50 protein-coding genes (2 of these 50 running past the window's edge) are annotated in these 57,671 nt (G+C 46.3%); 43 read left to right on the top strand and 7 right to left on the bottom strand.

Features of this window, described 5'->3' with window-relative positions:
• From DCMF_RS25525 to DCMF_RS25670, 30 genes are all read left to right on the top strand, one after another.
• Positions 1-1,577: the 3' portion of a PucR family transcriptional regulator gene (locus DCMF_RS25525; RefSeq protein WP_148137045.1), read on the top strand. The gene continues 85 nt to the left of window position 1, outside the view; 1,577 of the gene's 1,662 nt are visible here — the last part of the coding sequence; its start codon lies off the left edge, out of view; its stop codon occupies positions 1,575-1,577.
• Between the two features lie 248 nt (positions 1,578-1,825).
• On the top strand, positions 1,826-2,977 hold the full coding sequence (locus DCMF_RS25530; RefSeq protein ID WP_148137046.1) for a 4Fe-4S dicluster-binding protein: 1,152 nt from the start codon (positions 1,826-1,828) through the stop codon (positions 2,975-2,977).
• An 88-nt stretch (positions 2,978-3,065) separates the two neighbouring features.
• On the top strand, positions 3,066-3,935 hold the full coding sequence (locus DCMF_RS25535; RefSeq protein ID WP_148137047.1) for an FAD binding domain-containing protein: 870 nt from the start codon (positions 3,066-3,068) through the stop codon (positions 3,933-3,935).
• Complete coding sequence (locus DCMF_RS25540) at positions 3,936-4,403, top strand: (2Fe-2S)-binding protein (protein WP_148137048.1); 468 nt, start codon at positions 3,936-3,938, stop codon at positions 4,401-4,403.
• Complete coding sequence (locus DCMF_RS30380; RefSeq protein ID WP_148137049.1) at positions 4,403-5,677, top strand: xanthine dehydrogenase family protein molybdopterin-binding subunit; 1,275 nt, start codon at positions 4,403-4,405, stop codon at positions 5,675-5,677. The genes DCMF_RS25540 and DCMF_RS30380 overlap by 1 nt, the downstream gene beginning before the upstream one ends.
• On the top strand, positions 5,678-6,664 hold the full coding sequence (locus tag DCMF_RS30385; protein ID WP_148137050.1) for a xanthine dehydrogenase family protein molybdopterin-binding subunit: 987 nt from the start codon (positions 5,678-5,680) through the stop codon (positions 6,662-6,664).
• 23 nt (positions 6,665-6,687) lie between these two features.
• Positions 6,688-6,903: a hypothetical protein gene (locus tag DCMF_RS25555; protein WP_148137051.1), complete on the top strand. Its 216-nt coding sequence runs from the start codon at positions 6,688-6,690 to the stop codon at positions 6,901-6,903.
• Positions 6,887-7,192, top strand: coding sequence for a (2Fe-2S)-binding protein (locus DCMF_RS25560; RefSeq protein WP_148137052.1), 306 nt, complete (start codon positions 6,887-6,889; stop codon positions 7,190-7,192). The genes DCMF_RS25555 and DCMF_RS25560 overlap by 17 nt, the downstream gene beginning before the upstream one ends.
• A 37-nt stretch (positions 7,193-7,229) precedes the next feature.
• Positions 7,230-9,125: a TRAP transporter permease gene (locus DCMF_RS25565; RefSeq protein WP_148137053.1), complete on the top strand. Its 1,896-nt coding sequence runs from the start codon at positions 7,230-7,232 to the stop codon at positions 9,123-9,125.
• Between the two features lie 74 nt (positions 9,126-9,199).
• On the top strand, positions 9,200-10,243 hold the full coding sequence (locus DCMF_RS25570; protein ID WP_148137054.1) for a TAXI family TRAP transporter solute-binding subunit: 1,044 nt from the start codon (positions 9,200-9,202) through the stop codon (positions 10,241-10,243).
• 473 nt (positions 10,244-10,716) lie between these two features.
• On the top strand, positions 10,717-12,030 hold the full coding sequence (locus DCMF_RS25575; RefSeq protein ID WP_148137055.1) for a glycine/sarcosine/betaine reductase component B subunit: 1,314 nt from the start codon (positions 10,717-10,719) through the stop codon (positions 12,028-12,030).
• Between the two features lie 30 nt (positions 12,031-12,060).
• On the top strand, positions 12,061-13,356 hold the full coding sequence (locus DCMF_RS25580; protein ID WP_148137056.1) for a glycine/betaine/sarcosine/D-proline family reductase selenoprotein B: 1,296 nt from the start codon (positions 12,061-12,063) through the stop codon (positions 13,354-13,356).
• A 563-nt stretch (positions 13,357-13,919) separates the two neighbouring features.
• Positions 13,920-14,507 carry an HD domain-containing protein gene (locus DCMF_RS25585; RefSeq protein ID WP_148137057.1) on the top strand — a complete coding sequence of 196 codons (588 nt, stop codon included), beginning with the start codon at positions 13,920-13,922 and terminating at the stop codon, positions 14,505-14,507.
• Between the two features lie 67 nt (positions 14,508-14,574).
• A complete protein-coding gene (gene trxB / locus DCMF_RS25590) occupies positions 14,575-15,795 on the top strand; it encodes a thioredoxin-disulfide reductase (protein WP_148137058.1) in 1,221 nt (406 codons plus the stop codon).
• Between the two features lie 51 nt (positions 15,796-15,846).
• Positions 15,847-16,161, top strand: coding sequence for a thioredoxin TrxA (gene trxA, locus DCMF_RS25595; RefSeq protein WP_148138080.1), 315 nt, complete (start codon positions 15,847-15,849; stop codon positions 16,159-16,161).
• Between the two features lie 91 nt (positions 16,162-16,252).
• On the top strand, positions 16,253-16,696 hold the full coding sequence (grdA, locus tag DCMF_RS25600) for a glycine/sarcosine/betaine reductase complex selenoprotein A (RefSeq protein ID WP_148137059.1): 444 nt from the start codon (positions 16,253-16,255) through the stop codon (positions 16,694-16,696).
• Positions 16,697-16,714: 18 nt separating this feature from the next.
• Complete coding sequence (gene grdC, locus DCMF_RS25605; protein WP_148137060.1) at positions 16,715-18,256, top strand: glycine/sarcosine/betaine reductase complex component C subunit beta; 1,542 nt, start codon at positions 16,715-16,717, stop codon at positions 18,254-18,256.
• A 37-nt stretch (positions 18,257-18,293) separates the two neighbouring features.
• The gene (gene grdD / locus DCMF_RS25610) at positions 18,294-19,460 is read left to right on the top strand and encodes a glycine/sarcosine/betaine reductase complex component C subunit alpha (RefSeq protein WP_148137061.1); all 1,167 of its coding nucleotides are present in this window, start codon (positions 18,294-18,296) and stop codon (positions 19,458-19,460) included.
• A 146-nt stretch (positions 19,461-19,606) separates the two neighbouring features.
• The gene (locus DCMF_RS25615; protein ID WP_148137062.1) at positions 19,607-19,873 is read left to right on the top strand and encodes an enoyl-CoA hydratase-related protein; all 267 of its coding nucleotides are present in this window, start codon (positions 19,607-19,609) and stop codon (positions 19,871-19,873) included.
• A 486-nt stretch (positions 19,874-20,359) separates the two neighbouring features.
• The gene (locus DCMF_RS25620) at positions 20,360-20,956 is read left to right on the top strand and encodes an HD domain-containing protein (protein ID WP_148137063.1); all 597 of its coding nucleotides are present in this window, start codon (positions 20,360-20,362) and stop codon (positions 20,954-20,956) included.
• A 66-nt stretch (positions 20,957-21,022) separates the two neighbouring features.
• Positions 21,023-22,486, top strand: a complete 1,464-nt coding sequence (locus tag DCMF_RS25625) for a pyridoxal-phosphate dependent enzyme (protein ID WP_148137064.1) — start codon at positions 21,023-21,025, stop codon at positions 22,484-22,486.
• 45 nt (positions 22,487-22,531) lie between these two features.
• On the top strand, positions 22,532-23,758 hold the full coding sequence (glyA, locus tag DCMF_RS25630; protein WP_148137065.1) for a serine hydroxymethyltransferase: 1,227 nt from the start codon (positions 22,532-22,534) through the stop codon (positions 23,756-23,758).
• 618 nt (positions 23,759-24,376) lie between these two features.
• Positions 24,377-26,320 (top strand): oxidoreductase, encoded by a 1,944-nt coding sequence (locus tag DCMF_RS25635; RefSeq protein WP_148137066.1) that lies wholly within the window; start codon positions 24,377-24,379, stop codon positions 26,318-26,320.
• A 226-nt stretch (positions 26,321-26,546) separates the two neighbouring features.
• The gene (locus DCMF_RS25640) at positions 26,547-28,784 is read left to right on the top strand and encodes a molybdopterin-containing oxidoreductase family protein (protein WP_148137067.1); all 2,238 of its coding nucleotides are present in this window, start codon (positions 26,547-26,549) and stop codon (positions 28,782-28,784) included.
• 1 nt (position 28,785) lies between these two features.
• A complete protein-coding gene (locus DCMF_RS25645) occupies positions 28,786-29,025 on the top strand; it encodes a hypothetical protein (RefSeq protein WP_148137068.1) in 240 nt (79 codons plus the stop codon).
• A 213-nt stretch (positions 29,026-29,238) separates the two neighbouring features.
• Positions 29,239-31,182 carry a sigma-54-dependent Fis family transcriptional regulator gene (locus tag DCMF_RS25650; RefSeq protein ID WP_148137069.1) on the top strand — a complete coding sequence of 648 codons (1,944 nt, stop codon included), beginning with the start codon at positions 29,239-29,241 and terminating at the stop codon, positions 31,180-31,182.
• Positions 31,183-31,695: 513 nt separating this feature from the next.
• Positions 31,696-33,123 (top strand): amidohydrolase family protein, encoded by a 1,428-nt coding sequence (locus tag DCMF_RS25655; protein ID WP_214658905.1) that lies wholly within the window; start codon positions 31,696-31,698, stop codon positions 33,121-33,123.
• On the top strand, positions 33,120-33,923 hold the full coding sequence (locus tag DCMF_RS25660; RefSeq protein WP_148137071.1) for a histidine racemase CntK family protein: 804 nt from the start codon (positions 33,120-33,122) through the stop codon (positions 33,921-33,923). The genes DCMF_RS25655 and DCMF_RS25660 overlap by 4 nt, the downstream gene beginning before the upstream one ends.
• 211 nt (positions 33,924-34,134) lie before the next feature.
• The gene (locus DCMF_RS25665; protein ID WP_148137072.1) at positions 34,135-35,565 is read left to right on the top strand and encodes a sodium:solute symporter family protein; all 1,431 of its coding nucleotides are present in this window, start codon (positions 34,135-34,137) and stop codon (positions 35,563-35,565) included.
• Positions 35,566-35,919: 354 nt separating this feature from the next.
• Positions 35,920-37,719 carry a helix-turn-helix domain-containing protein gene (locus DCMF_RS25670; protein ID WP_148137073.1) on the top strand — a complete coding sequence of 600 codons (1,800 nt, stop codon included), beginning with the start codon at positions 35,920-35,922 and terminating at the stop codon, positions 37,717-37,719.
• A gap of 66 nt (positions 37,720-37,785) precedes the next feature.
• On the opposite strand, the gene hypD is transcribed toward DCMF_RS25670, so the two are convergent.
• From hypD to DCMF_RS25685, 3 genes are all read right to left on the bottom strand, one after another.
• Positions 37,786-40,146 carry a trans-4-hydroxy-L-proline dehydratase gene (gene hypD, locus DCMF_RS25675; RefSeq protein ID WP_148138081.1) on the bottom strand — a complete coding sequence of 787 codons (2,361 nt, stop codon included), beginning with the start codon at positions 40,144-40,146 and terminating at the stop codon, positions 37,786-37,788.
• A 36-nt stretch (positions 40,147-40,182) separates the two neighbouring features.
• Positions 40,183-41,085 (bottom strand): glycyl-radical enzyme activating protein, encoded by a 903-nt coding sequence (locus DCMF_RS25680; protein WP_214658906.1) that lies wholly within the window; start codon positions 41,083-41,085, stop codon positions 40,183-40,185.
• 75 nt (positions 41,086-41,160) lie between these two features.
• Complete coding sequence (locus tag DCMF_RS25685; protein WP_148137075.1) at positions 41,161-42,168, bottom strand: proline racemase family protein; 1,008 nt, start codon at positions 42,166-42,168, stop codon at positions 41,161-41,163.
• A 317-nt stretch (positions 42,169-42,485) separates the two neighbouring features.
• Between DCMF_RS25685 and DCMF_RS25690 the strand changes: the two genes are divergently transcribed.
• Entirely contained in the window at positions 42,486-43,598 is a 1,113-nt protein-coding gene (locus DCMF_RS25690; RefSeq protein WP_148137076.1) for a helix-turn-helix transcriptional regulator, read from the top strand.
• Positions 43,599-43,702: 104 nt separating this feature from the next.
• Here DCMF_RS25690 and DCMF_RS25695 read toward each other — a convergent pair whose 3' ends face one another.
• Positions 43,703-45,274 carry an L-serine ammonia-lyase, iron-sulfur-dependent, subunit alpha gene (locus DCMF_RS25695; protein ID WP_148137077.1) on the bottom strand — a complete coding sequence of 524 codons (1,572 nt, stop codon included), beginning with the start codon at positions 45,272-45,274 and terminating at the stop codon, positions 43,703-43,705.
• Positions 45,275-45,573: 299 nt separating this feature from the next.
• On the opposite strand from DCMF_RS25695, the gene DCMF_RS25700 reads away from it, so the two are divergent.
• The 12 genes from DCMF_RS25700 to DCMF_RS25755 all read left to right on the top strand — a co-directional run bounded on the left by DCMF_RS25700 (position 45,574) and on the right by DCMF_RS25755 (position 55,561).
• A complete protein-coding gene (locus tag DCMF_RS25700; RefSeq protein WP_148137078.1) occupies positions 45,574-46,356 on the top strand; it encodes an IclR family transcriptional regulator in 783 nt (260 codons plus the stop codon).
• Between the two features lie 144 nt (positions 46,357-46,500).
• Positions 46,501-47,244 (top strand): amidohydrolase family protein, encoded by a 744-nt coding sequence (locus DCMF_RS25705; protein WP_214658907.1) that lies wholly within the window; start codon positions 46,501-46,503, stop codon positions 47,242-47,244.
• 120 nt (positions 47,245-47,364) lie between these two features.
• Positions 47,365-48,210 carry a 3-methyl-2-oxobutanoate hydroxymethyltransferase gene (gene panB, locus DCMF_RS25710; protein WP_214658908.1) on the top strand — a complete coding sequence of 282 codons (846 nt, stop codon included), beginning with the start codon at positions 47,365-47,367 and terminating at the stop codon, positions 48,208-48,210.
• Positions 48,211-48,235: 25 nt separating this feature from the next.
• On the top strand, positions 48,236-48,751 hold the full coding sequence (locus tag DCMF_RS25715) for a DUF1097 domain-containing protein (RefSeq protein WP_214658909.1): 516 nt from the start codon (positions 48,236-48,238) through the stop codon (positions 48,749-48,751).
• Positions 48,752-48,780: 29 nt separating this feature from the next.
• The gene (locus DCMF_RS25720) at positions 48,781-48,969 is read left to right on the top strand and encodes a tautomerase family protein (RefSeq protein ID WP_148137081.1); all 189 of its coding nucleotides are present in this window, start codon (positions 48,781-48,783) and stop codon (positions 48,967-48,969) included.
• 70 nt (positions 48,970-49,039) lie between these two features.
• The gene (locus tag DCMF_RS25725) at positions 49,040-49,729 is read left to right on the top strand and encodes a hypothetical protein (protein ID WP_148137082.1); all 690 of its coding nucleotides are present in this window, start codon (positions 49,040-49,042) and stop codon (positions 49,727-49,729) included.
• Positions 49,730-49,749: 20 nt separating this feature from the next.
• Positions 49,750-50,409: a cobalamin B12-binding domain-containing protein gene (locus DCMF_RS25730; RefSeq protein ID WP_148137083.1), complete on the top strand. Its 660-nt coding sequence runs from the start codon at positions 49,750-49,752 to the stop codon at positions 50,407-50,409.
• A 26-nt stretch (positions 50,410-50,435) separates the two neighbouring features.
• A complete protein-coding gene (locus tag DCMF_RS25735; protein WP_148137084.1) occupies positions 50,436-51,710 on the top strand; it encodes a uroporphyrinogen decarboxylase family protein in 1,275 nt (424 codons plus the stop codon).
• 72 nt (positions 51,711-51,782) lie between these two features.
• Positions 51,783-53,612, top strand: coding sequence for an ASKHA domain-containing protein (locus tag DCMF_RS25740; RefSeq protein WP_148137085.1), 1,830 nt, complete (start codon positions 51,783-51,785; stop codon positions 53,610-53,612).
• A 24-nt stretch (positions 53,613-53,636) separates the two neighbouring features.
• On the top strand, positions 53,637-54,227 hold the full coding sequence (locus DCMF_RS25745) for a CobW family GTP-binding protein (protein WP_214658910.1): 591 nt from the start codon (positions 53,637-53,639) through the stop codon (positions 54,225-54,227).
• Positions 54,220-54,639, top strand: a complete 420-nt coding sequence (locus DCMF_RS25750) for a hypothetical protein (protein ID WP_148137087.1) — start codon at positions 54,220-54,222, stop codon at positions 54,637-54,639. The genes DCMF_RS25745 and DCMF_RS25750 overlap by 8 nt, the downstream gene beginning before the upstream one ends.
• 61 nt (positions 54,640-54,700) lie before the next feature.
• A complete protein-coding gene (locus DCMF_RS25755; RefSeq protein ID WP_214658911.1) occupies positions 54,701-55,561 on the top strand; it encodes a dihydropteroate synthase in 861 nt (286 codons plus the stop codon).
• 123 nt (positions 55,562-55,684) lie between these two features.
• Here the strand turns inward: DCMF_RS25755 and asrC are convergent, their stop codons facing one another.
• The 3 genes in view from asrC to asrA are tightly spaced (at most 11 nt apart) and all read right to left on the bottom strand, a layout consistent with a single transcriptional unit that may run on beyond the window.
• Positions 55,685-56,659 (bottom strand): sulfite reductase subunit C, encoded by a 975-nt coding sequence (gene asrC / locus DCMF_RS25760; protein ID WP_148137089.1) that lies wholly within the window; start codon positions 56,657-56,659, stop codon positions 55,685-55,687.
• Positions 56,660-56,670: 11 nt separating this feature from the next.
• Positions 56,671-57,468: an anaerobic sulfite reductase subunit AsrB gene (gene asrB / locus DCMF_RS25765; RefSeq protein ID WP_148137090.1), complete on the bottom strand. Its 798-nt coding sequence runs from the start codon at positions 57,466-57,468 to the stop codon at positions 56,671-56,673.
• Positions 57,458-57,671 carry the 3' end of an anaerobic sulfite reductase subunit AsrA gene (gene asrA / locus DCMF_RS25770; protein ID WP_148138083.1) on the bottom strand. It continues 815 nt past the right edge of the window, so 214 of the gene's 1,029 nt are visible here — the last part of the coding sequence; its start codon lies off the right edge, out of view — the gene reads right to left on this strand; the stop codon is at positions 57,458-57,460. The genes asrB and asrA overlap by 11 nt, the downstream gene beginning before the upstream one ends.

Raw genomic sequence — 57,671 nt, forward strand, 5'->3', positions numbered from 1 at the left:
AGATTCTCTTTGTTAATATCATGGAAGTACCTGAGGTAACAAGATGGATGAAAGGGGGAGAATTGCTAGTTACTGCGGGATTTGCTTTTAAAGACAATCCCAACTCACGCAAAAAACTAATCTATGATTTAGCCCAAAAGCATGTTGCTGCTTTTGGCATAAAACCAGGGCAATACTTTTCTGAAGTTCCCCAGGACATGATTGAATATGCTAATGAAGTAGGTCTACCTTTGCTACAGCTTCCTCCGGACGCACCTTACATGGATTTTATGCTGCCGATTTTTGAAATTTTGATTAGTGGTCAACTAAGTCAATTAAAGCGTCATGAACAAATCCATAATTGTTTGTTAGAGGCACTTTTGTCAGGAGGTGGTTTTTTAAGCATCTGTCAAGCACTTTATGATTTATTGGGTAAACCTGTTTATATCCTTGACAAATCAGGCAATATTATAAACTATGTCTGCGGGTTAAAGCCTGAACAGAATTTTTCTTTTATAGACTTAACTGAAGCATGGCTGCAAATTGATCAGGATTTATTGAACTACCCCCCCAACCGGTCGCGCCGGATTAAGTCGGAATTTAAAGGACAACAACACGACGTGGTGCTGGTGCCGGTTCAAGCGGATAACTGTATAGCAGGATATTTATTGGTATTGGAAGATGGAATAAGCCTTGATGATCAAGGCTTATTTGCATTAGAGTATGCGGGAACTATTTCTGCTTTGGAATTCAGCAAAGAAAAGGCAGTATTTGAAGCGGAAAGAAAAGTAAGAGGCGATCTGTTGGAAGATTTAATTTCCGAAAATTTTTCCCTAGAAGAGGCAGTAATCAGACGGGCAAGTTTCTTGAATTTTAATTTGAATGTAAAATTGGCGGTTTTTATTATTAACATTGATCATTTTGAAAAGTACGTTATCTACCAGACAAATCATCAAGAAAATCACATTCAGGAAATCAAGAGCTATATTTTTGAAAATGTGCATCATGCCTTTTTAAGCTATCCCGGTGGTGTAATGCTGCATATGAAAAGTAATTGTCTTATTGGGCTTATTAGGATGGAGGGGGAAGGACACGAAAAAGTTTTGCGTCAAAAATTACAAGAGATTATCAGGAACATCAAGACAAGATTTCCTAAAATCAATATTTCTGTGGGGGTTGGTAAGCCGTACAAAGGTGTACGCAATATAAAAAATTCATATGAGGAAGCAGAAACATCCCTCAAAGTAGAACAGTATCTGAATGGTGGAGAAAAGGTGGTTTTTTTTCAAGAATTGGGCCTATATCGCTTCCTCTATGAACTCAAAGGTTCAGAAACGATGAAAACTTTTCATGATGAAATTGTCGGCAAATTAAAGCAGTATGATGATCAAAATCATTCGAACATGGTACATACATTAATCAGCTATTTTAAAAATGATTGTAATCTAAATCGTACAGCAAAGGATCTCTATATTCACAAAAATTCTGTAATTTATCGTGTAAAAAAAATTGAAGAAATTACCGGGCTAAAATTTAGCAACCCGGAGGACCGGTTCAATTTACAATTGTGTTTAAAACTGCAGTATTTGATCGAATAGATATTTATTTATCCTAACAACAAATTAACTTAGGTAAAACTCCTCTGAATACAATTTTTTTTAATAGTTTTTGTAATTTTAGTCTAAAGGTTGAAGGAATCGAATCGGCGAAGTGATTTTATAAGAGCAAAGGTGATCAATCAGCAATCGACGCATTGTTCTTTTCGCCCAATGTTTCGTTATTAAATAGGCTTAATACATTTAAGAAAAATTGGGATAGGTTACAAAATTTGGAGGAGTGAAAAACAATGACAGATTTACGAGTGAATTTTGCTGGAGTGGAATTTAGGAACCCCTTGGTTTTAGCTTCAGCGACCCCGGGTTGGGACGGAGAAGGGTTAAAAAGGGCGGGATTAGCCGGTATAGGAGGTGTAGTTCCCAAGACCATTGGCCCGGTACAGGACTGGGCGGCCCATCCCTGCAATGGGCGGCTTCAGTTGATTAAGCACGGGGGAAAGCCCATCGGCATGGTTAATCTAGAACTTTTTACCACCATGGCAAGAGAAGCTTGGATTGAAAAAGAGTTAGCCATTGCTAAAGAGGGTGGGGCGGCGATGCAGATCAGCATTTTAGCGATGCCCCAGCCGGAAGAAACCGCTAAGCTGGTTCAGGAAATTCAAGATGCTGGTATGGCAGACATCTTGGAATTGAATGTATCTTGCCCCATGCCGGCATCCACCGTTGGCATGCATATTGGGAAAAACGCGAAATTGACCTATGAACAAACTAAAGCGGCCAAGAGCGTAGCTAAATTACCTTTAACGGTTAAATTGACGCCAAATGTTTCCGACATGGTGGAGATTGCCAGCGCGGTTAAAGAAGGCGGGGGCGATGGTGTCGTGATCAGCAACTCTATTCGTTCCTTCGCGGGGGTTGACATAGAAACCGGAATGCCCTTGCTGAGAGGATATGGCGGCTATTCAGGTCCGGCTATTAAACCGGTGATTATGCGTCATTTATCGGAAGTTGCACGAGCGGTTAAGATACCGATTTCTGCAATCGGTGGAGTAATGAGCTTCAAAGAAATTGTCGAGTACATCATGCTGGGTGCCACGACGGTTCAGACGTGCACGGCGGTCATGTGGAATGGCTATAACATTATCACTAAGATCCTGAAAGATCTGGAAAACTGGATGGATCAAAAAGGCTATCAATCTTTGGATGAAATTCGTGGTATTGCTCTGCCCCATATTGCCCCGGTAGAGGAATTAGCTAAATTGCCTTCAAAGCATGCTCAGATTGATCCCGATAAATGCAATAATTGCGGCACCTGCATGAGAGTATGCTTCTATCGGGCAATATCAGCCGGAGATAACGCGCATTGTGTGAAGGAAACCGATTGTGACGGGTGCGGACTATGCCCCCAGTGGTGTCCGACACAAGCAATCCAATTCGTGTAAAGGAAAAGTTTGGATGCAAGATTAAACAGTGCAATTTCATGATTGAGAACCCCTGAAGCCAAATTGAAGAACAAAGGAGGTACGCATTTTGTGTGTTTTGGACTATTATCAGCCATTGACAGTAGATGAAGCACTAAGCTGTTTGGCTAAGTCCCCTAATGTAACCAAGCTTTTGGCAGGGGGGACAGATCTGATCATACAAATGAGAGAAAGAACTGTCACGACCGATTACATCGTTGATTTGGCAAATGTCGCCGAGCTCAAGGTGGTTGGTCAAAACGGAGAGAATCTGGAGATTGGCAGTATGGTTACCTTTGCCGAAATAGAGCGTGACCACTTGATTCAGAAGTATATTCCCTTGTTAGCTAAAGCAGCCGGCGCAGTCGGGGCGCCTCAGATCAGGAATGCCGCCACGATTGGGGGTAATATCGCCAACGCCGCTGCAGCGGCAGATAGTTTGCCGGCACTTCTCGCCCTAGAGGCAAAAGTGAGGCTGCAAAAAGTTGATGCTCAGAAAGAAGTCCCGGTTGGAGATGTTTTGGTAGGCGTCAATCGAACAAATCTAATGCCGGATGAAATTTTAACTAAAATCATTGTCCCGAACCCCCCGAAAAATACGTTCATGGCATTTGTGAAGCTAGGGCGGAGAAAAGCCCTGGCTATCGCACGGCTGAACTTAGCTTTAACCCTAAAACTTGCCGATGACGGAAAAATCGAAAAGGCAGCCTTGGGTCTGGGAGCAGTAGGGGTTACCGCTTACCGAGTGCCCCAGGTCGAGGAATTTTTGCAGGGGAAACTCCTAAATGATGATACGATTACAGCTGCTTGTCTTTTATTATCGGAAGTGGTGGCGGCAAAGCTGGGGACAAGGCCGACTGCGCCATACAAAAAGACCATTGCCAAAGCAGCATTGTCACAAGCCCTTCAGAAGATAAAAGCAGATCTGGGGGTGTTTTAAATGAAAAAAATCAGTTTTACAATTAATGGCAACCTTAAAGAAGTAGAGATTCCTCCTGAAATGCGCCTGTTGGATGTGATCCGTGACGTGCTGGGTCTAACCGGAACCAAAGAAGGATGCGGGGAAGGGGAATGTGGGGCTTGTACAGTTCTTATTGATGGCAAACCCATTGACTCCTGCTTAGTTTTGGTAGGCCAGGTGCAGGGTAAGGCGATTACCACCATTGAAGGCATTAACAATGGTCGGGAACTACATCCTCTCCAAAGAGCTTTTATTGATCAAGGTGCTATTCAATGCGGTTATTGTACACCGGGTATGATTTTATCGGCCAAGGCTCTCTTAGACAGTAACCCTAACCCTAGTGAAGAAGAAATCCGCCGCGGTATGTCGGGTAACCTGTGCCGTTGCACAGGCTACAAAAAGATAGTGGAGGCTATTCAAGCTGTTTGCTCCGGAGGTGAAAAATAATGGATAACTTTGCTGTCGTCGGTCAAGGTCTGGAAAAAAAAGATTCAGAAGCAAAAGCTGTCGGCAAAGCCTTATATACCGGAGACATGAAGTTTGAAGGCTTGCTGCATGGTAAAGCTCTGCGCAGTGCTTATCCCCATGCCAGGATCATCAGCATTGATACTGCTGCTGCTGAAGCGATGCCAGGTGTACATGCTGTATTAACAGCCAAAGACATCCCCGGGATCAACATATTCGGCTTGGCAATCCAGGATCAGCCGGTTTTAGCCCGGGATAGGGTAAGGATGATGGGGGATGCAGTAGCGCTTGTTGCCGCAGACTCCAGTGATTTAGCGGCAGAAGCCTTATTGAAAATCAAGGTTGAATATGAGGAATTACCGGGTGTTTTCACCATTGAAGATGCTCTGAGAGAAGGAGCACCAAAAGTCCATGAGAAGGGAAACCTTCTGCAGCATACTCAGGTGAGAAAAGGGAATGTAGAGGAGGGTTTTGCCAAGAGTGATCTCATTGTGGAAAATGTTTACGAGACCCAACGAGTTGAACATGCCTATATCGAACCGGAAACATCAGTGGCCTATCTGGGGTGTGATGGAATCTTAAATGTTTGGACCTCCACCCAGTATGTTTTCCGAGATAGACGCCAGATAGCTCCTGTGGTCAATATGCCGGTGAATAAAGTTAGAGTGATCCAAATGGTGACCGGTGGTGCTTTTGGTGGTAAAGACGACATTACCACTGAGATCCAGGCAGCATTGCTGGCGCTCAAAACAGGTCGACCTGTAAAAGTTGTCTGGTCAAGGCACGAATCCATAATCTGTTCCACGAAAAGACATCCTATGAAAATTTGGATTAAAACTGGAGCCACTAAAGACGGCATCTTAATGGCTGTGGAAGGCACAGTGCACAGTGATAAAGGAGCCTATTGCTCTATTGGACATTTTATCACCAAGAAAACCGGTTTGCACTTAGCCGGGCCCTACTTTGTACCTAATGTTGCCGTGGATACTTATGCGGTTTATACAAATAACACCATATGCGGACCCTTCCGTGGTTTTGGCATCTTGCAAGCATCTTTTGCCCATGAGTCTCAGATGGATATTCTGGCGGAAAAGCTGGGTATCAGCCCCTTGGAAATCCGCATGAAAAATGCTTTGAAACCTGGATTAGCCAACGCAACCGGTCAATCATTTGAGCAGGGATTAGGTTTTTATGACACCCTTTTAAGAGCAAGAGATCATATGGAAGCCTATGATTTAGAAGGAGGTGTCAGGTAGGTGAAAAAAAGAGGTCGAGGGATAGGATGTTACCTTTATGGGGTGGGCTATGGTTTTAACCGACCGGACCATTCCGCAGCCTATGTGGAAGTGGCTGATGACGGGACGGTAACTGTCCTAAGCGGGGCGTGTGATCTGGGGCAAGGATCTGATACGGTACTCTGTCAGATTGCTGTGGAAGAACTGGGTATCTGCTACGAAGATGTCCGGATTATCAGCGCCGACACTGCGGTAACTCCAGATGCACTGGCCAGTACAGCCAGCCGTCAAACCTATGTTTCCGGAAACGCTGTCAAAAGAGCAGCGGCAGACGTAAAACAGCATTTTGTTAAATTAGCCGCAGAAATTTTTGCGTGTGAACCGGCGGACATTGTAATTAAAGTAGGCGTAGTTAGTTGTAAAACCGATGAAAGTAAAGTGCTCAAATTTTCCGAGCTTGCGCGGCAAATGCACCAGCGAGGAAAACAATTTATTGGATTTGCTTTTTATGATAATACCACTGCGGATGTTGACCCAGTAACAAATCAGGGCAATGCTTATTCTCATTATATTTATGGTACCCAAGTGGCAGATGTGGAAGTAGATACGGAAACCGGCGAAGTTACAGTACTGAGGATCGGCGCTGCCCACGATTGCGGGAAAGCAATAAATCCCAAGAATGTTGAGCAGCAGATTGAAGGTGGGGTAGTGCAAGGAATGGGTTATGCCGTCATGGAGGAAATAATCTTAAAAGAGGGAAAGACTCTTACCCCTTCCTTTACCAAATACCTGATACCCACGTCCCAGGATGCGCCTGAAATAGTAACTTATATTGTGGAGGAACCGGATCCTAGAGGGCCATTTGGTGCCAAGGGGCTTGGCGAAGGACCCATTATTCCTACTGCACCTGCCATTGTAAATGCCGTGTATGATGCAGTCGGTATAAGAATAACAAGTCTACCCATAACACCGGAGAAAGTTCTATATGAATTGACAAAACTTAAATAGGCTAGTGTTCGAATGTAAATAGGTTGCTGAAACAACTTGATATTCATAATAAAGAATTAAATGAAAATACCATTTCTAAAGCTGCACAATTAGCAATGATGAGTACAAGGCCAATTAGTGATCTCCGTGCTAGTGGAGATTATAGAAAGCATTTGGTACAGGTGTTGGTGAAAAGAGCACTTAGTTTAGGAGTAAGCGAGGTGAAAAAGTGGTTGGTCGTGGTTGTTATTAACAATTAGACTTGATGGAAAAGAAGTGACTACGATTGAAGGACTACGAAACGACCAAAAAATAAATGAAATACAAAAGGCTTTTGTTGATGTAGGTGCTATACAATGCGGTTACTGTACACCAGGTATGATTATGTCGGCAAAAGAATTACTTGACAAAAATCCTGTACCTTCTCTACAAGAAGCTAAAGAAAGCATAACAGGGAATCTTTGCAGGTGTACAGGATATGAGAAAATTGTTGAAGCAATTCTTTTGGCAAGTAAAATATTGATTCAGAATCAAAAAGAGATATCATGATTTAACACTGATTAATTATCGTGAATGGGGGTGCCTTATGAAAGAGTTTCTGTCCAGGGTAAAAGAACATGTGCCTATTAGATTGATAAAATATACTGCGGTTCTATTGTCATTGTTTCAATTGTATACAGCGGCATTTGGAATATTTCGTTCACCAATGGCACATCGTGCAGGACACTTAGGGTTTGTTCTTGTTATATACTACCTTATGGAAAGCCTTGAAGCAAAGTCTCAAATAACAAAAGCTATTAATTGGTTATTCAGTATTCTATCAGCTATTACGGCAATTTATTTAATTGTTTGCGATAAACGTCTAATTGAAATCATATCATTAGGCGAGCCTACTTTATTAGATAATATAATAACTGTCTTAATTATTATATTAGTGTTAGAAGCAATACGACGTACCCAATTCGCGATATTTATTTGTTGTGTGCTAGGGCTTCTGTATATGCCTTTTGGCATGTATTTCCCAGGCATCCTTAAACATGCCGGTATCAGTTGGGGACGTACAATATACTTTATTGGAGCATCTGGTGAAGGCATATACGGTGATATGCTTAATGTTTCTTCCTCCTTTTTGTTTGGTTTCATTTTACTAGGGGCTTTTTTGGTTAAAACCGGAATAACGCGGTTTTTCATTGAAGCAGCGTCAATTTTGTTTGGTAGGTTCACCGGAGGAACAGCAAAAATGGCCTTGTTTTCAAGTGGACTTGTTGGAACCGTAATGGGTAGCGGATTAGCTAATGTGGCCACAACGGGGGTTTTTACGATTCCGATGATGAAAAAATCAGGGCTTCCTGCAACTTTGGCTGGCGCTGTTGAAACAGTGGCAGCCGATGGAGGACAAATACTTCCACCTGTAATGGGGACCGCTGCTTTTCTTATGGCAGAATTTACTGGGATACCATATTCAACTATTGCTTTAAGTGCAGTTGTTCCTGCAGTGCTTTACTATGGTGGGGCCTTTTTCGCAATCCATTTGTTTTGCAAAAAAAATAAGATTTCCGGATTGAAGAAGGAAGAAATTCCGTCAAAAATAGATGTGCTAAAAAAAATATATTACCTATTGCCACTAGTAGCCCTTATGTTTGCAATTTTTTACTTCAGAGTTTCACCTACTCGAGCTGCTTTAGTGGGTATTGCAGCATCAATAGCCGTTACATTTTTCCGGATTAAGACAAGATTGACTCTTAGAGGGTTTTTAGATTCATTAGAATTAGGAGCAAAAAATGCGATTGAAATTGTGATTCTTTGTGCAGGCATTGGAATTTTTGTAGGGTCCTTAACTACTACGGGTTTGGCTATGCGGTTTTCTGAAATTATGATGGCTCTGAGTGGCGGAAACCACCTAATTATGTTAATAGTAGCGATGATCACATCAATTGCCCTTGGGACGGGATTACCAACCCCCGCAGCTTATATTGTTTCCGCTGCATTTATTGCACCATCATTAGTAAATGCCGGAATGTCATTATTAGCCGTACATCTTTTCCTGGTTCATTTTGCGATTAAGGCCAGCATATCACCGCCGGTAGCAGTTTCAGCTGTCGTAGCAGCGGGTATTGCAGAAACAACTGATTGGAACAAGACATGTTGGGACGCAATCAAACTGTGTGCTTCTTCTTTCTTTATTCCTTTTATGTTTGTTTTTGGAGAAGGATTATTGCTAGTAGGAAGTTGGAATGTAGTATTAATGGCAGTTATCACTGCCTCCATTGGTGTATTTTGTATCGCAGTTTCAGTTGAGGGATATTTATTTAATGACATAAATATGGTAGGTAGGGTAATTCTATTTGCGGCAGGGTTGTTATTGTCATATCAAGGAATGATTTCTGACTTATTGGGAATAGCTTTTGCGGGTTTGGTTATGGCAATTAATTTTGCACAGTTTTTAAAAACCAAGAACGTTGCTTTAAAGGTTAATAGTTAGTATTGGCTGTAAGAATTTTAGGTGGGGGGCTAATTTTAGTTGTTAGTTAATAATTATGAAAAGGGAGGTTTAAAATGGTTAGCTTAACCAAAAGAGTGAGTATTGTGGCGGTGATTGTTCTGTCTATGGTGTTAATAGTCGCTTGTTCCCAAAAAACAACCCCCCAGAACAATAACCAGACTTCAACTCAAAGTACAAACCAGACTGAAAGTACAAACAAAAACCAACCGGAACAATGGTCTTTGGCAACTGCATCATCGGGTTCTAACCCTTACGTTTTAGGGGGCATGTTTTCAGAAGTAATTAATAAACATCAAACTGCAGTAAAAGTCTCGCCACAAGTTTCTCCTGGATGGGTAAAGAATGTACCGCTGGTCGATTCCGGTGAAATGCAGCTTGGTCAAATAACTTTAGGCGACCTAAATGATGCTTTTGTTGGGAAAGGAATTTTCGACAAGCAGTATCAAAACCTAAGGGGTCTTTTAATTTATGGTTTTGAACCCTTAGCGATTGTTACACTGGACAATAGTATAAAAAATGTAACTGATTTGAAAGGCAAAAAGGTTCATATTGGTAGTCCTGGAAGTGCAACAGCAGCTGCAGCTCAATTTGTTATCAAAGCTTATGAAATGAGTGATAAAGATTTTGAAGTTCTTCAATATACTACCCAACAAGCAGTGGATGCTTTGAAAGATGGCCAAGTAGATGCTGCCTTTGTATTTGGGGTGCCGCCAGTTTCTTTATTGCAAGAACTTGCTTATAGCAAACAGATGTATTTAATATCCCTTGACGATGAGCATATCAAAGCAATAAATGAACTGTCGGGTGGTGCCCTTGGGTCGAACGTAATAAAAGCTGGTAGTTATAAAGGTGTTGATGCTGATGTTAAGACAATTGATTTTCGGTCCTGTATAATGGCAAACAAAGACGTCAGTGAAGAAGGAGTTTATGCATTTGTCAAGGCGGTTTGGGAAAACCTTGACGAACTTGATGGTATGCATCATGGTATTAAAGGTGGAGAATATGGAATGAGTCTTGAAAAGGCAATTGATGGAATTACAACCCCGTTACATCCTGGCGCTGAGAAGTATTATAAAGAAGTAGGCGTAATTAAGTAAGACTATTGTTAAGTTCTAGCCCCCTCACCTCTTGCCGCTTAAAATAGTGAATTAATTGAAGGATAATTATATTCTAATAAAATCGGTAGATAAAGAAAATATCTAAAACTTACATTGGGAGATGGTAAATTTGTATAAAAATTTAAGAAATTACATAGAAGTATTGCAACAGAATGGACTGCTAAAAGTAATTAGCACTACATAATATGAAATGGATGTAAATCAAAATCTATATAGCACGGATATAATATATAGACCGCCATTGGAAGAAAGCAGTCTTCTTCTGGAAGTTGCGATTGGCTGTACATATTCCGAATGCACTTTTTGTCAAGAACAGTCGCAACATCGTTTCAGACAATTATCGAGAACAGATATTCAAAAAAAGCTTATCATATTGGCTTAGGCGTGAGTCAAGCAGCCTGAGATCTAGGGATAATCCGACTACATTAAAAAAGTAAAGGAGTGCAAGGACTATGAAGCCTACGAAGAAACTAAGAATAGGCAATTTTCATGTAAAGGACATTGTGTTTGGCGCAGAGACCTCATTCAAAAATGGCGTACTCACTGTTAACAGGGAAGAGGCCATTGCATATTTGGATCCGGACAAGGAACTAAAGAACATACAATTGCATATTGTTCACCCGGGTGACAAGACTCGTATCCTGCCATGCAAAATCCCTGTAGAGCCGCGCTTCCGTCCGGATGGGCGCGCAACCTTCCCCGGCTTGACCGGAAATTTAGCAAATTGCGGCGACGGCGATCTTTACGCCATGAAGGGCATAAGCGTTATTAGCTGCGGTAAGTATGCGAACTCTGGAGACGGAATGCTTGATATGTCAGGTCCGGGCGCTCAACACAGTATTTTTGCGAAAATGGTAAATCTGGTAGTATATGCGGAATTAATTAACCCCGTAAAGACAGATCAGAATTACAGGTATGAGAAACCTCTGAAATTGGCAACCCATCTACTGGCGGATTATGTAGCGAAAACCTTGGAAGGCCAAGAGCCGGACGATTGGGAAATCTACGAACTGGAACCGGGCGCTGTGGAAGCGGAGAAGAAGGGCCTGCCTAGAGTGGCATGCTTTGTAATGATGAACAACCATGTTGGTCGGGAGAATTACTGTCACGAAAGGATATTTGACGTAGACAGTGATAATTTTATGCCGGTGGTGCTGCACCCAAATTGCGCGTTTGACGGGGCGGTTGCCGGGTTTCAGGGCATGTGTGGCGACTGCGTCAACACTTATAGTATCCAAAACCTGCCGGTGCTTAAGCGCCTGTATGCAGAGCATGGCAAGACCATCAATTTAGCGGGTGTGATTTTTGCTCCTACTGATGGGGATAATAGGATCAAATTTGCTACCAGGCTTGCCGCCGGCGAACTGGCCTCCATGTTAAATCTGGATGGCGCGATTGTTGCAACGTGCTACGGCGGAGCCAACTGGGACATTGACTTCTTCTATGTGTTGGCCGAATTAGAGGACCGTGGCATTAAAACGGTTGGCCTTACGGGAGAGCATAATGGCAAGACATTTATGGACCCTAAGGGCGATGCCATCGTTACCGGCGGAAACTCGGGTACAATTTTTGAATTTCCTCCTATGGACAATATCATCGGGGATATCAATTCTGTGGGGCGGGATTTCTATTTCGGCGCCTGGTCGGTTCATGCGATATACGGCCCCAGCCTGCGCCCGGACGGTTCCATCATCTGCAATGGCTGCATGATTGCTGACAGCACCAACAACAATGGATTCACGACCAAGACAGCAAAAGATTTCTAATTTGAATATAAATCAAAGGAGGATAGTTACATGAAAAAAGCGCTATTATATGTAAACCAATTCTTTGGCGGCGTAGGAGGAGAGCATCATACAGACTTCGAGCCGATCATCAAAAAAGGACCTATAGGGCCTGGTTTAGCTCTAAAGGGGGCATTAAAAGGTGCTGAGATCACGCATACCGTGATTTGCGGCGATAACTTCATGGCCAGCAATCAAGAAGAAGCGCTGAAGCGCATCGAAGGATTCTTGTCGGGCAAGGAATTTAACCTTTTCCTGGCGGGCCCGGCTTTCCGCGCCGGCCGTTATGGTGTAAACTGCGGGGAAATGTGCAAATTCATGTATGAAAAATACGGCGTGATGGGTGTTACCAGCATGCATGAAGAAAACCCCGGGGTAGAAATGTATCGGGAAAATCCCTTTTATATTCTAAAGGGTAGCGAGGGCGCGGCGAAGATGCGCCAGGACATAGCTGCTATGGCGGCGTTTGCCAATAAGCTCATTGCCGGTGAAGAGATCCTTTGGGCCTCCGCTGAAGGGTATTTCCCCCGCGGCATCAGGAAAGAAGTATTTGTGGATAAGACATCGGCGGATCGCTCGGTAGATATGCTTTTAGCAAAGCTTAACGGCCAACCTTTTGAAACAGAATTTAAGATTGAAGTATGTGACATCGTAAAACCGGCGAAAGCGGTTGATATCAAGAAAGCTAAAATTGGCTTTATCTCTACCGGTGGGTTGGTTCCGAAAGGCAACCCGGACCATTTGCCATCGGGTACCTCTACTATTTTTATACGTTATGATATCTCCGGCATGGATTCATTAAAACCGGGATCGTACGAGTGCATCCACGGCGGTAGCATGCCAGACAAAATAAACGCCAACCCGGAAGTTCTGTTTCCGCTGGCAACCCTTAAGCAATTAGAAAAGGAAGGTCAAATCGGTGAAGTTGATTCCTATTTCTATTCTACGACCGGCAACCTTACTTCCATGAAGAATGCTACCCGTATAGGCGCAGGAATTGCGGAATCGTTTAAAGATAACAATATAGATGCCGCTATTCTTACCAGTACTTGAGGCAGCTGCACACGTTGCGGTGCAACGATAGTAAAAGAAATAGAACGTGCGGGAATTCCCGTCGCCCATATTTGCAACTTGACAGCCGTTGCTCAGATAACGGGCAGTAATCGTGTTATCGCCGGTCCTTGTCTGAATTCTCCTTGCTGTGATGTAAATCTTCCTGAAGAACAGCAAAAGCAGCAGCTAAGAATGATCGTAACTAGTGCACTTAGGGCATTGTCAACCGACATTAAGAAGCAGACAATCTTCTAGGAATTGGCTTGGCGCAAGGCCTTGCTTCAGACTGTCGACAAAGTCCATGTCGGCAGTCTTTTTTATGTCCAAAGGATCCCCAAACAGCGCCATTTCTAGGATCCGATTCTATTTGCCTCCCTTTTTATTATGGCGGTTCTATGTCTTATCCTATTTCACCTTTTTCCATAGTAGTCATGGTTACCAGCAACCCGATAAAAAAATCCAATTATGATTTAGGTAAAGCTAATGTGGGATTTATACTAGTAGAGATTTAATTATTGGGGTTTCCGTCATGTGCTGTATTTTTTTGACTTAAGTGACTCAAACACAGAGATTCCTTGCTGAATGTTGCCGGGAAAATCAGTAATGTATCCCTGCCATAAGTCAGATGAAAAATCAAATTAATCAAAGTTTAAGTTGCAACAAGTGCCAAAATTTTGTACGAGTTTTTCATGTATTTTGGAACGTGCCAAGTGATTATCAGATATAGGAATCGTACTAATTCAGGTTATGAAAAAATTTCTGGATACAATATATCTCTATAATTTTTGTTTTTCTAGTACAAAGGAAGTAGTTGAAAAATGTTAAATATTAACTTTAAAAAACGATTGATAAAACAAATTGAATTTATTGTACAAATAGACAAACTAAAACAAGTCTTTAGGCAGACACTATTAACGGATGGGTTAAGAAAAGAAAATGATGCCGAACATTCTTGGCATGCAGCTATCATGGCTCTTTTGCTAAGTGAGTATGCAAATTTTGCTGAACTTGATGTTTCTCGGGTCATAAAATTGATCCTGGTACATGATCTGGTAGAGATTGATGCAGGGGATGTCTATTGTTACGATCAGGATGTCAATCAAGATAGGGTTAAGAAGTATGAAAAAGATGCCGCAGTCAGGTTATTTAATATTTTACCGGAGGACCAGGCACAAGAAATTCTCAGTTTATGGGAAGAATTCGAAGAATGGTTATCTCCCGAGGCTCGCTTCGCAGCCTCTCTGGACAGACTGCAGCCGTTATTACATGATTATTATACCAAAGGGATTGTATGGGACAAGAATCATGTAAAAAGCAAGCAGGTTATGGCGCGAAATAAAGCAATAGCGGACGGGTCCACAATACTTTGGGAATATGCAAAAGAAATAATTGAATGTATATCATAAAAATACATTGGAATAATCACCAAAATACAAAATGTTTTTATGGAATTAAAAAATGGAGGGACTAAACATGTCAGAGATTTACGACATTATTATTGTTGGTGCAGGACCGGCCGGTCTAGCTGCAGGAGTATACGGCTCCCGGTCACGATTAAAAACTGCAATTCTCACAAAGGGGAAACCGGGTGGGCAGGCCGCTACTACCCAGGACTTGGAAAATTACCCCGGGTTTTCCCGCGGGACAACGGGCCCGGCATTAATGGAAGCAATGGCGGAACACGCCAAAAGTTTTGGCACGGAAATAATTAGAGAAGAAGTTGTGGATCTGGATTTGGACGGCGAAATTAAAATATTTAAAACAAAAAGCGGCAATGAATACCGGGCAAAAATTGCTATTTTAGCGCCGGGTGCTGAACCCAGGTCTTTAAATATTAAAGGAGAAAAAACCTTAAGAGGCAAGGGCGTTTCCTATTGCGCCACCTGTGATGCCGATTTCTTTGAGGATCTGGATGTGATAGTTGTCGGGAATGGCGACGCTGCCGTGGAAGAAGCTATGTACCTGACTAAATTCGCAGAAACGGTAACCATTATTGTGATTCACGACGAAGGAATTCTGGATTGTAACAAAGCCAGTGCGGAGGTTGCCTTTGCTAATCCCAAAATTAAATGGGTATGGAATTCCGTGCTGGATGAGATTAAGGGAGACGGCCTGGTGGAAAGCGTCATGATCAAGAACATTAAAACAGGCGAGATTTCGGAAATGGAAACCAACGGTGTTTTCTTCTTCGTGGGAACAGTTCCTAAGACAGAAATGCTTAAAGGAAAAGTTGAACTTAATGAGCAGGGATATATTATTACCAATGACCTGATGGAAACTTCGGTACCGGGAGTCTACGGAGCGGGTGATGCCCGGGTGAAGTATCTGCGTCAGGTAATTACCGCCGCCAGTGACGGGGCGATTGCCTCCGTGGCCGCGGAAAAATATTTAGCGGAAGAAGAAGGTTTTAAGGAAAGAGTGCTAGCTGTTAAAGAACCGGTTTTGGTTGCCTTCTGGGCGCCCCAGATTGAAGCCAGTATTGAAGAGGTTTTCAAACTGGAAAAAATCGTTTCGGAAGTAAACGGCAAAGTGAAACTGGTTAAAATTGATACCTATCGCAACCAGAGAGTAGCGAAAAGATATGGTGTTACCGAGATACCCAGTGTGGTGATTTTTAAACAGGGCGCAGTGGTAGAAAAAATTGCCGGCTTATGCTCTGATAAAGAGCTGCTGGAAAAGATAAATTCTCTATAAATCGGAAATCAATTGAAATTAAACTTGAAAACTAATTAGGAGATGAGTAAAGTGGTTGAATTAACAAAGGAAAATTTTGAAGCAGAGGTATTAAAAGCAGAGGGTTTGGTGATGGTTGATTTTTGGAGCCAAAAATGTGAACCATGCAAAGCATTAATGCCCAGCGTCCATGAGCTGGTGGAAAAGAATGAGGGCAAGGCAAAATTCTGCAGTTTGGATACCACTAATAATAAGAGACTTGCTATCAATCAAAAGGTTTTAGGTTTGCCCACCATCGCGTTTTATAAAAACGGGGAAAAGATTGCCGAGCTGGTTAAAGATTTTGCCATTGAAGACGTGCAGGCAAAACTGAATGAGCTGGCCTAACGACCGGTTTATCTTAAAAAGATATCGCTTTGTTCTTCTGAAAAGGAGACAAAAACACAAATAGAAACTCAAAACGAAAGGGGTATGCACAATGCTGCAAGGCAAGAAAGTGGCAATTCTCGGCGACCGTGACGGGATTCCCGGACCGGCGATAGAAGAATGCGTGAAGTCAGCCGGTGCAGAGGTAGTATTCTCAACAACAGAATGCTTTGTCTGAACGGCGGCTGGAGCAATGGACCTGGAAAACCAGGCAAGGATCAAAGATTTAGCGGAAAAATACGGTAATGAGGACTTAATTGTAGTTCTGGGCGGAGCAGAAGCGGAAGCTTCGGGGCTGGCTGCCGAAACCGTATCAACGGGCGATCCTACCTTTGCAGGTCCATTATCCGGAGTCTCGTTGGGACTCAAAGCTTACCATATGTTTGAACTGAAAGAGGAAGTTGACCCGGGGGTTTACGATGAACAGATCAGCATGATGGAAATGGTGCTGGAAGTAGATGAGATAATTAACGAAGTGAAGACCTATAGGGGCTAAGCAATTGGAGGGGATTTCATGAGTTTTCCGGTTGTAAAAGGTGCGGCATATGCATTAATACAGACAAATGGTATGCTTATACACCACGGCACAACGCAAACATCGGAACGCAGAAAAAACCCGGCATCAGAGCATTTGCAGAAATTACCTGAACATCTGAGAAGTTTTGAGGATGCGGTCAGTTATGCGCCCAATCAAATTTATATAGGCAACATGACCCCTGATGATTTAAAAGGTATTTCCCGCCCCTGGTACCAGGCACCGGTTGCCGGTGCCACCCGGGATGGGAAGTACGGGGAAATCATGCCGGAAGATGAATTTCTCGGGTTAATGAAAATTGTTGATGCCTTTGATCTGGTAGTTTTAGAAGAACAGTTCCAAGCAGCTGTAAAAGAAAAGATAAGCGGTCACCCAATCCTGGGGGACATTAAAGATCTGGATAAATTATCTAGAAATCCCGGCCGGGCTGAGGAAATAAAGAAACTGGTAGAAGGCCATTTAGCACAGCCTATGTATTTTGAGGGAAAACTGGTCGGCTGTGTGAAGAAAGCCCATGAATTTGATGAAGCCCTATCCGACCATGTGATGTTTGAAAATTTGGTGGGTAAAGCTTCGTCCGTATTTGCCCTAAAACTTCTGCTGGCGAAAACCGACTTGCAGGCGGCTGAGGTAGAATATATTATCGAGTGTTCCGAAGAGGCCTGCGGCGATATGAACCAGAGGGGCGGGGGCAATTTTGCCAAATCCGTCGGGGAAATGTGCGGATGTGTTAATGCGACCGGATCCGATACGCGCAGTTTCTGTGCCGGACCTGCCCATGCGATGGTTGAGGCTGCCGCTTTGGCCCAATCGGGAATTTATAAAAATGTGGTGGTTCTGGCCGGCGGCGCTTCCGCCAAGCTGGGCATGAATTCCAAAGACCATGTGAAAAAAGGCATGCCGGCTTTGGAAGATATGCTGGGCGCATTTGCCATTCATATCGCGGAAAATGACGGGGTCAATCCGGTAATCCGTACGGATGGCGTAGGACGGCACAGAATCGGTTCGGGCGCTTCGCCTCAGGCGGTAATGACGGCGATTGTGGCCGATCCTTTAGATAAGCTGGGCTATAAGATTCCGGAGGTGGATCGTTATTCTCCGGAGATGCAAAATCCGGAAATAACCGAACCGGCCGGAGCCGGTGACGTTCCCCTGGCCAACTACAAAATGATAGGCGCTTTAGCGGTAAAAAGAGGAGAACTGGACAAAGCGGATATGCTCAAAGCTGTAGACAGTTTTGGCATGCCGGGTTTTGCTCCCACCCAGGGTCATATTCCTTCCGGTGTTCCTTTTATCGGTCATGCCCGGGATATGATATTGGCGGGGAAAATCAATAAAGCGATGATTATTGGCAAAGGCAGCCTCTTCTTAGGGAGACTGACCAATCTGTTCGACGGGGTATCCTTTGTGCTGGAAAAGAACAGCGGTGTTGCCCGGGATACCGGCTTTAACAAAGAAGAAGTGCGGGCGATGATTGGGGAAGCCATGCGGGATTTTGCCAAAACATTCAGAGCGGAATAAAAGAAACAAGAGCAATTCCCTAAAGGGGGGTGAAACCATGGGCGCAAACCAGATCAGAGAAACAATTGCGGAAGTATTTGAAGAAATAGCCGATGCCCTGGAAACAGGAACCTTTGGTAAAAAAATAAGAGTAGGGCTGACGATTCTCGGTAGTGAGCACGGGCCGAAAGAACTGGTCTATGGAGCAGAGCTGGCGCAAAGACAGAATCCGGATATCGAGGTCGTGGTGATCGGCAGCGGCGTGGATACGCCATTGGCAACAGTAGAGGCGGCGGATGAGAAAGAAGCGCACGCCAAAATGGATGAAATGCTGCTCAATGGGAGTTTAGACTCAGCCGTGACCATGCATTACAGTTTTCCCATCGGGGTCTCTACCGTAGGCAGAGTGGTAACGCCGGCCAAAGGCCGGGAGATGTTTCTCGCTACCACTACCGGTACCTCCGCGACCGAACGGGTGACCGCCATGCTGAGGAATACGATCTATGGCATCGCGGCGGCGAAGGCCTGCGGAAAAAGCAATCCTACCGTGGGCATATTAAATATTGACGGGGCCAGACAGGTAGAAAGAGCATTAAAGAAACTGCAGGAAGGGGGATATCCCATTAGCTTCACCGAATCCGCGCGCGCGGACGGGGGAGTGGTGATGAGAGGCAATGACCTTTTAATGGGTGTTCCTGATATCATGGTAAATGATAGCTTAACCGGCAACGTATTTATGAAAGTCTTTTCTGCCTATAGCACCGGGGGGAGCTATGAGTCGACAGGATACGGCTACGGCCCCGGAGTGGGTGAAGATTATGACCGGATCATCTGCATTATTTCCCGCGCTTCAGGAGCACCGGTAATTGCCGGCACCATTCGCTATGCAGCCGACTGTGCGGCGGGGAAACTGCTGGAGAAGGCAAAGGCGGAATTCGCTTTAGCCAAGAAGTCAGGTTTGGATAGTCTCTTAAAATCTTTGAGCTCTCCGGCGGCGCCGAAAAAAGAAGAGGCAGAGGCCGAAGTTGCTGCTCCGCCCAAGAAACCCGTCACCGACTCCATTCCCGGAGTGGAGGTCATGCAGCTGGAAGATGCGGTATTGGTTTTGTGGCAGGCCGGTATCTACGCGGAAAGCGGCATGGGTTGTACTGGACCGATTGTGATGGTTGCTCCGGAAGATAAAGAAAGAGCTTTAGAACTGCTGAAGCAGAATGAGTACCTATAAAGGAAAACTCCTGAACAGGTATGAGGTTTCATTATTCCGAAAGGAGTGATTCCATTGCCCAATATAATCATCACAAACAACCCCAGGGTTAAAGAAAAATACGAAAATATGCTTTTTATGAAACTGCCCATGAACAAGGCCCGTGAATGATGTTTCTCGGTGAGTACATGGATGCTGAGGAGGGCCACCGACTAGGTCTGGTGAACCGGGTGGTACCCCGGGAGAAGTTAGTAGACGAGACACTGGCCATGGCCCAAAAGATTGCCAAGATCTCGCCCGAGGCTCTGCAAATGCAAAAGGAACTGATCAACCACACTATGAGGCGCAGAACTTTAAAAGCTCTGTTGCATACGGTATGGAGATGTTTAACATGGCCTGGATGTGTGAGACCTCCGAGTTCCGGGATTCGGTAAATACCAGAGGCTTTAAGGCTATTCTGGATAAGCGTAGCCAAGACGTAAAATGATAGACTCAAATCAAGTCTCATTACCAATATTATTATGGATAGCTATAGATGTATCCTAAGTATGACCCTTAAGTAAAACTGCTTAAGGGTCACTTCCTAAATATATATCACTGACTTCCTTGGGAAACTTGTACCACAGCAATTTTGCAGGTAATCGAATTTGAAAACTATATATTTGTATGCACATGTTACTGCACTAATAGAACGGGCGGAAGAGACAGAAATAGTACATCACAAAGATTAATTTTTTTATGATTTTGTGTTGACAGATACAGGATTTTGCCAAAAATTTTGTTTTATTAATACAAAGGAAGCTAATTAAAATTGTTTAATATTAGGCAAAAGAACAGAAATCTTCCATTTATATTTGCTCACTAATCGTGTCTGTACCAGGAACTGCAATTAACTTAAGATATCAGGAGAATTTGTCATAATGGAATATAAACGGTTGGAAAAACAAATCGAATTTATTGTGGAAATTGACAAACTAAAACAAGTTTTTAGGCAGACCATTTTAATGGATGGATCGAGAAAAGAAAATGATGCCGAACATTCTTGGCATGCCGCAATCATGGCCGTTTTACTGTGCGAGTATGCAGATTTTGCAGAACTAGATGTTTTTCGGGTCATAAGATTGATCTTGGTACATGATCTGGTTGAAATTGAGGCAGGGGATGTCTATTGCTATGATCTGAATGCCAATCAAGAAAGAGTTAAGCAGCATGAAAAAGATGCTGCACTCAGATTATTTAATATTTTGCCAGAGAATCAAGCACGGGAATTTTTCAATTTATGGGAGGAATTTGAGGAAGGAGCAACCCCAGAGGCATGTTTTGCAATTGCTTTGGACAGATTCCAGCCCTTATTACATGACTACCATAATCATGGCACTATGTGGAAAAAACATCATATTAAAAGTTCGCAAGTTATTGTACGGAATAGAAAGATCGCGGATGGATCTACAATTCTTTGGGAATACGCTAAAAAACTAATCGAAGGTTCAATCGAGCAAGGTTTTTTGCAGCCATAAAGGGTCATGAAAAGGGATGCGAAGCGGGTTCAAGGGAAACAAATTTGAAATATAGGAGGAACAAAAGTGGGCAAATTAATTGATTTAGAAATTAATGAGGAACAGCTTAAGAAAAACAAACAGATTGCTAGGGCGAGAGGCTTAGTTTTGCCAACCTTAGCCCAAATGAAGGATCCAGGGGAAATACCTGCCCCAATTAAAGAAAAGATGAAAAAAACAGGCCTATGGGATATCGACCCGGTCAACCTTTTCAGGATTTCCTGGAAAAATGAATCGGTAAAAGCAGGCGGACTCTATCAAGAACTTCCTAACTATATCGAGATCCCATCTGAAATCACCGGTGTCAAAGCTAGAATATTCGCCATGGCGGGAAAATATTTTCCCACAGGTGCTCATAAGGTCGGTGCCAGTTTTGCCTGCCTGGTTCCCCGACTGGTCACGGGACAGTTTGATCCCAAGTATCATCAGGCTGTTTGGCCTTCCACAGGCAACTATTGCCGGGGGGGCGCCTATAATTCCACTCTTCTCGGGTGCAGCTCTATTGCTATTCTTCCGGAAAACATGAGTAAAGAGCGCTTTGACTGGCTAAGTAAAGTAGCAGGGGAAGTGATTGCTACGCCAGGCTGTGAGAGTAACGTAAAAGAAATCTATGATAAAACCTGGGAGCTTAGAAGAACGAGAGACAATGTGGTCATCTTCAACCAGTTCGGGGAACTGGGAAATCACCTTTGGCACTATGAAGTAACAGGCAATGCTATGAACGATATCATCAAGGCTGAGTCCCGCGAAAAAGACAAGCTGGCCGGAGTCTGCCTCACGTCAGGTTCTGCCGGAACCCTTGGCAGCGGTGACTTCCTGAAGGATCAATATCCTCATGCCAAGATCGCAGCAGGTGAGGCCCTTCAATGTCCCACATTATTAAAGAATGGCTTCGGAGACCACAGAATCGAAGGTATCGGTGATAAGCATGTACCCTGGATTCATAATGTAAAAAACACAGACATGGTGATTGCCGTAGATGATAACGACAGCTTGGGTTTGTTCCGCCTCTTCAATGAGCCGGCAGGGCAGGAATATTTTGGGGGTATCGGTGTTTCAGAGGAAATTATGGAAAAACTGTCATGGGTAGGTATCTCCGGTGCGGCTAATATCATTTCTTGTATCAAGTTCGCAAAATACTATGAGTTGACGGAGAATGATATGCTTATCACAGTTCTCACTGACTCTGCTGAAATGTACCAGTCCAGGCTGGCGGAGATGGAAGAGGAAAGAAGAAACAAGTACTCAATCACAAATGCTGCCATTGATCATCATAGGCATGTTCTGGGGATTAGGACCGATAACATGCAAGAGCTTACCTACCAGGATAGGAAGCGGATTCATAATCTGAAGTATTACACATGGATTGAGCAACAAATGTACGACTTGGATGAGCTGAACGAACAATGGTATGACTATGATCATTATTGGGGCAGGCTGCATCAAATGGGACCGGAATTAGATAAATTAATTAAACAATTTAACGAATAGCCTGTTTAACAGAAATTTCTAATCATAATTTGGAGGGTAGACCTGATGAACTACGACTTACTAAAAAGCTTTGATCCGGAACTAATGGAAACGATTGAGTTGGAAAAACAGAGGCAATCAAGCAATATTGAACTTATCGCATCCGAGAACTTTATCAGTGAGGCAGTAATGCTGGCTATGGGTTCCTGTCTGGCCAATAAATATGCAGAAGGCTATCCAGGTAAGCGGTATTACGGGGGCTGTGAGTTTGTCGACATGACTGAAAATATTGCCAGAGAACGGGTGAAGGCTTTGTTCGGGGCAGAGCACGCAAATGTTCAGCCCCACTCGGGCTCCCAGGCAAATATGGGTGTATACATGTCGGTTTTGAAGCCAGGCGACAAGGTCCTAGGAATGAATCTTGCCCACGGGGGGCACCTGACCCATGGAAGCCCGGTAAATTTTTCTGGTATCCTCTACAACTTCATTTCCTATGGGGTAAGTGAAGATGGTTATATAGATTATGAAGAACTAAGGAATACTGTTCTGAAAGAAAGGCCAAGGATGATAGTTGCGGGGGCAAGTGCTTATCCGAGGATGATAGACTTTAAGAGAATTAGGGAAATTTGTGATGAAGTTGATGCATTCATGATGGTCGATATGGCCCATATTGCTGGATTGGTCGCTGCCGGATACCATCCGAGCCCGGTTCCTTATGCGGACTTTGTTAGCACAACTACCCATAAAACGCTGAGAGGTCCCAGAGGTGGAACAATCCTCTGCAAAGCCCAGTACGCGAAGTGCGTTGAAAAAACTATCTTCCCAGGAATCCAAGGCGGGCCATTGATGCATGTCATAGCTGGAAAAGCCGTGTGTTTTAAGGAAGCAGCATCAGACAAATTCAAGGAATATCAGAAAAGAGTGCTGGTAAATGCCCATACTCTTGCCCAGGCTCTTACTGAAAGAGGCTTCAACCTTGTTTCTGGTGGGACAGATAACCATCTGATGCTGGTTGATTTAAGAAACAAAGGAGTGACAGGCAAGGATGCGGAAAATCTGCTGGAACAGGTCGGCATAACAGTAAACAAGAATACCGTTCCTTTTGATACAGAAAGCCCCTTTGTGACAAGCGGTATCAGAATCGGAACTCCGGCCATAACTACAAAAGGCCTTTCTGAAGACGATATGGTAGAAATAGCGGATATCATCAACTGGGTAATAGAAAATAAACACAATGATTTAAAGCCGGCAGGAGAAAGAGTAGCGAGGCTTACACAGAAGTTCACCACATAAATGCTGCGATCAATATCAAAAATGAAGGCTGTCGATTGCTTGGTATAGCCTAAATCAAGAATATAGAACCGTTGGACAAACGGGGATAGCTTGGTAATCATATCGGCGTTAGCTGGTACGTCCCAAGAAGCCCCCACCTTTAAGCGTTAGCGTAGGTAGTGGGAGTATGTCACTAAGCACTTTGTTTTCCGCTTATCGTATCGTTTGTAACCCAATAGAATATTAAGATGAAAGAGAAATGGTCAACGAATAAAGCTGTTGGCCATTTTATTTTTGGTGAACAGGTAGGTCCGGCATGATAATCGAATGCGAATTTGCACCTGCTGCCATACCTGCGAAGTGGCTGCAAGATGGAGCATACATTGCAGGCCATACATATTTGATTTTCATTTTGTTACTTAATATGCAAAATGATAAATTTACCCCTAGAAAAAATAAGTTGTCTAGTGCGATATTTCAAGGCTTTTAAGAAATTTTGATGATGGCATGTTTCTTGCATATCTGAACTTCAAAGGTATATGTGGTACTGGGAGATAGTAAAACCTAGGACTATATTGACAAATAGATACTAAAAAGGATTGATGTTATCGGAAATAAAAAAGAAAGGATGTAAAACAAATGGCGGAATGTAAATTATGGACCCCGATTCAGGTCGGTAGTTACACGTTCAAGAACAGAATCGTCATGGCACCGATGGAGACCCGCTTGTCCACCCCGGAAGGCGACACCACTAAAGAAATGTGCGATTACTACGCGGAACGCGCGAAAGGTGGTGCTGCGGCAATCATCGTGGAAAATACCTTCGTGGACACGATCGCGGCGCGCTCCTCCCTGGTGTCCAGCGGCCTCTATTCCGATCACCTGATCGCCGGGAAGTTTAAACTCGCCGAGGCCATCAAGGACAACGGCGCCGTTGCCATCCTGCAGATTTCCCACGGCGGCATCCAGGCCAGTGCAGGGGCAGTGCCGGGCGTGCAGTGCGTCGGCCCTAGCCCGGTGGCAAGCAAAGTCGTGGGAAGAATGCCAAGAGAGCTTTCGATCGAAGAAATTGAGGCCATTGAGGATGCTTTCGCGCAGGCGGCCCGCAGAGCGAAACAGGCCGGTTTTGACGGCGTCGAGATCCATGGCGCACACGGCTACTTGATCTGCAGCTTCCTGAGCCCCTATACCAACAAGAGAACCGATAAATACGGTGGCAGCTTCGAAAACAGAGCCCGCTTCCCGATAAACATCATTCGAAAGATCCGTGAACAGGTTGGGCCCAACTTCCTTGTCGGCTACAGACTAAGTGGCGAAGAAAAAGTGGAAGGCGGCCTGACCATCAAAGATACCTGCGGATTCGGCCAGATGATCGAAGACCAAGTCGATTACATTCACGTCTCCGTCGGTATCTATGAGACTATGGCCACTTGGATGATCTCCCCGCTTTACTGCCCACAGGCCCCGATCGTGGATCTCGCTTCCGCGATGAAGAAGGCTGTCACCAAGACAAAGGTTATCGCCGTCAACGCACTCAATGCGGAACTAGGTGAAAAAGCGTTGGAAAACGACGATGCAGACCTTATCGCCTATGGTCGTGCTCTGCTCGCGGATCCACAGCTCCCGAATAAGATTAAATCGGGCCGGTTCGAGGATATCTTGCCCTGTATGAGAGGCCACGAAGGCTGCATCTCCTTGTTCTTTGCCGGATGCCCGATTCGTTGCGAAGTTAATCCACCGGCCGGCAGGGAAGGTACCTATCAGATCTGTGAGGCTCGTCAGAAAAAAAACGTCGTGGTCGTCGGCGGCGGTCTGGCAGGCATGGAAGCCGCGAGAGTCGCGGAACTCTATGGCCACAAGGTCACCCTGATCGAAATGAGCAACATGCTTGGCGGGCACTTCATCGAAGCCACCATACCGAAGTTCAAAGCCGAGGCCAGAGGTGTGCTGGAGTGGGAGCGCACTCAGATCGCGAAATCCGGCGTCAATGTCATGATGAACACCGAAGCTACTTCTGAGCTAGTCAAAGAGCTGCAACCAGATGCTCTGATCATTGCTGTCGGCTCTGATTATATCCTGCCGGAGATTCCCGGCATCGAGGCGGCGATAGGTGCAGAGACCGCTCTAATGGAGCCGGAAAAGGTCGGCGTAAAGGCAATCGTCATCGGCGGTGGCCTGGTCGGCGCGGAGACGGCACTCTATCTCGGCCAGATGGGCAAGGAGGTCACCATCCTTGAGCAGCTTGACCTGATTGTACCTGAGGATGAGCCGCTTTCCCAGATTGCGATCGGTGTCGAGCTCGAAACCGCAAAGGTCAAGATTCAAACCGGCGCGAAAGTCGTCAACATTGCTAAGGATGGCGCGACTTACAAGGACAAGGACGGCAATCATCATGAGGTTGAGGCTGATACCGTCATCGCTGCGTTTGGTCTCGGCGCCCGTAAAGCCGTTGCTGCAAAATTTGACGGCATCTGCAGCGATAGCTCTACCTTCATCATCGGTGACGCCGTCAAAGGCCGCAAGATATTTGACTGCATGCACGAGGCTTGGAAAGCCGTCCGCAAAATCAGCGGTGTCATGTAAGTGTTCTGATGTGTACGTCAAAGGAGGTGTTGCATGTAAAAGAATACAAGTAATAATAAGATGTCTTGATCATTCCATTTATCCGATAGCTAACCGCCGCTAATACTCTCATTTCTTTAAGCTGGAGATAAGCGGCGCTAAGCTCCTGGATAACATCTTCTAAGATTCAGATGGGGTTAAAACCCCACCTGAACCCAAGAATATTGTTTATAAGGAGGTATGTTCAATGGCGGTAGAAATTAAAAAAGCCGGCTGTTACACCTGCTGGCAGCAATGCGGTGTCAAATTGCATATTGAAGACGGAGTTTTAAAAAGTCTTGAAGGCGATGCCGAGGCCCTTGTCGGCGGCGGATACAAGTGTGAAAGATTAGAGGCGGTCCCCGAGTTTCATTACCATCCCAAAAGATTGAATTACCCCATGAAACGTGTGGGCAAGCGCGGTGAAGGCAAATGGGAACGGATCTCTTGGGAACAGGCCCTTGACGAAATCGCTGCAAAACTGTCGGATATCAGAGAAAAATACGGACCGGAAGCAATTACTAAGTTCGGGGGAACAGTTCATGGACCGGCAGACTGGGCTTGCTGGCGCTTCTTTAATGTATGGGGATCCCCCAACGTATTCAATCAAGGTAAAAACTGCGGTGAGGCTAATAATTTAATGGAATGCGCCATGTATGGATGGGATAGCCTAGGGGTCGCCCCCGCACCGGGAGTTACCAAAACCATTGTGGTCTGGGGAGCCAACCCAGCCCATAGCTGGATGACCAAGTGGAATGTGATTCTGGAGGCCCAGAAACAAGGTGCCAGATTAATCGTTATCGATCCACGCCTGAGTGAATCGGCTTCCTATGCTGACCTTTGGATCCAGCCCCGCCCGGCAACAGATGGCGCTCTGGCCTGGGGTATGATTCATGTGATTATTAATGAGAATCTATATGATAAGGAATTTGTCGAGAAGTGGTGCTTGGGCTTTGATCAGGTCAAGGAAAAAGCACAAGATTATCCTCCCCATAAAGTCGCTCAAATCACGGGGGTCCAAGAGGAAAAAATCATCCAGTTAGCCCGGATGTATGCCGACGGCCCAACTTGCCTCTGCTGGGGCCTTTCCTCCTGCCATTTCGGTGACGGCGCCGGTCAGGTTGCGGTTCATGCCCAGGCTCTCCTGCGGGCTATTACGGGAAATATCGACCGAGAAGGGGGAAATCCTCTAACTGGCCCCCATGAAGGAGTTGACTGGTTCAAAGGGATTAACTGGGATTACCAAGTTGAAAATTCTGCGCGATCAAGGGACTGTGTCACAGCTGACAAGTATCCTATTTGTTCCATCGGCTCACTGAAACGTTATAACGATGCCATTAAAAAAGCTTGGAACGGTAAAGGCTACGGTTGTTCCTTCTATATGTTGTTCCCTGCTTCCCGCGGCATCTATGATGCAATCCGCTATGAAACACCTTATCCCATCAAAGCCATGTTTATTCAGACAGGTAATCCTCTCATCACTTTAGCTGGAGCAAAAAATTGTTATGAAGCGATGAAAGCAGTTGAATTGTCAGTGGGCATGGACTTCTTCATGACCCCAAGTCTGGCCATGTGCGACTATGTATTACCAGCCGCATCCTGGGTGGAAAGACCTCACCTGATGCTGTTCTGGGGATTGACAAATGTAGCTGTCGCCTACAAACAGCCCATGGAAGCCCTGTACGAAAGAAAAGACGATTACTACCTGTGGAAAGAATTAGCCAAGAGACTAAACCTGCCGGGTGAATGGCCGGAGACCCTGGAAGGTATGTATGACTTGTTCCTGAGACCAACCGGAATGACTTTGGCACAAATGGCGGAGAAAAAAGAGAATTGGCTGCTTCCGCCTCAAGAATTCCATCGCTATGAGAAAGTAGGGTTTGGAACACCTTCCGGAAAATGCGAACTTGTGCCCAGCCTGCTTAAGGATGCGGGGTATGACCCTATCCCGCCCTATAAAGAGCCGCCGCAAAGCAAATATCGGACTCCGGAATTGGCCGAGAGATATCCTTATTCCTTAATCAGCGGTTCCCGTATCCGTCCCTACTGGCATACAAGCTTGCGTGAACTGAAATCCCTGCGCTGGATGCACCCGTACCCTGTGGTTGAGATCCATCCCGATACCGCCAGAAAGCTGGGAATTGCAAATGGCGATATGGTCTATATTGAAACACCGTTGGGACGGGTCCGGCAAAAGGCCAGGCTCATCGAAGGGATCAAACCAGACGTAGTTCATGCCGAAGCTTACTGGTATTTCCCGGAAATGCCGGAAGAAGAACCCTGGCTGTTCGGTGTTTGGGACACCAATATCAACGCCATCATTTCTGATGACTATGATGTCTGTGATTATGCCGGTGACCATCCTTTCCGAGGTGTTCTGTGCAATATTTACAAGGCGGAGACTGCTTTAAACTGTGACGCATATGTCAAACCGGAGGCAGAATAAATTGGCAAGCAGACAAGTCAAGACCAATTGTTTTCTCTGCCCAAATCAGTGCTCAGTGATCCTGGAAGTTTCGGAAGAAGGACTTGTCCAGGATGCCTGGAAAATTTTCAGGGGACATGACCCTTTGGATGTTAAAAAACAGTGCAAACAGCTCAACGGCGTACTTGACAAGAACTTGGATAATGCAAAATCAATGATTCAACGGCCAACTAAACCGCGCATTATTACCGGTGGGCACTGAAAAAAACGACTCATAAAGATTGCCCTTGGATAAATCGGGTCGGGAGGACAATACTCCGGACCCTTTTCATCTAAAGTTGTCTAAACAAATTCCTTCTGACATGGGATATAACGGTTGATAGATAACTTTTATCATAGTAAAATATTAACAAATATATAAAATATTAATAGGTAAACTTTTGGAAGAGAAGGCAGCAATCATAATGGGGGTATTATGATGCAACTAAGTGCTGAGACTGCACAATCCTATCGTCTTCTTTTACAACAGTGGGAAAATATGACAAACGGACAAACAGTTGGCCATCCTTTACTCAGAGCCACGATCAAGGAATCCTGGGACAGATCCAAGGCATTTGGCTTAACTCCTTATGACCCGCATTTTAGTGTTTTACCAGATGACCTATTACAAGCCAAAAAAAAATATCATTACAAATGGTTACTGGATATAGCTAAACCTTATATGAAGCAACTTTATCAGTTTGTCGCCGGATCCGGGTTTATCATAACCTTGAACGATGAAAACGGTTATGTTCTGGAATTAGTCGGTGACAACAATGCGTTCGAAAGTGCCAAACAAATCTCTCTGGTTCCTGGAGTTAATTGGTCGGAACATACCATGGGGACCAGCGGTATTGGTATCTGTCTGGCCACGAAAAAACCCATTCAGTTATGGAGCGCTGAGCACTATCTGCAAATATGCCACTCCTGGACCTGTTCGGCTGCCCCCATCCTCTCCGCAGACGGACGGCTGCTTGGTGTTTTAAATATGTCTGCTAATGCCGATAAAGTCCATTCCCATACGCTTGGCATGGTAGTGGCCGCAGCTCAGGCGATCACCCGAGGGCTTGAAGCCTATCATATTCGAAAAAGCCAGGAGGTAAGCAATAACTTTTTCCAGATCGCCTTTGAGAATGTTTCGGAAGGCCTGATCTTTGTCGACCAAAAAGGCGTCGTAAAACAAATAAACTCCTCCGCCCAGCAATTGCTCAACATATGCCCGGACAGTGAACAGCTTTTACCGGAGGAGACTGTCACCGGTTTGAGATTGAATGAAACCCTTGTTCATGGCCGACAAATGATAAATGAGAAAGTCCATTTGGATTTTCCTTCCCTGTCCAGGAAAGGCAATTTGTTGGTTACATCATCTCCCATCCGTAATGATCAGACCATTATTGGCGCCGTAATGATTTTACGTAAAACCGAACCCATACGGGAAATTGCGAACCAGGCTCCAGACTCCAATTCATATTTCACTTTCGACAATATTCTGGGGGAGAGCCCCAGCATCAAAAAAGCGATCCAACTGGCCGCTTCTGTTGCCGATTTCTCCTCCCATGTTCTGTTAATGGGTGAAACAGGTACCGGTAAAGAAATGTTCGCTCAGGCCATCCATAACGCAAGCAAACGTCGTTCCGGCCCCTTCATCGCTGTTAATTGTGCATCTATTCCCCGGGAATTGGTAAGCAGTGAGCTATTCGGATACCAGGAAGGTGCTTTTACCGGTGCCCGGCGCAATGGCTCACCCGGAAAATTCGAGTTGGCTCACGGCGGTACTATTTTTTTGGACGAGATTGAGGATATGCCTTTGGAGCATCAGCCGGTTTTATTAAGGGTTCTCGAAGAAAAAAAAGTAACCCGGATCAGCGGACGTTATCCAATTCCGGTTGACGTCAGAGTCATTGCTTCTACCAACCTTGATTTACTGGATAAAGTAAATAATAAAGGTTTTCGGCGTGATCTTTTCTACCGGCTCAATGTGATTTGTATCCAGATACCCCCTTTGCGGGAAAGAAGAGAAGATATTCCCCTCCTGACTGAGTATTTTCTAAAAAAGTTCAACAAAAAGCTTGCCATGAAGGCCTTCTTTACCCAAGAAACCCTACAAGCCCTGAAACAATATGACTGGCCCGGAAATGTTCGAGAACTGGAAAATACAGTCCAATATGCCATCTTTCTATCAGGAGGAAAAATGATTACTCCTGACCACTTGCCCTGTCATGCTCATCCAAAAAGAACAGAAGAAACCTTATCATTAAAGATTACCGAAAGCGACTATATTAAAAAGGCATTGGAAGTTTCCCAGGGTGATACGTCCAAGGCAGCTAAAATGCTGGGAATCAGCCGGACCACGCTATATCGCAAATTGAAAAAAACTTAAGAAATGACAATGATTTCTCCAGTAGGTAAAGGGGAAAGATGCTGTGACTAAGGAATAAGAGAACTTTTGTAAAGACAGATGACAGATGGGTATTACTGATCATTTTTGTTGAGAAAAAAAGATTTGTTCTTTAAAGTAGATGAAGATTTTAAAAATGAGGATTGAAATAGGCTATGAAATAGCAGATGTCAATCCTCTTTTATTTTTCTCAGTAGATACCATAATCTGAACCTGAAGGCTAGTCACCGTCAGTGCTGGTTTAGCTTTGAAAATATCCAGATTAGGCAAAGGTTATTAAAATTAATACTGGTCTGATTGTTACAGGCGGGGCAAAAGTAAATGCTTTACATTGATCGCCCTTATTTATTATTAAATCTTATATAGTAATATATTTCCCTGACCCATATAATCAAGCCATGTTAACATAATTCAACAAAATATAGTTGGCTGAGATTTAGGGTCGAATATTTCAGGCGCTTGATATATTAGCTTACAATGAAGAGGTGCGATCAGATGCGGTACGATTTAGTAGTAGAAAATGGAAGAGTAATAGACCCTGAAAGTAATACGGATGAAATGTTGTCGTTAGGGATTAACCAGGGGATCATCGAAACGGTCAGTAAAGAAAAGTTAACCGGAAAAAGGGTTATAGACGCGTCTGGCTGTATTGTGAGCCCCGGGTTTATTGATATTCATGCCCATGAAGACTTTATTCTGGACGCTTCACAGGGGGAAGGCATTCCTTTTCAGACGGCGATGGCTTTGCTCCGTTCAGGGGTGACGACCATGCTGGGGGGAAATTGCGGAATTGGGGCTTATCCCTTTGAATCCTATCTGGAGAAGTTAAAAAATACTCCCTTACCTTTAAACTATCATACCATGATCGGCTACAGTTCCCTGCGCGATGGGCTGGGTATTGATTTGTACAGTTCTCCTTCCCGCGCCCAGATCCAACGTTTGAAAGAAATGGTGATAGAAGGAATGGAGTTAGGTCTCCCGGGTGTTTCGTTTGGCCTGCAATATACTCCCGGCACCACGAGGGAAGAAATGCTGGAAATAGCCAGGGTCGTCAAGGATTATGACCGTTTTATCGCTGTTCATTTGCGCTATGATTATCCTTTGATGGCGCAAGAGACCGTGCGGGAGATGTCGGAAATAGTCAAGGTTACCCAGGTGAAACTGCAGCTTTCTCACCTGGCCGCCAATGTGTACGGCGGGGACAACATGAAAAAGGTTTTAGCATTGATAGCAGAGATGAATGAGCGGGGCTTTGATGTGAAAGGGGACATGTATCCCTATGATGCCTGGTCTACGGGAATCAAGTCGGCGGTTTTTGACAATGATCCTTTCCATAACTACAACTTTACCTATGGGGATATGGAGATCATCACCGGTCCCCGGGCGGAACAAAGGTGTACGGCGGAAATTTTTCGGGAATTGAGGGAGCAGGAGGAGGATACCCATGTCACCTGCCATAACGCCACGCCGTGGGTCGACATTGTGGGAGTCCTTTCCAGCCCGTTTATGTTTTTGGGAAGCGATGGGATGATGACCAAAGATGCGGTGACGGGAGAAATAAAAGGACATCCCCGTAGTTCGGGCACCACTGCCAGATTCCTCCGCCTTTTTGTCAGAGACCAAGCTTTGCTGGATCTGAAAACAGCCCTGGGGAAAATGACCCTCGATCCCGCAAACCGTTTGCAGTTGCAGCCCAAGGGCAGGCTGCAGGCGGGCAAGGATGCCGATATCACCATTTTTCAACTTGACCGGCTGAGAGAAAAGGGAGAGTACGGCATCGATATTTGTGCCCTGCCCCCGGTAGGAATCAAATATGTAGTGGTGGGAGGACAGATCGTCTATACGGAAAAAGAGGGGGCCCAGTTTGCCCAGGAAATCGAAGCCAGACAGAGATTAAAATTAAACGGGAGAGTGAAGCCATGAAATTAAACTTTGTCAAGCTCAGCCCGGCCAAAAATACCACAGTCCTGATCACCGATTACGTTGATCCCGTTTTTTATCAGGAAATAGCCCGTGTGGTGATGCGCTATGAATATCTGGGCGCGGAACAAGTCGGTTTTATTGTACCGCCCCGCAACAAGAACTCCCGCTTGAGACTGGAGATGTCGGGGAGCGAATTCTGCGGCAATGCGGTTTTGTCTGCCGCAGCCCTTGGTATCTATAAGGGACTTTGCCGGGAGGATCATTTTTGTATTGAGTCTTCCGGGACGGCCCTGCCTCTCTCTTGTGAAGTAATCGTCCGCGCCAAGAACCTGTCCAGAATGAAAGCCGAAATGCCCAAGCCGGACAAAATGGAACAACTCAAGATCGATACCGGGGAAAAAGAAATCCCAGGCTGCCTGGTACAATTGCCGGGGATCAGCCACTTCGTTACAAACTGTGATCTTCCCAGGGAAAGTTACGACCAGGTGATGGAAATTCTCCAAAGCAAAAGCGATGCCAAAGCTCTTGGGATCATTTCTTACCGGGAACTGGGCGGGGAAAAGTACGAAATCTTTCCTTTTGTATTTGTGCGAGATTCCGGCAGCAAAGTCTTTGAACAAGCTTGCGGTTCCGGCAGCCTTTCTCTGGGGGCTTATCTTCATGCCACAGAGGGTAAAAGCATATTAGAGGTGCAGCAACCGGGCGGAACCATTACCGTTGAGACCGGTGTTAAGGATTATTTAACGGCCGATGTTTTTTTTACCTGCGAAGGGCTGGTCGATATTGCCGAAAACAGGTGATGCTCCAGACACATAATTATTGGTATCCCTTGAGAAGCTATGAGGAGAAATAGGGAACCTCAGGGCTGCGGGGAAGTAAATGGAGAGGGGAGGAAAGGGCCTTTTAAAATAAAAATTTGGAAAGAGAAGGGGGGGGCAAGGGTTCATTTTTGGATCAAAACCAACTGGCAAATTAGTTACTTTCCTAATTATATATTAAGGAGGGGTTTTCATGAATTGGGGAGCACTATTAATTGTGGTAGTATATCTGGCGATAACATTGTTTATCCCTATGTATGCCGGCAAAAAGAATACTGTTACCAATGACGACTACACGGTGGGCGGACGTAAATTTGGCACACTCTTCTTATTTTTTACCCTGCTTTCTACGGTTGTGGGTGCGGCATCTGTTGTCGGTTATACCGGATGGTATTATGTGCGCGGCATGTCCCAGCTCTGGTTTATTCTTGGTATTGCACTCAGTTATTGCATTTATATTTTCTATTTAGCGCCCAGAATCAACGATTTTGGCTTTAAGCACGGCGGCGAAACCGTAGGCGACTGGATTGCGTACCGCTACGGAAAAGCATCGAGAATCCTTACCTCCATTATCATTATGATCGGCTACCTTGCCATTACCGCTTTCCAATATATGGCGATGGCGACGATTTTTGTCAAGATCACCGGTCTGTCATTTACCGTCAGCCTGATTATTACGGCAATCATTGTGATACTTCATACCTCCTATGGTGGTTTATGGGCGGTTGCCAGCAACAATGTTCTCCAGGGATCGATCACTCTCTTTGGCTTGCTGATTTTAGCCACGTTTTTGATTATGCATGCCGGCGGCCTGGGCGCCGTTTTTGCTTCCGCTCCGGCAGAACACTTCCAGGCTTTTGGCTACTTTACGCCCGGCGCGGCCATTTCTTCCACCCTGGTGTTCCTTTTGGGGATTATCTCCTGGCCTGATATGTGGCAGCAATGCTATGCCGCTAAGGACCAAAAGACCTTGAAAAAATCTATGGTTTTATTCCTCGTCGCCCTGATTCTGCTCTGCGGCGTGATCATGCTGGTGATCGGTTTCACTGCTCTTTCCCTTTACCCCAACTATGAAACACCGGAAAGCATCCTGCCCTTTATGATCATGGATCAGTTTAACGTTGTCGTGGGCGCCTTGTTCCTTTCCGTCCTGCTCGCCGTGATCTTGGGCGGTGCCGATACCCTTTTGCTGGTCAGCTCCATGATCCTCCATAAAGACCTTTATAATTCGGTCCGTCCCAATGCCAGTGAGCAGGAGAACTTACGGGCCAGCAAATTGAGCGCTTTGCTCTGTGGGGTGGTGGTGCTGGTTTTGGCCATTATTGCGCCGTCGATGTTTGATCTCTGGGTGATGAGCGCCGACCTGATGGGGGCCACCCTGGCCGTGCCCATCCTTTTAGGCTTTGCTTGGAAAAGGCCTTCTTCTGTGGCCGGGTTTGCCTCCATCATCGCCGGTCTCCTGGGCTGGGTCCTTGCCTACACCGGAGCCGTTCCTGGCGACGGCATCGTTTTGGGGGCAGGTTTCTCCCTGGTTGCCTATCTCATCGCGGCCTTTGTTAAGCCTAATACGAAAGAATTGCCGGACAGTAATCAGGAAAGCACAAAAGAAGCAGGGGCAATCTAATGCAGTTTTTTTCATGCTTCTCAACGGATCTCATAGAAGGAATATCGAGAAGCGGAATCTATTATGAAAGCCTTTCCTGATGATAATAAATGGCTGCTATTAGATAGGAGCCATTTATTTGTTCACCCGGCATGCCTGCTGAGGAGCCCACCGGGCAGGAAAGAATAAAAAAAGAAGCGATTACGTTCTGAGGACCCGATAGATGAGGTTGACAGGTAGCTGTCACAACCCCTATCATGGGCATATAAAAGAAAAAGGGCTCAGATGACCCTGCCGGTTTAGCAAATTAACGTTATAAAGAGTTCCGGTTACAATTTGCCCTTGCTCGGGTGTGACATTTAAGGATGGTGTGGGATGGATTATCAGCAAAAATTAAAATCCTATAACTTATTGATCAAGATGGGTGAGAATATTACTTCTTCCCTTAATAATGATGAGATTCTGGATTATATCCTGAAGGAAGTAATCGCGGTCTTTCCGGCCGCCGATGCCGGTGTTTTATATTTATATGATGAAGCGCAAGATATTCTGCGTTTACAGTCCTATGCGGGTTTTGACGGTGATATTCTGCTGAAAAACATTCCTCCGGGAGTAGCGATCAGCGGCACCACCTTTGCCCGCAAGAAATCGGTAATCATCAATAGTGTGGAGGAGCTTAAAGAATATATCAAAGCGACGCCGGACATCCCTTTGGAAAGATTCACCCGTGGGATGCCATTTGACGAATATCCCAAGGCCATTATGTCCACCTGTTTAATTATTCATGATCAGATCATTGGCGTGATTACCGTAGATAATTATGGTCTGGCCCAGAAGTTTTCCGAGGAAGACATGGAGTTATTGAAGGCGGCAGCCGATTATGCCGCCATCGCTATTTTTCAATCCAATATGATCAAAAAAGAGAAGTACTATATCAAAGAATTACAAAAAAGCAAACAGGACCTGGAAAAAATGCTTATGATCCAAAATCATTTTACCGATATCATTTTGCGGGAAACTGGTTTTCCGGGGATCCTGGATTATTTGGCGGAAATAATCGCTTTTCCGGTAGTTTTATATAATATTTTATTAGAACCTGTGGGACATTCCCAAAATGGGGCGGATTGCCAGCTGCCGGCCAGTTTCCTCAATTTCAGCCGCTATAATGAATTTGTAAAAAACAAGCTGAAGAATATCATGCCCTATAAGGTTGAGCAGGAAACCTACTTTATTTCTCCGGTGATCGGCAAAAATAAGCTGTTAGGGTTTTTGGTCGTTTTCCCCGGCACACAGGAATTAGGCGAAGTGGAAAAACTGGCTCTGAGCTACGCCTCTATGGTGGCTGCTCAGGAATGGCTCAAACAGGATGCGGTTTTCGAAACCGCACAAAAGGGCAAAGGAGACCTTTTCCACGGCGCTTTGTCGGGCTTCATCGATAAGAGCCTGATTCAGCATGCGGAAAAGCTGGGACTGGATTATCGAGATTATTTTGGCGTGATCATGGTGAAGAAAGGTTTTTCCACTCCGGACAGCTCCCTGGAGGAAGCCGCCCGGGAGGATAAACTGCTGAAAGATATCATCTCTCTTTTGGGAAGGTATAGTATCAACGGCATTGTGATTCCGGAAAGAAATCTCATCTATGTAATGGTTTCTTTTCCTAAAAGCACCAAGACCGGTCAAAAGAAGATTATTGAGATCGGTTGTGAAATACTGCAGTTAAATGAGAATATCCAGATCACCGTGGGACAGTTGTACGAAAACCTTTCCAACCTGTCCAAATCTTATACGGAGGCCTGGGAATGCTTTGAGATACTGGATAAATACCCTATGGCGTCAAAGATCATCAATTATGAACAATTGGGCATCCTGCATTTGATCCTAAAACTGGAAACCGACGAGTTAAATAGTTATATCGATAAAATCCTAAAGCCCCTTTTGGATTACGATGCGCAGAAAGACGCCGGGCTGTTGGATACCTTGCAGGCATATATCAGCTTTAACAAGAACATTAAAAATGTGGCGGAAAACATGAACATCCACTATAACACGGCTTATTGGCGAATAAAAAAGGCGGAAGAAATCCTGCACCAGGATTTCGGCAATACCCAGGACTGGTTCAATGTTCAGGCCGCTTGTATGCTTTACGGTATCATCAACAGGAACGAGGGATATTAGTCCAAGGGAGGATATCGCCCGTTTTAGGCAAGAAAAAAAGGCCCGAAGGCCTTTAAAAAAACTTTTTTAGAACCCCTGCTGCTCGGTACGGAGAATGATCTCGTCCTGCAGCTCGGTGGTCAGATTATTGAAGTAATCGCTGTACCCGGCCACGCGGACGATGAGGTCATGATAATTTTCCGGATGATGCTGGGCGTCCCGGAGCATATTGCTGTCCACCACGTTGAACTGGATGTGGTGGCCGTCCATGCGGAAGTAAGAACGGATCAGGTCTTTCAGGCAGGCCAGACCGGTCTCCCCTTCCAGCACGGAGGGGGTAAACTTCTGGTTCAGCAGTGCGCCGCCCGTGCGGAGCTGGTCCAGCTTGGCCGCGGATTTGATTACCGCGGTAGGACCGCATTTGTCCGCCCCCTGCACGGGAGAGATGCCTTCGGAGAGGGCCACGCCCGCTTTCCGGCCGTCCGGGGTGGCACCGATGACGGAGCCGAAGTAGACGTGGCAGGTGGTGGGCAGCATTTCTACCCGGTACTGACCGCCGTTGGGGGTGGGTCTGCCGTTGACCAGGTCATAGATAATTTCGAACATGCCCATGATTAAGCTGTCCGCCCGGTCGTCGTCATTGCCGTATTTAGGCGTCTTGTTCAGGAAGATCTGGCGTTCCTTCTCGAAGCCTGCGAAGTTGGCGTTCAGCACGGCCAGCATCTTATCCATGGTCAGGGTCTGATCGTCGAAAATATGCTTTTTGATGGAGCTGAAGCAGTCGGTGATGGAGCCCAGGCCCACAAACTGGATGTAGCGGCTGTTGTAGCGCGCACCGCCCGCATTGTAGTCTTTGCCCTTGGTGATGCAGTCTTCGGTGATCACGCTCATGAAGGGAGAGGGCATATATTTGGCATAGAGCTTTTCGATCACGTTGTTGCCCCGGATGTCTACGTCGATGAAGTAGGCGATCTGTTTTTTAAAGGCTTCCATGAGATCGTCCATGCTTCGGAAGTTCCGGGAATCGCCGGTTTCCAGTCCGATCTTTTTGCCGGTCTGGGGATCAACGCCGTTGTGCAGGGTAATCTCCAGCACCTTGACCATGTTGAAGTAACCGGTGAGAATGTAAGCTTCCTTGCCGAAGGCGCCCACTTCCACGCACCCGGAGGTGCCGCCTTTGCGGGCGTCTTCCAGGCTCTTGCCCTGGCGGAGCAGTTCCTGCACCACGGCGTCGTGGTTGAACACGGAGGGGAAGCCCATGCCTTCCCGGATCACCCGGCAAGCTTCGATGACGAATTTGTCCGGATTCCTTTTGCTGATCTGCACGTTGGTGGACGGCTGCAAAATGCGCATATCCTTGATCACATCCAGCAGGAGGTAGGAGACGTCGCAGACGCCGTCGGTACCGTCGGCCTTCATACCGCCGATGTTGATATTGCAAAAATCGGTGTATGTGGCGCTTTCCTTTAGGGTAATGCCCACCTTAGGCGGCGCGGGCTGGTTGTTGAATTTTACCCAGAAGCTTTCCAGCAGCTCCATGGCGCTTTCCCGGGTGAGGGTGCCGGCGGCAATCTCTTTCTGATAGAAAGGATTGAGATGCTGGTCCAGATGGCCGGGGCAGTATGCATCCCAGGTGTTCAGCTCGGTGATGACGCCCAGATGGACGAACCAGTACATCTGCAATGCTTCATGAAAGGTGCGGGGCGCGTGGGCGGGGACCCATGCGCAGTTCTCCGCGATCTGGATCAGCTCGGCTTTCCGCTTTTCATCCTGGCATTCTGCAGCCATTTCCTGGGCCTTCTCCGCATAGCGCCGGGCGAAGATGATCAGGGCGTCGCAGGCAATGTCCATGGCCTTCAGCTCTTCCTGCTTGTCATAGGCTTCGAAGTCGTTGACAAAGTCGAGACTATCCAGGTGTTTCTTGATTTCGGCTTTGAAATCCAGCATGCCTTTATAATAGATTTTGTCGTCGCAGACGGTGTGGCCAGGAGAACGTTGTTCCATGAATTCGGTGAAGATACCGGCTTCATAGCAGTCATGCCATTCCGGGGTCATCTGATCCATGATCAGGTCCCGGACGGCCTTGCCTTTCCAGAAGGGGATGATGGTCTCTTCCTGAATCTTTTTGGCCTCGTCGCTGACCTTGAAAAAGATTTTATCCCGTTGGTCCATGATCTCAAAGTCTTCCACACTGTGGCAGCACAGTTCGGGATACGTGGGCGCGGACTGGGGTTTGGGGCCGCGTTCGCCCACGATCAGTTCTCCGTCCAGAATGACTACGGTCTTGTTTTCGCAAAGATGTTTGAAAGACAGGGCCCGCAGCACCGGGATGGAAACCTTGCCCTGATATTTCTGATACGCTTCCGTCATCAGAACGGCCCGTTCGATGGAGATGGTAGGCACGGTGCTGACGCTCTGCTCACGTAATTTCTGAATCCGCTCATTCATGCCGAGGATTTTGGTTGTTTCTGTTGACATGATCGTTTAACCTCCTATATGAACATTCAAGCCCTGCTTGGACAGGATATCCGCCAGTTCCTGCATCTGTTCAGCCGTAGGCTCCTCAATGTGGGAGACGGTGTAGGGCAGGCACAGACGGTGATATTTCGCTTCTGCCATTTTATGATAAGGCAGCAAATAGATTTCTTTTAATCCCAGATCCTGCATCAGAGCGCCGATGCGCCGGATATGTTCGGGGGCGTCGTTAATGGTGGGCACCAAAGGTACACGAATCCACACCTGGGCGCCTTTCTTCACGATATGGCGCAGATTGTGCTGAATGGGCGCTACCGGTGCCTTCATGTACTTCCGGTGTACCTCATCATCCAAATGTTTGATATCATAGAGGAACAGATCCACATAAGGCAGTACGGCGTCAAAGACCTCCTCAGGTACAAAGCCGCTGGTATCTACCGCAGTGTGGTAGCCCAGTTCCTTGCACCGTTTGAGGAATTCCACCGCGAACTCCTTCTGACTCAGGGGCTCGCCGCCGCTTAAGGTCACGCCGCCGCCGCTCTCTTCATAGAAGACCCGGTCTTTTTCCACCTCTGCCAGCACCTGCTCCACTGTCATTTCCTTCCCCAGCTTTTCCAAGGCCAGAGTAGGGCAAAGGTCGGTACATGTGCCGCAACAAACGCAACGCTCCCGATCAATGACGATGCCCTGTGCCGTAGCTTTCAGAGCCTGATGGGGGCAGGCCTCCACGCAGGACAGGCATCCAATGCATTTCCCTCCATACCATACGATTTCCGGCTGGAAGGCCTGGGTCTCCGGGTTGTGGCACCAGGCGCACAGAAGGGGGCAGCCTTTCAAAAAAACGGTGCTGCGGATGCCCGGGCCGTCATGGATGGAATATTTCTGGATGTTGCTGACCAACGCAGTTGTCACAGTAATACCTCCCTAAAATAATTATAGCAAAAATATTGGCGCATAGGAGTAAAATCTTTTGCCCCGGGAAAAGGTTCAGCTGAGTTCAAAGCCTTCCGCGAGAGGATCTTCCGGGTCCATCATAAAGGTGCTCATGCCGGTAATAAAGGCGCGCCCGCTGATTTCCGGCACGATCGCCGGCATCCCGGCAATTTCCGTCTCCTCGATAATCCGGCAGGTGAATATGCTTCCGATCAGGCTCTCGTGAACAAAGGTTTCATTAACCTTTAATTCGCCCTTGGCATGCAGCAGCGCCATTTTGGCAGAGGTCCCGGTACCGCAGGGAGATCGATCGATGGCGGCGGAGGTAATGATGACCGCGTTCCGGGCAGAAACGCCCGGTGTAGCCGAGGGAGCGGAAAACTCGATATGCGTGACCTTGTCCACAAAGGGAAGCAAGGGATGGCGGACCTGGATCTGCTCATTGATGTACTTTCTCAGCAAAACACCCTTTGCCACAATTTCTTTGGACCGTTCCGGCACCAGCTCCAACCCAAGAGCGGCCGCCGACAGAATGGCATACATATTTCCCCCATAGGCCACGTCAAAGACAACACGTCCGAATTCAGGCGTGTCGACGCAGTAGTCACGACCAATCACAAAGGCAGGCGCATTCAAAAACGTAACACTCTTCGCTCTTTGATTCTCTACTTTCACACGGACTTTCACAATACCGCCGGGGGTATCCAAAACAATGTCGGTAAAGGGTTCTTTCACTTCCACCATGCCCGTTTCCACCAAAGCCGTAGCCACGCCGATGGTATCATGGCCGCACATGGGGAGCCAGCCCCCGGTTTCATAATAGATGACGCCGATATCCGTCCCGGGAGTGCAGGGAGGCGTTAAAAAGGCGCCGGACATCACTTCGTTGCCCCGGGGTTCCAGACTTAATACTTTACGCATCCAGTCATTATGCGTCTGCATATAAATGAATTTTTCCTGCATCGTCGCACCGGGAATCACCGGCACACCGCCTACCACGGTTCGGGTGGGTTCCCCGCCGGTATGGGTATCGATGGTTTGAAAAGTTCTCCAAATTCTCATTTTACCAGCCCATCAAATGCAATGGGCCCTCCTTTCATACCGGAAATCCGCACATTTAATAAATCTCCCCCACATGCGTAAAGAATGACGGGACCCGCAAAACATCATCTAAATATAATAATAACAAAATCCGCGCAATAATCTATTATCCTTAAGGATACTTTTTTCCCTTTCCAGGATACCCGTGCCAAATCTTTCGCGGACTTTGCCCAATTGCCTTGTTTCTCTATGGGCATTGATGATATAATCAAAAATTAATACAGGCCTATTTTACCCTACCGGCAGGGGGATAAAAATTTATCATAGGAGATGAGCAGATGAATCTCGATGATAACAATAAACTTTTGCTGCCTTCCACGATCAAAACGATCAATGAAATGATTGCAGAGCTATACGATGATACGAAAACCATCGATGAGCGTATGGAAAAATTCTCTAAAACTCTTTGCGATATTATCTATTTTGAGAAAGCCAACGTTTTGTTCTATGAAAAAATGAACGAAACCTACAAAACCCACTCCTCTTTTGTGGTGAATTGGGATAAAAAAAGCTGGCAGAGCTACAATGAATGGTATTGCCAATTCGATGACGTTTTGCCTATTCTGGATTCCCAAAACTACGTTCTGTTCCGCACCAGTGATATGTTCAATGACCGGATGCGGCAAAATACCGTCTATTATCGGGAATTCCTTGATCCGGAACATTTGCACGACTCCATCGAGGCCAATTTTAAAGTCCAAAGTGAAAGTGGCCTGCGGGGGATCTTTTCCATTCATCGCCCCAGAGACAAGCGGCCATTCAGCGCCAGTGAGCTGGAGATCATCAAGCTGTTCCAGCCCCATTTTACAAATGTGCTGCGCAACTATGGTTCGGAAGCCAGCTTATTCAGCTTTCTGCACTTGATCGAGCAGCAAAACTGCGTGGGCATCTGCTTGTTTGATAAAGAACTTAAATTGGTAGGCTACAATCCCACCTTTGAAGCCTTTCTCAATGAGCATGAGGAAGCGGATTTTCTGAATAACATCTTTATCACCACCGCGCGCACCCTGTGCAAACAGATGGAGGAAGAGCAACCGCGTCATGGCAGGAGACCGACCCCTGTGGAATATAAGTTTACCGACCGGCCTGTTTTTATGGAGGTTAACAAAGCATATCTTGACCCCGGGAAAACAAAAGAATATTATTGCTGCATGTTTTATGACCTTTCCCGGATTCTGGGGAAGACGCTGGAGCAGGTCAAACATCAGTACGACTTGACGCCAAGAGAATTTGAAATCGTAAACCGCCTGCTGCGCGGGTATTCCAACGACCAGATCGCCAAAGAGCTTTTCATCAGCATCCCCACCGTGAAAAAGCATCTGGCCTCCCTCTATTGCAAAATGGATATCAACGGGCAGAAACAGATTATGGAAAAGATCAAGTTCCTTTAGCCGGGAGCGTTTTTGCTGCAGGAAGGTCCTAGAAAAAACGAGCCCCGGGCTCCCCGTTCCTGGAAGCAAGCGGCTCGCCTTTATGCTTACCGTAACGCATGGATTTAATCATTCAATCTGTGCCAGATTTCCCTAGAGGTTTTTAAGACAGAGAGTCCCGCCTTGCCTGTGCAGCTCAATTCCATGGGAATCATCTTCCCTACCTGGGCCATCGCCTGAATGGTCTCATCCAGCGGGATCACCTGATCAAATCCGGCCATGGCCAGATTCGCCATCGCTAATGCATTGCAGCCGCACATGACATTTTTCCCCAGACAAGGCACTTCCACCCGGTCAGCCACCGGATCGCAGACCATGCCCAGCACGTTCTGCAGCGCCATCGAGGCGGCGTCCAGGGCCTGGGCTACCGTCCCGCCCATCAATTGCACCACGCCGGCGGCAGCCATACCCGATGCGGAACCGCATTCCGCCTGACAGCCGCCCACTTCTCCGGCAAAGGTGGCGTGCTCAGCAATAATGATACCGATCAACCCCGCGACCAGCATCGCTTTCACCAGCGCTTCTTCCCCTGCATGGATCACGCTTGCCACACCGAACAGGGTTCCAGAGACCACACCGCAGGATCCGGCAGTAGGCGCCGCCACAATCACCTTCATGGAGCTTTTCGCTTCCATCATCAGCGTGATCCGCTTGACCACCTCATTCATTGTGGCGCCTTCCAGCAGTTTGGCTGATTCTAATTTATAGGCTTGACGGCCCAGAATCCGATCGGCGTATTCATTCTGCTCCTGCTCAGATGCATCCATGGTGCGCCGGATCACCCGGACGATCCCGGCCATTTTCTTTAAAACTTCCTCTGGGGGGATACCACCCCGCAGACACTCATATTTCACCGCCAATTCCCAGGGAGAAAGATGCTCCGCCGCAGCGACCGCCAACATTTCTTCCCCAGTATTGAACAATCCTTTATATTCCTTTTGGGATAAAACGGGCAATACGGGACTGATGTCCAACCGCTTTCCGGCAGAAATCATCAAGGAACCAGCCTTTGCCGGCAGGGGAACAGAGGACTTGATATTAAAAAGATAGTCACCCTTTTCGTTATGATGCAGAGAGATCTCGTCATAAGACAATCCTGAGGATGCCATCAAGGCCGCTGCGTCCGCATAGATCTTCCCGGCCCGGGCGGCGGACAAATTGCCCAGCAGGAAGATGGTTTCATAATATCCGCCCCCGAGCAGCACCGGGATATCCTCGATTTTTCTTACCTCGATCATGCCACCGCCCACGGAAGCCATCTCCGCCCGGAGGCATGCGCCGTGATCATCCCACATGGTGGCTTTGTAGATGTTGGGGTGATCGCAAGGCTCATCCGTAATGAGAAATTCAATCTCCACTCCGGCAGATTTTGCCATGGTCAGAGCATCTACCACCCGGGGGTCGTCCGGTGCCAAGCCCAAGATGCCGGCGGCAAGCCCAAATGCGGAGCCCTGGCCCTGATAAGTAGTCGCCAAAGAGCCCTGGGCAGAAAATTCAAAAACCGCCTTTCGAACCTGCCCTCCCATCATGTTGCGGATTACCTGGCCGATGCGGACGGAAGCCGCCGTATGGGAACTGGAAGGGCCGATCATCACAGGCCCGATCACATCATTGAAAATACTTGCAGGCTGGTGCATAGCAATTTCCTCATCTCGTTTTTTGAAAATATTTAAGATAGATTGAACCCGATATTATATCTATTTACATTTCCACATGATCACAACAAATTCCTTTAAAATATTTGTTCCCTGTTAGGGGGATATCATAAATCCCCGCAATGTTCTTTATTATGGAACAACGTTTCCTTTAATAATCAAAATAAAAAAAACAGAAAGAATTTTACAAATAAAAGAAGGATTTCTGATGTTCTGGTGGAATAATAATAATTGTGGAAACACCATTCTGCATGACGGAACAGGAAAGAGCGGGTTAAGAAATGAGTGACGACAACAAATCTAAAAGCTATTATGTACAATCCGTGGAACGAGCGCTACAAATTTTAAAAGCAATGCATGCAAAGCGTGAGGATGTAGGCATTACGGAACTTAGCAAAGAACTGCAGGTGGGCAAAAGTACCATTCATAGACTTATTACCACGCTTGAAGAGTATGGTTTTGTTCAGCAAATACCGGGTACTGGTAAATATCGCATCGGCTGGGCCTTATTTGAGTTAGGGAGTGAGGTGCCGAAAAGAGTCGGTTTAAACGAAGTTGCAAAGCCCTATTTACATGCTCTTTGTGATCAGACCAATGAAACAGCGATTCTTGCCGTGCGCGACGGCACAGATACCGTGTATGTGGACAAGGCTGAAACCAGCCAAATTCTCAGAATGGATATTCAGGTAGGCACACGGGTCCCTGCTTATTGCACGGCTTTAGGCAAGGTCTTGTTAAGCGGCTTAACCAATGATGAAATCCGGGAGTTATACAAAGATAAGACATTTAAGCCCAATACCATGAATACCATTTCCTCTCTTGACCAATTGCTGTATCACATCGACAATGTTCGTTTAAGCCAATATGCCGTTGATGATGAGGAATTTAGCCTGGGTTTCAGATGCGTGGCCGCCCCCATTAAAGATATCAGCGGCAATATCATTGCCGGAATTGCGGTGGGCGGGCCTTCTTCCCGGTTGACAAAAATTAAATTAGGGGAGGATTATCCTTTGGCGATGGATGCTGCGTCGCGGGTTTCGACTGCTCTGGGGTACCGGAAATAAATTTTTTTCTCAGATTGAGGGAACGGTGTTCTGCAGGGCGGCACGGAAAGTGCGATGTTGTCATATAAACAGGGAAAGGGGATGATCAATGAAGCTTTTGTAAAGTTTAGCTTAAAAAAACATCAGATTAGGAGGAATGAAAAGATGCCAATTGTTGATGCCCATGTTCATTTAGGTCCCTGTCGTGTATTTGGGTGGGAGATGACCGAAGAATTAATTATTTCGTCCATGGACCGGGAGGGTGTGGATGCCTCCATCGTCCAACCCTTTCCCGGAGCGCCCGATCCCGTAAAGGTCCATGACGACATTGCCCGGCTGGCGGAAAAGTATCCCGGCAGAATCTTCGGCTTGGCCAATATTAATCCCCACCAGGATGAGAAGTTTGTCCATAAGGAATTGGTGCGCTGTGTGAAGGAACTTGGATTTGTTGCTGTGAAGTGCCATACTATTGGGCATGCGTTGATGCCGGTGGCCAAAGATGCGGATGTACTGTTTGACACAGCGAAAGAACTGAATGTACCGATCATGGTCCACAATGCGGCCTTCGGTATTCCCTTTTCCTCGCCGGCCCTGTTAATTCCCAGAGCAAAGCAGTACCCGGATTTACCCATCGTGGTGGGACATGCGGGCGCCTGTGTGCTAACGCCGGAGGCCATTATTATTGCCGGGGAATACAAGAACATGTATCTGGAAACATCCTGGGTGATGACCCCGGATATCAAATGGGCCATTGACGCTGTCGGTGCGGACCGGGTCATGATGGGGTCTGACGATGCAGCAAACCTGGCCGCGGAGGTGGCAAAATATAAGGTGATAGACATCACGGAAGAACAACGGCGTAAAGCTATGGGAGAAACAGCCATCAAGTTGTTCAAATTACCCTTATAAAAAAAATCATAGAAAAACTCAATTTTTTCAAATGAGTATTCTATGAAGATAAAAAATAATCGCAAAAATTATTATACCATAAAAAAATATTCCAGTCAAAAACGGATGAGGTGAGATTGATTGGAGAAAGTAACGATTCAATATCTCAGGAAAAAGATGGCCATGGGTAGCCCCATCACGATGATGACGGCTTACGACTACCCGATGGCCCAATTGGAAGACGAGGCGGGAATAGAAATTATTCTGGTGGGGGATTCTCTTTACATGACGGTTCTGGGTCATGGGTCTACCTTGCCCGCAAAGATGGACACGATGATCGAGCACGCGGAAGCAGTACGCCGGGGGGCACCCAGGGCCTTTGTCATTGGGGATATGCCCTACATGTCTTATCAGGTTTCCCCTCAAGAGGCCATTTATAACGCCGGCCGCTACATGAAGGAAGCCGGAGTAGACGGCGTCAAGCTTGAAGGAGGAAGAGATGTTGCCGATATTGTGAAAGCCTTAACGAAGGCAACTATTCCTGTCATGGGACATTTGGGGCTTACTCCCCAATCAGTCTCTCAGCTGGGCGGGTTTAAAGCCCAAGGCAGAACCCTTGATTCTGCGGAAAGAGTGATCGAGGACGCCAGGATGCTGGAAGAGTCAGGGGCATTTGCCATCTTGCTGGAGTGCATACCGGCCGAAGTGGGCCAGATCATTAGCAAGAGGAGTAAGATTCCCATTATCAGTATCGGGGCAGGTCCCTATTGCCACGGTCAATTGATGATTGTGCAAGACATGCTAGGCCTGTTTTCTACCGTGCCTAAGTTTGTCAAACGGTATGGCAACCTGAGAGACACTATTGCGGAGGCTTTCCGCAAATATAAAGAGGATGTTGAGACCAAGACATACCCTGATTTAAATACGCATTGCTATAAAATGGATCACCAGGCTTATGAAGACTTAGTCAGAAAGTATGCGGAATAACCGGATTACAAAGGAGGAGGCGTTTTTGAAAACCTACCTTTTTAAATTAAGTGTTGTTGCTGGTGTCCTGTGCGGTTTATATGTGTACCTGTACAACTATATTCCCATGAAGAACCTGCTCTGGATGACTTTCGTCGCTTTGCCCATCTATTTTGGCGCAGGCGCGAAGCGGGAGGAATTTCCCCATTTCGTCACCAGTCTGGTCGTGGGGATCATTTGGGGATTTATCTACCTGAAATTAATTGGCCTTCTGGTTGGTGCGGGTGTTGGCGCAAACATAGCCTTGCTGCTGGTTGTGGGAGTGGTCACACTGATCATGTGTGCGGTTCATCTTTGTATCACAGGCAATACATGGGCCAATAAACTCCCCATCATGTTTGGTGCCGTCGCCTCTATGTTTTCACAGAATGGAGAATCGGCAGGAAGTATTTTTCTCACCCTTTTTGGCGGGCTGCTTCTGGCCCTCCTGATTGTAGAAGGAACCAATGTGATTCATAAACCCCTAGGTGAGCAGACGAGTCAGTCAAGCAGTGCAAATTAATTTTTAAAAGAAAAGGGAGGTCGAGCAGTATGCCGTTTATTAATGTGAGAATTTTCGAAGGACATTCCAAGGAAAGAAAGGCGAGAATTGCCGAAAAGATTACGGAAATCGTCAACCAGGAAACCGGTGTGCCGAAAGAGTATATTTGGGTGACATTCCAGGATATTCCTGCCGATGAATGGTCTATCGGCGGCAAAATGTGCGGGAAATCTGAATAACTTCTGTCTGAAATCAGGAGGGGCGTTCCAGACGCCCCTCCCCAAAAACACCTTAAAGGGGTTTAGCGGCATGATCGAACAAGGGATGAAGATCAATGTTTCTCTGGAAGAGCTGTTAAGGGTACATGGCGTGACAAAATCAGACCGACCAATTAATCCCCATATTTTAGAAAATTACGAGCGGCTTTTAGAAGAGGCCATGGATGTAATCAGTCCCCGATACATTTACCGGGAAATTCGTCCGTCTGAAATGAGAGAAGAGCAGACCGTGCTGGAGACAGGGCATACCGTGGATGCGAGAATCTTTGCCAAGATGATGCAGGGCGCAGAAAAAATTATTTTTATGTGCTGTACCATCGGTCCTGAATTGGAGGACAAAATAAAAGAATATAAGAATGCGGGAGCCCCTGCCAAAGCTTATGTGTTAGACAGTATCGGCTCACTGGCAACAGATAAATTGGCCCAAGAAGGATGTAAAATGGTGGAGGATATGGCCCAGTCTCTGGGACAAATTACTACGATTCCATTGAGTCCGGGTTATATGAACTGGCCTTTAAAAGATCAGCAAATATTTTTTGAGATTTTAGAACCGCAAAAAGTAGGGGTGCGGTTATCCGATACCTTTATTATGAGCCCCTTAAAATCCACTACCCAGGCCATTGGAGTAGGATCAAACCTAAAAGAAAAGCACGGTGCCACAAACTGTGATTACTGCGCCTTAAAAGAGCGCTGTAATTTTAGAAAAGCCAGGGCTGTTTAAAAAATGATGGGAGGAATCTAATGATGGGACAAAAAGAAGAATTGATGGGTAAATTGGCAGAAGCGGTAGTAGAGATGGATATAGCCGCGGTAGAGGCTAAATGCCATGAAGCATTAGAGGCCGGGATTCCTGCTTTTGAAGCAATTACAGACGGCCTTTCTGCCGGAATGAAAAAAGTGGGAGAACTATGGAATAATATGGAGATTTTTATGCCTGAAGTAATGGGTTCGGTGGACGCCTATTATGCCGGGCTAAAGATCCTCAAGCCTGAGATTAAGCAGAATGAAAAGACATCTTATCTGGCAACCGTGGTCATGGGCACTATTTGGGGAGACATCCACAGTGTGGGCAAGGATGTGGCGATTCCTGTTTTTGAAGGGGAAAACTTTAAAGTGATTGATTTAGGTCTGGATGTACCTGTGGAAAAGTATATCGAGGCCATCAAAGAGCATCAGGCGGATTTTGTGGGCTTAGGTACTTATATGAGCGAGACCTTCCTCCATGTAAAAGATTGCGTTGAAGAATTTAAAAAAGCCGGTATCCGGGACCAGGTATTTGTGATTTGCGGCGGGCCTGCCGTGGACTCCGATTTCGCCAAAGAAATGGGTGCGGACGACGCCTGGAACGATGCCTGGGAAGCAGTAGCGGGAATGAAGAAGCTAATTGCTCAGCACGGATAAAAGGGGATAAAAAAGGAGGAATAAAAATGAGTGCTATTGTTGATAAATGGGTGGAAAAGTGCATCAATCTTCCCAACATCGGTGAAATGACGCATACGGACAGAATGCGCAAAGCATTTGATCTGGAAGAGCCTGATCTGGTGCCGGTGGCTATAGAAACGGATGAATGGCAGATTGTCCAGGCCGGGTATGACTTTTTTGAAACATGGGAGAATGTGGACAAGGTCACGGATGCCACCTTAAAAGCCTGGCATGACTTAAGACAGGATGTGATCTGGCCCTATTTTTGCCCCAGCCATGTCTTGGATCCCTTGCTCACACCGGAACAGAGAAAGAGCTGCTACGATCTTCGGGACGGCAAATCATACGTGGTTTTTCATGAAGTGACCAAGAACCTTGATGAAATTATCAAAGTTTTTGAATCAAAGCCTTGGGTGAAGTACGGCTTGGGCCGGCTGGCCAGCCACTATCTGCCCCATTTTGACCATACCCTAGAATTCCAGAAGAAAATGAACAATTCCGTGCAGACCGTGTTAGGGTTAGCCAATCCCAGCAATATTGCCGAGTGGACGGTGGGGGTGGAAAACTTCCTGCGCTGGACCGTCTCCGAACCGAAGGAAAAAATCCATTACTACCTCCAATTGGTGACGGACTTTTGCTTGGGAGCAGCCGAATCGTGCCGTCCCTATGCGGAAGCGGGGGTGGAATTTGTCTGTGTCTTCGGCGGGGCAAGAACCTGGGGGCCCAGGCAATTTGAGGAGTTTGGCGTATATGACCGGATTTATGCGGAAAAAGTAGCCAGCATTTTTAAATATCCCTTCCATCATATTTGCGGCCAAAACCTGCCCTTAGCCATGGAAATGCTTGCTACCGAGCCCTATCCCGCCATTCAATATGATGAACCCATGAAACAATTAGGCTGGTCCTGGGCCCAGTGGTGTGAATGGGTGGCCCGGTTAAACAAAGGAATCGCCTGCGTCATGAATGCGCCTACCACCCAGGCTTTAGCCTATAAGAGCATTGAGCACAACCGGACCATGATCAAAGAGTTTATCGAGCATTCTACGCCCCACACCACAGCCGTGATCATGCCGGGTTGCGAAATTTCCGTGGGCACACCCTTAGAAACTGTGAAAGCGGCGATTGAGGCTACACGTGAATTTGGCAAATATCCCTTATGCAAAACTGCGGCGGAACAAATTTGGACAGAGGACAGTTTCAAAGAAAGCCGGAAAAAACTGACGAAGAATCTTCCTCAGTGGGCCATGCATTATCGGAAAAATCCCAGATTGATTAAATAAATCTGCCTGTATCACATAACACACCCCTTGACAAAGGGGTGTGTTATGTGAAATTTTGGGAAGGGAAGCAGCATGCCGATCATTACTTTTTTACCGATGGATAAAAGCATCACTGTCCCCCGGGGAACAAGCGTCTTAGCGGCAATTAGAGAGGCGGGAATCTCTTTTTCTGCTCCTTGCGGCGGGAAAGGGTCCTGCGGCAAGTGCGTCATGGAAGAAGTAGCTGGCCTGGCCCCTGAGACGAAGGCGGAAGAAGACGCCCTAAACAGCCATCAGCTGGGCAAACCTATGCGCTTAGCCTGCCAGGCGAGAATATGCCATGATGCGGTAGTGCGTCTTCCGGTCCCTGCTTTTTCTGACGAAAGAAAAACGCTTCTCCATAGAAACATTTCCTTTCACATTGACCCCCGGTTCACCCGGGAAAGAATCCGCCTGGAAAAGGCCACGGTACTTGAACCCTCTTCTCTGGTGTCCCGCATCCGGGAAAGTTTAAAAAGAGAAGGGAAAACGTGGATCAATATCGACTTAAAGCACCTGCGCCAAATCGCCATGACACCGATGGAAAATGTCGCCGGTTTATTCCTGGATCATGATCTGGTGGATCTGTATCAGGATGGATGTGAAAAAAAGGTTTACGGACTAGCCTTAGACATTGGTACGACCACCATGGTGATGTACCTTTTAGATTTGGATTCGGGCAGGCAGCTTGCCGTTTCTGCCCTGGCCAACCCCCAGGCATCTTTTGGGGCCGATGTGCTGAGCAGAATCAGTTCGATGCGGCGCAATCCGGATAACCTGACCTTGCTGCATACGGTTCTCATAGAGGGCATCAATCGCTTAATTACAAATGTCACCGCTTTAGCCGGCATTCCCCAAGATGCCATCTACGATTTGGTTGCGGTAGGAAATACCTGTATGACCCATTTTTTCTTGGGGGTGTCTCCGGCCAGCCTTGCTGTGGCGCCCTATCATGCCATTCAAGAGCAGCCTGTGGAAGTGCCTGCGGCGGATTTAAAGATTGCCATGAATAAAAATGGTCTGGTACGAACCCTTCCCGGCATTCGAAGTTTTGTCGGGGCGGATACCGTAGGCGCGATTCTGGCCGCCGAATTGCACAAAAGCCCCAAAACCGTGCTATTGATTGACATAGGAACGAATGGGGAAATCGTATTAAAAACCCCTGCCGGCATGGCCGCTTGTTCAACTGCGGCCGGCCCTGCTTTTGAGGGAGCCACCATTTTGCACGGGATGAGAGCGGATATGGGCGCCATCGAAGGTGTTTCCATTTCAGAAAACAAAGGAATTGAAATAAAGACTATCGGCAATGGGAAAGCAAAAGGAATTTGCGGTTCCGGACTTATCGATGCCGTATTTGTATTTCGGCAGTTAGGGTTAATGGATGCCACGGGAAAAATAATACCGGTGGAGCAAGCGCCCGGTGTTTTAGCCCATCGCATTATTCCCTGGAAAAAGGGCAGGGCCATCATTCTCGCGGCCAAAGAAGAAACCGATACAGGAAAAGAGATGATCATAACCCAGCAGGATATCCGCCAGATCCAGTTGACAAAAGGCGCCATCCAAGCAGGTATTGCCGTGCTGATGATGGAACTGGGGGTTGAAAAGGAAGAATTGGATGAAATCATCCTTGCCGGCGCATTTGGCAGTTATATTTCCAGGGTCAGTGCCAGGGGCATCGGTTTGATTCCCCCGGTAGAACTTGAAAAGATCGTTTCTTTTGGAAATGCCGCAGGAGAGGGCGCGAAAAAAACCCTGTTGTCCAAAAGGGAATATCAGGAAAGTCTAGCATTGGCCCAAAAAGTAAAATATATTCCTCTATCGGCCCATAAAAGCTTTAACCACCTATTTTTAAAAGGGATGCATTTTCCGGTTCTGGATTGTTAGCTTCTGAAACAGGAGGGACAAAAATTGAAAATTTTTCTGGTTTCCGGTTTTCTCGGCAGCGGAAAAACGACCTTGTCGTTGCTGCTGGCGAAAAGATTGGTCGAGCGGGATAAAAAAGTGGCTGTGATTGTGAATGAGGTGGGCGAAGTCGGCATCGATTCCGATCTCTTCGTCAATTTCTCAGAGACGCAGATTTTCGAACTCTTTAGCGGATGTGTTTGCTGCCAAATGGGACATGATTTGATTAAAGCACTCAACACCATATCTGAGATGGAAAATATAGATGCTGTGGTACTGGAACCTTCGGGGGTGGCATTGCCCAGTCAGATTATCGAAACCATCCGGTGCTGGTCCGAAAATGTCACCATCAACAATATCGTGCTGGTGGACGGCACCCGCTTTATGCTTCTCTGGGAAGAATTGGAGCATATCATGGGGGATGCCATATTTAGTGCGGATATGATTGTGGTAAGTAAAATAGATAAATGCGAAGCCCGGGAAGTGCAGGGAGTTTTAAATAAATTAAAAGAGCTATGCCCCAATGTACCAATTTTACCTGTCAACTTATTGGCGGAATCACCTCCTACTTTTGAGGAGGTGTTCTGCATTGAGTGATCCCCAAGATGCGGTTGCGCTCAGCGACTGTTTTGAAATTGAAAGCGATGATACGGTGGAAGCGAACATATGGCCTGATTTTATCAAAGATATGCTGGAAGGGATTCTTTCCCGAATCGCCCCTGAGGGCAGACTGCTCGGCCATATCAAAGCGTCCGTTTTTGTGAAAAATGATCTTATTTTCGGCAGTACCACCGGGGGACCCATTACGATCCGCGTGGTGCCGGATCCCATGGAATCTAAAGCAACCTTATTAAAGATTGCCCTGATCGCATATAAAATTGAGCGAGATTATTTGCAGAAAGGTTTTCAAGAAACAGTCCGGGAGATTTGTCTCAAGTATGGTTTTAAATACCGGGTAAAACCTCATGAGCATCATGAACCTCATGCACATGATCACCATCACCATTAAAAAGGGATAAAGATCAAAGATGTCATAATTTTTCACATCAGAAATGGAGGAAAGGTTTAAAATGAAAACAATTCTTTCCGGTACACAGGTAACGGTAGAAGTGGCGCCTGAAAACCCTACGGTGGTAATTGGGGAGAGGGTAAACCCGACAAGAAAGAAAGAGCTGACAGTGGCCTTGCGGGAAGGAAGGTTTGACTTAGTAGAAAAAGAAGCCGTCCTGCAAAAAGAGGAAGGAGCAGACGTCATTGACGTCAATGTGGGGGCGCCGGGTGTGGACGAAGTAACTGTATTGCCTCAGGTCGTGAAACTGGTCGCCGAGGTGACGGGACTGCCCATTTCTATTGATTCATCGAATCCAAGCGCCATTGAGGCTGCACTTAAGGTTTGCCCGGGTAAGCCGTTAATCAATAGTGTTTCCGGTGAGGCGCGCTCTCTGGAAAAAGTATTGCCTCTGATTAAGGAATATGGCGCTGCTGTAATCGGCTTATGTATGGATGACAGCGGCATTAGTTCCGAACCCGGAAAACGGGTGGATATTGCCAAAAGAATCTTAGAACAGGCTTTAGCCCTGGGCATCAAGGAAGAGGATGTGGTATTTGACCCCCTGGTCTTAGCGGTAGGCACAGATTACCGGGCGGGGAAATATACCTTGGAAACCATGAGGCTGCTCTCCACCGAATTGGGCGCCAATATCGCCACCGGCTCCAGCAATATCTCCCATGGCCTGCCCAACCGGCCCTATCTGAATAACAGCTTCATCGCTTTGAGTATTCAGAATGGGGTGAATTTACCCATCGTCAATGTGGGCGCGCCGGGTTTGATGGAAGCGATCAGAAGCACCGACCTGTTATTAGAGAAGGATCCCAAAGCAAGCCGCTTTTTAAAACTGTATCGGTCCCGGCTTAAGAAAACAAATAGTTAGAATAGAAATATTGATTACCGAAAACCCGGTCGATATGAAGGGTAGAGGATGAAGGGAAGGCTAAGGCGGGTGCCCAAAAACTGTTTAGTTCGTTGGGCGCCCGCCTCTTTTTGTTTAAAAAACTTAAATTCTATTGTAATGGTAGCCCTGGTAATTAATACTTTGAGCTAAATGGGCCTCCTTGTTTAATACAACCCCGGTAAGAACCTCGGTTTGAAATTTTTGATATCCTTCCCGGTCGATAATATAGCCAATATGCTCTTTGTCCAAGGAGCGGTCGATATATTTGTCAATAAATTGGTAGGTATTCTGAATGATTTGGATGACCGGCTCAATTTCCACCCATTCCAGGAAGGTTTGGGCTAAGCGGGGATTCTTCTTGCCGGTCCGCCCCATGATGATGACCCGGTAAAAATTCTTTCCCCTGGTCCAGGCGGATGTAGGACACTTTAAGATACACTCTCCGCAGCCGATACACCTTTGGGCATCCCGGACCACTTTCTCATTAATAAATTGAAGGGCCCCGGTAACCCGCTTTCGGCAATTTTTTACACAGGCCTGGCACCCCACGCATCTTTCCGCCTGATAGTGGGGTTCCACCTGCCCAATAATACCGAAGTCCTGCATATGCGCCTTAATACAATCATTCGGGCATCCTGTAAGAGCGATTTTGACGTGAAAGTCGTGGGGGTAGACCGCTTTTTCAATCTCATAGGCTAAGGCAGTGGTATCGTAATTGGCATATTGACAAACCCGGTTGCCAATACAGGCAGAGATGTTTCTCGTTCCTGACGCAGGATAACCTGAGGTGTCCCGTGGAATCGGCACGCCTAATCCTTTGAGATCGTTGATTAAAGGTAGAATGAGCTGATTGATTTCCTCCATATCTTCCATTCTGATTCCCGGTATCTCAAAGCCCTGTCTGGTGGTGATATGGACCGACCCATTGCCGTATTTTTCTGCAATCGTTTTAATCACGTCAAAGAACTTAATAGGAAGATGGCCGCCGGGCACCCTGATTCTTAAGGCGGTGATGCCGCGCTCTTTGGTGATCCGATAGGCATTCTTTTTTAGTTTCTTCGTGTTCATGTCTTGCATCCCTTCACCCCCTAATCCAATAGCTCTAAAGATTTGGTGTAGTTAAAAACAGGCCCGTCAAGGCAAACATAGGATTCCCCGATTTTACAGTGCCCGCATTTGCCAACACCGCAGGACATTTTTCTTTCCAAGGAGACCCAAATATTCTCCTCTTTGACGCCCCGGCGGATAAATTCCTGGCAGGTAAACTTCATCATGAGAGGAGGCCCCACCACAATGACCTGGGTATTTTTTTGATCTTCAAGGTTTATTTCCGGAATGTATTTCGTGATCAAACCAATATGACCCGGCCAGGTAAGATCGGCTTTGTCCACCGTAACGAGTACGGAGAACTTTTCCCGCCAGAGCTGGATTTCGTCTTTAAAAAGAATATCATCCGGCGTTTTAAAACCGGCCAACACATTCAGACTGGCCAGGTGGGCAGGGTGCTGATAATAATTGCTGATAATGCTTTTCACAGGCGCCAGACCCGTACCCCCTGCCGCGATAATCAAGTGTTTCCCGGCAAAACTTTTAACCGGGAAACCATTCCCGTACGGTCCCCGCACAAAAAGATGATCCCCTGGTTTTAAGGTATTGATCACATCCGTAAGCTTTCCTACTTTTCTGATCGTTAACTCCAGATAGTCTTCGGTAAAATCGCTGATGGAAATAGGTGCTTCTCCTACTTTCGGCAGGGATACTTGTAAAAATTGTCCCGAAAGGGGTCTGATCTGGGACGTTTGTAATCGGAAAGTATAATCAATCTCAGTTTGGGGAATCACCGCCAGAATTTCTACCTTCTGAGGGAGGTAAACATTATTTTTCATTGCTTTCACCTCCCAGCAAATGGGAAACCTTGTTTACAGCGGTACGGAAAGAAATATATTCGGGACAAACATCATCGCAGCGCCCACAGCCAACACACATGGGAGTACCAAAACGCTTCGGGTAATCAAAAATTTTATGCATGGTTTTGAAGCGCATTCTTTGACCAAAGCTTTTCCGGTAAGCGTGTCCTCCCGCCATTTCG

It is taken from the genome of Candidatus Formimonas warabiya (assembly GCF_002777255.1).
GTDB classification, from domain to species: Bacteria; Bacillota; Dehalobacteriia; order Dehalobacteriales; family Dehalobacteriaceae; genus Formimonas; species Formimonas warabiya.

What these genes read in the sequence shown, in the direction of transcription:
- DCMF_RS25530 (WP_148137046.1), top strand. Translation starts at nt 1,826, where the DNA reads ATGACAGATTTACGAGTGAATTTTGCTGGAGTGGAATTTAGGAACCCC.
- DCMF_RS25540 (WP_148137048.1), top strand. Translation starts at nt 3,936, where the DNA reads ATGAAAAAAATCAGTTTTACAATTAATGGCAACCTTAAAGAAGTAGAG.
- DCMF_RS30380 (WP_148137049.1), top strand. Translation starts at nt 4,403, where the DNA reads ATGGATAACTTTGCTGTCGTCGGTCAAGGTCTGGAAAAAAAAGATTCA.
- DCMF_RS25565 (WP_148137053.1), top strand. Translation starts at nt 7,230, where the DNA reads ATGAAAGAGTTTCTGTCCAGGGTAAAAGAACATGTGCCTATTAGATTG.
- DCMF_RS25570 (WP_148137054.1), top strand. Translation starts at nt 9,200, where the DNA reads ATGGTTAGCTTAACCAAAAGAGTGAGTATTGTGGCGGTGATTGTTCTG.
- DCMF_RS25575 (WP_148137055.1), top strand. Translation starts at nt 10,717, where the DNA reads ATGAAGCCTACGAAGAAACTAAGAATAGGCAATTTTCATGTAAAGGAC.
- DCMF_RS25585 (WP_148137057.1), top strand. Translation starts at nt 13,920, where the DNA reads ATGTTAAATATTAACTTTAAAAAACGATTGATAAAACAAATTGAATTT.
- trxB (WP_148137058.1), top strand. Translation starts at nt 14,575, where the DNA reads ATGTCAGAGATTTACGACATTATTATTGTTGGTGCAGGACCGGCCGGT.
- grdC (WP_148137060.1), top strand. Translation starts at nt 16,715, where the DNA reads ATGAGTTTTCCGGTTGTAAAAGGTGCGGCATATGCATTAATACAGACA.
- grdD (WP_148137061.1), top strand. Translation starts at nt 18,294, where the DNA reads ATGGGCGCAAACCAGATCAGAGAAACAATTGCGGAAGTATTTGAAGAA.
- DCMF_RS25615 (WP_148137062.1), top strand. Translation starts at nt 19,607, where the DNA reads ATGATGTTTCTCGGTGAGTACATGGATGCTGAGGAGGGCCACCGACTA.
- DCMF_RS25620 (WP_148137063.1), top strand. Translation starts at nt 20,360, where the DNA reads ATGGAATATAAACGGTTGGAAAAACAAATCGAATTTATTGTGGAAATT.
- glyA (WP_148137065.1), top strand. Translation starts at nt 22,532, where the DNA reads ATGAACTACGACTTACTAAAAAGCTTTGATCCGGAACTAATGGAAACG.
- DCMF_RS25635 (WP_148137066.1), top strand. Translation starts at nt 24,377, where the DNA reads ATGGCGGAATGTAAATTATGGACCCCGATTCAGGTCGGTAGTTACACG.
- DCMF_RS25640 (WP_148137067.1), top strand. Translation starts at nt 26,547, where the DNA reads ATGGCGGTAGAAATTAAAAAAGCCGGCTGTTACACCTGCTGGCAGCAA.
- DCMF_RS25650 (WP_148137069.1), top strand. Translation starts at nt 29,239, where the DNA reads ATGATGCAACTAAGTGCTGAGACTGCACAATCCTATCGTCTTCTTTTA.
- DCMF_RS25655 (WP_214658905.1), top strand. Translation starts at nt 31,696, where the DNA reads ATGCGGTACGATTTAGTAGTAGAAAATGGAAGAGTAATAGACCCTGAA.
- DCMF_RS25660 (WP_148137071.1), top strand. Translation starts at nt 33,120, where the DNA reads ATGAAATTAAACTTTGTCAAGCTCAGCCCGGCCAAAAATACCACAGTC.
- DCMF_RS25665 (WP_148137072.1), top strand. Translation starts at nt 34,135, where the DNA reads ATGAATTGGGGAGCACTATTAATTGTGGTAGTATATCTGGCGATAACA.
- DCMF_RS25670 (WP_148137073.1), top strand. Translation starts at nt 35,920, where the DNA reads ATGGATTATCAGCAAAAATTAAAATCCTATAACTTATTGATCAAGATG.
- hypD (WP_148138081.1), bottom strand. Translation starts at nt 40,146, where the DNA reads ATGAATGAGCGGATTCAGAAATTACGTGAGCAGAGCGTCAGCACCGTG.
- DCMF_RS25685 (WP_148137075.1), bottom strand. Translation starts at nt 42,168, where the DNA reads ATGAGAATTTGGAGAACTTTTCAAACCATCGATACCCATACCGGCGGG.
- DCMF_RS25690 (WP_148137076.1), top strand. Translation starts at nt 42,486, where the DNA reads ATGAATCTCGATGATAACAATAAACTTTTGCTGCCTTCCACGATCAAA.
- DCMF_RS25695 (WP_148137077.1), bottom strand. Translation starts at nt 45,274, where the DNA reads ATGCACCAGCCTGCAAGTATTTTCAATGATGTGATCGGGCCTGTGATG.
- DCMF_RS25700 (WP_148137078.1), top strand. Translation starts at nt 45,574, where the DNA reads ATGAGTGACGACAACAAATCTAAAAGCTATTATGTACAATCCGTGGAA.
- DCMF_RS25705 (WP_214658907.1), top strand. Translation starts at nt 46,501, where the DNA reads ATGCCAATTGTTGATGCCCATGTTCATTTAGGTCCCTGTCGTGTATTT.
- DCMF_RS25720 (WP_148137081.1), top strand. Translation starts at nt 48,781, where the DNA reads ATGCCGTTTATTAATGTGAGAATTTTCGAAGGACATTCCAAGGAAAGA.
- DCMF_RS25725 (WP_148137082.1), top strand. Translation starts at nt 49,040, where the DNA reads ATGATCGAACAAGGGATGAAGATCAATGTTTCTCTGGAAGAGCTGTTA.
- DCMF_RS25730 (WP_148137083.1), top strand. Translation starts at nt 49,750, where the DNA reads ATGATGGGACAAAAAGAAGAATTGATGGGTAAATTGGCAGAAGCGGTA.
- DCMF_RS25735 (WP_148137084.1), top strand. Translation starts at nt 50,436, where the DNA reads ATGAGTGCTATTGTTGATAAATGGGTGGAAAAGTGCATCAATCTTCCC.
- DCMF_RS25740 (WP_148137085.1), top strand. Translation starts at nt 51,783, where the DNA reads ATGCCGATCATTACTTTTTTACCGATGGATAAAAGCATCACTGTCCCC.
- DCMF_RS25755 (WP_214658911.1), top strand. Translation starts at nt 54,701, where the DNA reads ATGAAAACAATTCTTTCCGGTACACAGGTAACGGTAGAAGTGGCGCCT.
- asrC (WP_148137089.1), bottom strand. Translation starts at nt 56,659, where the DNA reads ATGCAAGACATGAACACGAAGAAACTAAAAAAGAATGCCTATCGGATC.
- asrB (WP_148137090.1), bottom strand. Translation starts at nt 57,468, where the DNA reads ATGAAAAATAATGTTTACCTCCCTCAGAAGGTAGAAATTCTGGCGGTG.